Origin of the sequence: Acidithiobacillus ferriphilus (assembly GCF_028215975.1) — a bacterium.
Taxonomy (GTDB): Bacteria; Pseudomonadota; Gammaproteobacteria; order Acidithiobacillales; family Acidithiobacillaceae; genus Acidithiobacillus; species Acidithiobacillus ferriphilus.
In genome coordinates this window covers 1,373,442-1,428,406 of sequence record NZ_CP116458.1, presented here as the reverse complement: position 1 = coordinate 1,428,406, position 54,965 = coordinate 1,373,442, and the positions used below count along the sequence as shown (strand labels likewise).

The following is a 54,965-nucleotide window of genomic DNA, read 5'->3' as shown; positions in this document are numbered from 1 at the left end:
TGACAACACCGCGGGGCTTGAGGAGGCCCGTGTGCAGGCGACGGCACTGGATATTCAGCTGGTCCCGGGCGTTGAAGTCTCCAGCGAATGGAACACCCAAGGCATCCATATTGTCGGCCTTTTTATAGACCCAGAGAATAACATTCTACAGGGCGGTTTGAGTCGGATTATGGCCTTCCGCGATTGGCGCGCCTTAGAAATCGGGCGTCTATTAGAAGATGCCGGTATTTCTGACGCAGAAGCCGGAGCGCGAGCGATGGCGGGTAGCCGCATGGTGGGGCGTAGCCATTTTGCGCGCTGGCTGGTGCGTGAGGGACATTGTGCAGACGCGAACGAGGCCTTTGGCAAATATCTTGGGCGCGGTTGTAAAGCCTACGTGCCCAGCGACTGGATTTCCATGCCCGAAGCGATTGGCTGGATCAACGCGGCAGGTGGATCCGCCGTTCTGGCCCACCCCGGTCGCTACAAGCTCAGCGGCGCCCGGCTGCGTGCTTTGCTCACCGAGTTCCGGGAGGCTGGAGGCATCGGCCTTGAGGTCTGCTCCGGCAGCCAGGCGGCGGGAGATCGCGAGCATCTGGGGTGTCTCGCCAGGCAACTGGGGATGGCGGGTTCGGTCGGTTCCGACTTTCATGGCCCGAATTTTGGTCACGCGGCCATCGGCCATCTGCCACCGCTGCCCGACGGTGTCGAACCGGTCTGGGACCGCGCCGGTATTCATCTTCACTGACTGATCAATCTTGCCGGTTTTTCTGACGCTTATGCGCATTTTCATCGGCGCGGCACTATGGTAGTTTTGCACTCCATCGTGGAGTGCACATTAGGGGAACAGGAGTGCAAAAAGGCCAAGAGCCATCAGGCTATGCTAACTGGGGCATGTTCGTGTTGCTGCTGGTTTACGCTGGCGCCGCATACACCCTCAGCCCATTTGCCGGCCCCCTGCTGATGGGGGCGGTGCTGACCACAGTGGGCTGGCCTTGGCAGTTGCGCCTGGAGCGGGGTTTTCATCTCCCACGCTGGCTGGGCTCGCTTATACACGCCCTGGCGTGGGTCGCGATTATCATTATTCCTGCGGTCATTATCGTTGATTCTGTACTGCCCCAGGTGGCACTACTCATCTTCCGCTGGCAGTCAGGTGGTCCGCTTGTCGAGGTGCCACCCGAGGTGCTGCAGATTCCCTATGTTGGTCACTGGTTGCTCAGCCATTTGCATGGGCTGAACGGTGCTTATCTCTCTGCCCTGCTCAGTGCGCATTCCAGCCTCATCACCAATTCTTTGGGTCAGCTCTGGATATTCACGTTGCATACGTTTTTTGCCGCACTGACCGTGTTTGCACTGGCTCTGCATGGCGAGCGTCTCACGGAGGCATTGTACCTGGGGGCTACACAATTCTGGGGCCGTGATCGTGGCGATCGATATTTGGCCGCCTGCCGGGATGCGGCACGTTCGGTACTGATCGGTCTCATTGGTGTGGGTGTGGTAGAGGGCATGTTTATCGGTATCGCTTACGCTGTAGCGGGACTAAGCATGTGGCCCCTTTGGTTGGTTGCTACCGCATTGATATCGCCAATTCCTTTTGGTGCCACGGCCGTAGTCGGCGCAGCCACCCTCTGGCTCGCTTTTACGGGGCATTGGATCGCTGGTTTGCTCGTTCTCGCCTGGGGGCTTATCGTTATTACCGTGGCGGATCTGGTGGTGCGCCCACTACTCACCGGATCGCAGACGCAGGCTCCCTTCTTTCTGGTGTTCTTTAGTATTCTTGGTGGCGCGGAAGCCTTCGGCTTGATCGGCCTGATTATCGGACCTATTCTGGTGTTGTTGGCGCGCGGGGTATGGCGTGCCTGGGAGCGGCGTATTCGCTTGCAGGAGTAGTTGCGCAGAGCACCGCGGTTGTGGAACTGCGCAGGCTTTCCGCCCATCTAAGCAATGGGTATTATCTTTACGAAATCAGGAGCGCATCATGGACTACTCAATGTTGGATCAACAATATAATCAGTTGCAACAGCAGACCCAGAACAACCTGCAGGCCTTGCAGCAGGTCGCTGGACGGGTGAACGCCATGGCACCGGATAAAATGACCGGGCGCGAGATCAGTATGGAATTGCGCAGCTTGGCCATGAACCTGCAACAACAGCAGCAGAATGTGGGAATGATGCTGCAGCAGATGGCCCAGCGTATCCAGCAGTTGGAAATGCAGACGCAAGGGATGGGGCAGCAGCAGCGCCCCTGGAATGCGCCCATGCAGGGACAGCCGGGTATGGGCAGCGGGTTCCTGGGTAATGTCATGACCGGTTTGGGTCTGGGTGCGGGTTTCGCGGTGGCGGATAATATCGTTGACGATATTTTCGACAGCTTCTGAAGCTATATGATAATTGCGCCTTTTGACGGTTCCTTGCGGGTGGCGTTCAGTTCATGATGTTACCGTTATCGGCGTATCTGGATCTGGAGTCGCGCGTTTTTGTCTGGGCTGCAAGACAGGGATGGCAGTTGCAGCGTACCGGCCCATTGCGGCGGGGTGAATGGCCGTTACCGCGCCTGGAGTTTCTCCGCGAGGGCGTGTTAACGCCCGGCGAGTGGGATGTCGCGCTGGCTGCTGCCAGCCCCCTGTTTGTGGGGTCTGTTTCCGGGCAGCGGGAGGCATGGAGTCAGGAAGGTATCGGGGTAAAATTTTATCAGGCCCCGACCGAGTTCCTGGGCTTCGCACAGATCGCCCATACGGGGCCGGCCGGGTTTGTCGCGGCGTGCCGCAGGCTGCACGGTTGGGACCAGGCCCCGGCGCCTGACGAGGCCACCGCTTTCGCTCACGTCGGCCTGCCTTGTGTGCCGCCCTCCCAGCGCAATTCTGAAGTTTTCACGATGTTGGCGGGAGTGCCGGGTGACTGAAGAATCCCTCTATGGTATCCATGCGGTCAGCGCCGCACTGGATTCGCAAGAATTGCTGGAACTCTGGGTGGCGATTGAGCGAAGGACCGATGAGCGTGTCGCGCCGTTACTGCAAAAGGCCGCAGAACAGCATTTGCCAGTGAATGAATGGCGGAGTACGGCATTGGGCCGACGACTGAATACCGACAAGCACCAGGGCGTGGGCGGCTTGCTGCGCGACTTTCCCGAGCAGGACTTCGAGACGATTCTGGCGCAATTGGCAGGCCGCGGCTTCCTGCTGGTGCTGGATGGTGTGCTTGATCCTCATAATCTCGGTGCCTGTCTGCGCAGTGCGGAAGCGGCGGGGGTCGATGCGGTGATTCTGCCCAAGGATAATGCCTGTCCGGTCAATGCCACCGTACGCAAGGCGTCTGCCGGATCGGCGTCACGTGTTCCGGTCTGTACCGTGACTAATCTGTCGCGAACCCTGTCTGCTTTGCAAGAGTCGGGTTTCTGGCTGGTCGGGATGGCGGGGGAGGGTGCTCAGAGCCTTTATACGCTCGATCTGAAGATGCCGCTGGCGATGGTGATGGGTGGGGAGGGAAAAGGTTTGCGCCGCCTTACCCGCGAGCACTGCGATTATCTGGCGCATATTCCCATGATGGGCGCCATCGAAAGTCTGAATGTGTCCGTCGCCACCGGGATTTGCCTTTTTGAGGCAGCCAGGCAGAGGCGGAGTCTATCCCCCGCCCAGCGTGTCGTCGGGCAGGAAAATTGGTCTGAATCCGCCAGAGGGTCATAAACGCATGCTGGTAGATTCCCACTGTCATCTGGATTTCGACGATTTTGATGTCGATCGGGCTGGCATTCTGGCGCGCGCGCATGCGGCCGGGGTGCAAGAAATGCTGATTGCGGCGGTTGTCGAGGCGCATTGGCCGCGAGTGCGGGCCCTGACTGCCGAGTACCCCGGCGTGTGGGCGGCAGCGGGCGTGCATCCCAATGAACCCGCAGCGGAGACCCCGGAATGGGAGCATCTGCTCGCCGCTCTGGCGGTCGACAAGGTGGTGGCCGTCGGCGAGACCGGCCTCGATTATTTTCGCAGTGAAGGAGATCTGTCCTGGCAACGGGAGCGATTTGCCCGGCATATAGCCGCTTCCAAGGCCACGGGAAAGCCGCTGATCGTCCACACCCGTGCGGCGGCGGCAGACACCATCGCCATGCTGCGCAGTGAAGAGGCGGCGGCAGTCGGTGGTGTCATCCATTGCTTCACTGAAAATTGGGGTTTTGCGAAGGCCGCCATGGATATGGGCTTTTATATATCCTTTTCCGGCATTGTGACTTTCAAGAAGTCCGTTGAATTGCAGTCGGTGGCCAAGAAAATGCCGGCGGATCACCTGCTGGTGGAGACGGATGCGCCCTATCTGGCCCCCGTGCCGCAACGCGGCAAGCGCAACGAGCCGGCTTTTGTCGCTCATGTCGCGGCCTTTCTCGGGGCGTTGCGGGGCGAGACGCTGGAGGGTATCGCCGAGCGGACCACGGCGAATTTCCACGCACTGTTTAAACACGCGGTAGCGATATGAAGATCATATTCCTTGGTACGGGGTCCAGTGCTGGTACACCGGCGATTGCCTGTCATTGTCCGGTTTGTTGCAGCGCTGATCCACGCAACCACCGCCTGCGGGCCAGTATTCTGGTGCAGGATGGGGATACTAATCTGTTGGTGGATACCGGTCCGGACCTGCGTCAGCAGATGTTGCGCGCCGATGTGCAGGTGCTGAGTGCCGTGTTGTATACCCATTTTCATGCTGATCATATCAATGGTGTCGATGACCTGCGTGCCTTCAATTTTGCGCAGAAGATCGTGATCCCTTGCCATGCGGATGAGCGCACGGCGATGGAATTGGAAACCCGGTTTCGCTATTGTTTTCTGCCGCCGGACATCACTTGGGCGAAGCCTTCGCTCTCCATGCATCGGATAGCATCGCCGCAGACCTTTGGTGGGGTTGTGGTGACACCAATACCCGTGCTGCACGGTCAACTGCCTATTCTCGGGTATCGTTTTAATGACGCGGCGTATCTTACTGATCTAAAAATCATCCCGGATAGCAGTCTGATGCTGTTGCAAGGACTGAAAGTCCTGATTCTTGATTGTCTGCATTATGCAGAGCACCCCACCCATCTTAATGTGGAAGAGGCTTTGTACTGGGCGCGGCGCATTGGCGCAGAGCGGACCATTTTTACCCACATGACCCATGATCTTGATTATGCGACGTTGGCTGCGGAGTTGCCGGAAACGGTCATTCCCGCCTATGACGGTATGGTCGTGGGCCTTTGAGCGCATGCTGCTGATGACCGGGTGTATACAAAAAATGTTTGACATCGCTAGCATGAATCCATATATTACGCGGCATCGGGGCCATAGCTCAGCTGGGAGAGCGCTTGAATGGCATTCAAGAGGTCAGCGGTTCGATCCCGCTTGGCTCCACCATATTAAAAGGCGATTCAGCCTTTTTTCTCCTCGACAATCCAAGCGGTCACCATCATTTATTTTCGACAGATGCCGTCTGGATTCTATGTCCGCGCTCGTCATGCGGTTTTTACAAGAAATGCTCATGAGGCCCTTTTTTGCACAATGAACGGCTTTTCCCCTACGGCCATGCCCGTGATGCGGATTGGCGTACGGCTTTGTCCTCCACTTTGGAGATGGCGGGTCCGCGGGTGCGGGGTGGTACGCTGGGATTCCTCTACGTCAGCGATAGCTTCGAGTCTGATCTGCCGGAAATTCTGAGCGTCCTGCGAGAAGAAACCGGTGTGCCGCATTGGACGGGCTGTGTGGGGATTGGCATCTGCGCGACCGCTCAGGAATACCTGAATGAACCGGCACTGGCCTTGATGGTGGCCGATTTCCCGGAGACGGCGTTCCACCTGTTTGCAGGGCTGGAGCCTTACCAAGCCGGCAAGGAGCTGACAATGGGGGAGGCGGATCATCCGTCGTATTTCGCCATCGTCCACGGTGACTCCCAGACACCGGATTTGCCTGATCTGGTTCGTGATTTTGCCGGAAAGATGAGTAGCGGTTTCATCACCGGGGGGATCAGCAGCAGTCGTGCCAACGGTGCGCAACTTGCCGATAAGGTCGTGCATGGTGGATTGAGTGGAGTGACGTTTAGCGCGAAGATCGCCATCGTTACCCGCCTGACTCAAGGCTGTAGCCCCATCGGTCCAATCCATCAAATCGCCGAAGCCAAGAGCAACGTGATTGCCCGCCTGGATGACCGTCCGGCGCTGGACGTGTTTTATGAAGAGATCGGTGACATCCTCTCCCGGGATTTGCATCGGGCGGCGGGGTTTATTTTTGTGGCGTTGCCGGTCAAAAACGATGATCGTGGTGACTATGTGGTGCGTAATCTGCTTGGTATTGATATAGATCGCAAGCTGCTGGCAATCGGGGAATATGTAGAGACCGGTCAGTCCCTGATGTTCTGCAAGCGGGACGGCAGCACGGCGCGCGAGGATCTGGAGCGGATGCTCACAGAAATTACCCGTCTGGTGGGGGGGAGAGGGATTCGCGGTGGCCTCTATTTCTCTTGTCTTGGGCGCGGTGGGGGTCTGTTCGGACCCGATTCTATGGAATTGCGGATCATCCAGGAGCGCCTGGGCGACTTCCCTCTGGTCGGATTTTTTGCCAATGGCGAAATTTCACATGATAAAATATATGGTTATACGGGGGTACTTACCTTGTTTCTGGATGCGCCAGTCTCCTGAGTCGTTAGCCGATCTACGGGCATGGTGAGGCGCTGTCGGCTTTGCGATCGCTCACTGATTTTGATGGTTGCCGGTGAGGCCGGACAGGAGTTTTTGCTCCAAGGCGTTGGCCTGCTCCGCAGTGGATTGGCAAAGCGCGCTGGCAGGATCGCGCGCGCACTTTAACTCGTCAGCCAACATCGCGGTGCCGTTTTTTTGCAATTGAGCTTGGCTGTTGCGGCTCTGCGCGGTGCTGGCCATCCACGAAACTCCATAACCGAGTGTCGAAGAGAGTATGGTCGCCATCAGAAGCACCAGTACCGTGCGGGTAAAACCGCGCTCCAGTCCCTGCCCATCCAGATAACGCTTGCCATACCAAGCAAACGCCGGATAACTGACAATGCCTGCCACCAGCCCCCACATTGATGACTATCCCTCTTTGGCGACGTCCAGGGGTAGGGTATAAGGAAGCTTCCCCAAGCTCAAAGGGGTACCATCCGGCGTCCCAGCCACCAGGGTTTCCCCGGTGTTAGCGGCGCGTAAAACCGCCAGCGCGGCAAAGCCATCTTGAGGATCCGGTGCCGTATTAATAACGACGCCAATACTTTGCTCCCCCATGTTGGCACTGAAAATTTCTTCACCTGCTCGCAGTGGCGCCCGGGCCGAGATCCGGTAGGTCTGGTTCTTGAGTTTGCCGAGATAGTGGGAACGCGCGACAATCTCTTGCCCCGGATAGCAGCCCTTCTTGAAATTGATGCCGCCCAATACCTCCAGATTCAGTTCCTGGGGAATAACTTTTTCTGTGGTGGCGCTGCTGATCATGCCGACGCCGGCATGGATGGCCTGCAGTCGCCAATCTTCCGCTGATCCGGCCCGCGCACCAGCCGCTGTCAGCCCTGCGCTGAGTGCTTCCGCACGGGATGCGGGCAAAATGATCAGAAAGGCTTCCGCATTCACCCAGGGCAGACGGGTGATGATCCTGTCGTTGTGGACCAACCCGCTGTTGCCGGTTTCCGGCGCCACAAGCCCGAGGGCATGGCCAAGCAGATCACCGGCACCTCTACCCGAGACAGCGAATAACGCGAATTCTGGTTCCCCCCGCTCAATCTCCAGCTTGGCCATCATCCGGAACTTACGCAGCCGCTCGATGACTATGTCGGCCATATCGGCGGCCAGACTCAGCCAAAAGCCGTCGCCGTCGCGCTGCACGTAAAAATTGGCGATCATGCGCCCTTTAGCCGTACTGTAGCTGCTCCACTGGCCGTGACCACTGGCCAGGGCATGCAGATCGTTAGAGAATTGCCCTTGTAAAAACTTTTCGGCATCCACGCCGTGGGCATGAATCAGGCCCAGTTCCGTACGCAGGGGGGTAAAGGTAATGACGGCTGAAGGCATACGATCGGACTCCCGGTTGCTGAAACAGCATGGCCCCAATCATACCCCTATGGATGACAGCGACAAAGTCCTACCGATTCTTTCCTTTGGCGGTGCCCGACGGCAGCGCTGGCTACAGAATCTTCCCTGTGCACTGGCTTTGCTCTGCGCAGGTTTTACGATGGGCCACGATTGGCGCTGGGGTTTGGCGCTGCTCGCCGTGGTGTTGGCATGGGCCGTCTGGCACTGCCTTCTGCGTCAACGTGTCGACCAGGCCGTGCCGGAGGCGATCTTGCTCGGTATAGAGAGCGATCTGCGCGTAAAAATGGAGGATGGTAGCGTGGTGTCTGTTCAGCATCGCGCCCGCCCATTTTTGCACCCGCGCCTGGGAATGATCCTCCTACAGGATGACGATGGTCGCCGCCTCGTGTTGATCGCCTTTTTCACGGCAGGTGATGATCTGTGGCGGCGTTGGCGGCTCAGATTGCGCCAGGAATGGGACGCAGTATCGGACCCTGCTGATCCCGTTGACTGATGCTATCCGCTGCCACACTCCGAAGTTGTGGGTGGTCACTGTTGAAATGACAGCCACGGGATTCTTCGCGTAACAGCGCGGAACGGGTGAGAATTTCCGCGCACTGGCGCAGATTGCGCAGTTCCTGATAGGGCCGCGGCCCGTACAGGTTATCGCCAATGCGCGCGGCCAATTCATGCCAGAGTGCGCTGGCGGACCGCAGGCTTTCATCGTTGCGGATAATACCGGCTGCTTGCCACATGCCTGCCTGCAATGTCTGCCGCAAGGCTGCGATGTCTATTTCTGGTGTGGCCGTTGCTGATTGCTCCGTCAAATGTCCGGGTATTTGACGTGGGCAATCGGGCAGGTGCGACTGTCCTTCCAGGTCAGCGACGATCGCTGCCGCACCCACCACACATTCCAGTAATGAATTGCTGGCGAGACGATTGGCTCCGTGCAGTCCGGTGGAGCTGACCTCACCCACCGCATAGAGTCCTGGGATAGTGCTGCGTCCCGCCGCGTCTACGACCACACCGCCGCAGGTATAGTGGGCGGCAGGGACTACCGGGATCGGTTCCCGCGTCAGATCATAGCCTTGTGCCCGACAGTACGCGGAAATCGCTGGGAAATGCTGCTGCACCAGAGTGCTGGGCTGTGCGCTGATGTCCAGAGTGACATAGGCGAGGTGACGCTGTCTCATCTCGGTATCAATCGCACGCGCGACAATATCCCGCGGTGCCAGCTCGGCACGGGGGTCATAATGCTCCAGAAAGGCACTGCCGTCCGGCAGGCGCAAAAGCGCTCCCTCACCGCGTAAGGCCTCAGAAAGCAAAAAAGGCGCACTACCTGGTCGGTAGAGCGTAGTGGGGTGAAACTGGACAAACTCCAGGTTGGCGATTTCCGCGCCCGCCCGATAGGCGAGTGCGATGCCGTCCCCAGTGGCCACCAGCGGATTACTGGTGTGCAGATACAACTGACCGGCACCGCCACTGGCGAGAATCACCGCCCGTGCCGACCACAACTCCGAACGGTCGCTCCCGGGAGCGAGTACCCAGGCGCCCGCGCAACGACCTTCGCTGAGCCAAAGATCGCTGGCGTAGTGTTCTTCAGCTATCTGTACGGCAGGCTCGGCCATAGCTCTTCGCAGTAGGGTGCTCTCGATGGCGTGGCCGGTGGTATCGGCGCTGTGTAGTACTCGGCGCGCCTGGTGTCCACCCTCACGGGTGAGATGCCAGTTTCCGTCCGGTTGGCGATCAAAAGGCACTCCCCAGTCAATTAATTGATGCGCCGCCTCCGTGCCGTGGCCAATGATTTGCCGGACTGCCTCCGGGTGACATAGTCCGGCACCGGCTCCCAGCGTATCCTCGATGTGTAGGGCAATGCTGTCGTGGTCCATATCCATGACCGCGGCGATGCCGCCCTGCGCCCAGTCGCTGGCGGAATCATTCGCCCGTCCTTTGCTCACAATGCCTACTTGCCCGAGGCGGCTAAGCCCCAGGGCGGCGCTGAGTCCGGCGGCGCCGGAACCGATAATGAGAAAGTCGAAAAAAGGCATTTGCTGTCCTGGGAGAGGGGGTTGGGCGTCAGCGTTGCGTGAATTGGGAGGGGTCATGATACGATGACAGCCTGATAAGGTGAAGAACGGCACCTAAAGAACAAAGGGAAGGAAAAGGCCGAATGGGTAAGATTATGGGACGCAGCACGGCGGGTGGTCAGGAGCATGGCGCACCTAGTGACCTGCTCCTCGTCCAGCGCGTGCAAAAGGGAGAGAAGGGGGCATTTGATCTCCTCGTACGCAAATACCAGCACAAGGTGATTTCCCTGGTCGGACGTTTCGTGCGCACGCCCGAGGAGGCTGAAGATGTGGCCCAGGAAGCTTTTGTCAAAGCCTATCGTGCGCTCGCCAATTTCCGTGGCGATAGCGCTTTCTATACCTGGTTGTACCGCATTGCCGTCAATACGGCAAAAAATCACCTCGTAGCCCAGGGCCGCCAGGTTTCTATTGTGGATGCAGAAACAGAAGATGCGGAACAATTTGCCAGTGCCGATGGACTAAGAGAATATGATACCCCGGAAGGGTTGCTGCTTAGTAAGGAATTGGCAGAACATATCGATACGGCATTGGCAGCGTTGCCGGAGGATTTGCGCACGGCGGTGACCTTGCGGGAATTTGAAGGCTTGAGTTACGACGAAATCGCTCAGGTCATGGAGTGCCCGGTGGGGACGGTAAGGTCCCGAATTTTTCGAGCGCGTGAATCAATTGCCAAGGTTTTGGCCCCGTTGTTAGAGCAGGAAAAATCATGAACGATGAAACGCAAAAAGAACTGATGGCGTTCATGGAGGGCGAGCTGACAGGTCTGCGCGCCAACCGCTTGGCCACGCGTTTGCAAAGTGAGCGCGGATTACGAGAGGCTTGGGAGTCTCAGTACCGCGTCTCTTTTCTTCTGCAAAATGACCGGAATGGGGTCCAATTAGCGTCGGCCGACTTCGCAGACCGGGTTGCCTGGGCGATTATGAGCGAGCCCAGTATCCTGGCCCCGCAAACCGGGCGACGGCGGGGTATTTCCTGGAGCTTCTGGATGAAAGCGGGTTCCGTTGCTGCAGTGTTGGTGGTGTCGGTGACTTTGGTGGGCGTCTTTCCGAACAATATCGCATCAGATCAATCGGTTGCCAGAGACGGATCCGGTCATTACGCTACGACAGCCATGCTGAGAGGCTTTTCGTCCCGCAGTGATGAATTTCATTTACGTCCCGTAGCAGGCTTCACGCCGCGGGGCTCTGGTGCAGATGTACTTATCCAGAGAGATATACAACGGCTCTGGGTGCCTGGCGGTGGTAATTACCTAGCCCCTTCACAAATTTTTACCGCCTATGACTCAGGTCAGGCCGGTCTGGAGAGCGCGGGCTATACGCCTGCAGCGGGTATCAGCGCAGCTTCCATGGCTTTTCCTGCAGGTAATCCCTAGAATCAGCGTCAGTTACAATACACGTCAGTGCGCATAGTCGAGAGGGGGGCCGTGCCTGTTGCTAAGTACAGCAGATACCGAGATGATAGACACGGTAATAAATTGGATGGTTGGGAGGGGGTTTCTTGAAAAATCGTGTGCTGGGTAGACAGCGCCTTGCGGTGGCGCTTTGTGTAGGTTTTGGCCTGAGCGTAGGGATGGTGGCGCCTGCTTGGGCGGATGCTGCCGGTACCAGTGGTCAGGCATTGGTGGGCTTGCCTGATTTTACGCCCATCGTCAAACAGTATGGACCTGCTGTGGTGAACATCAGCACGACGGAGACCAAGGTGGCGCGCAACACGGGTTCGCCATTCCCACCAAACTCTCCCTTGAATCAGTTTTTTGCTCCCTTCTTTGGTGCGCCGGGGCAGCCGGGTGGCCTTCAGGGAAGGCCCGGAGCCGGTCAGAAATATCAAGTGCAGTCTCTGGGCTCTGGATTTGTCGTCAGTTCCGATGGTTATGTTGTGACGGCGGCGCACGTGGTGAAGGGTGCCCAGAAGATCATCGTCAGTCTCACCAATCATCATCAATACACCGCCCACTTGGTGGGGTTATCGACGCGCATGGACGTTGCTTTGCTTAAAATTGATGCGAAGAATCTGCCAACGGTACAAATTGGTGACTCCGGCAAGTTGGAGGTCGGGCAATGGGTACTGGCGGTAGGATCGCCCTTTGGCTTTGAGAACAGCGTGACCCAGGGTGTGGTCAGCGCGACCTCGCGGCCTTTGCCGGATGACCCCTATATCCCGTTTATTCAAACGGACGTGCCGATAAACCCCGGCAACTCCGGTGGCCCGCTTTTCAACATGCGTGGTCAGGTGGTCGGTATCAACGACCAAATTTATACCAGCAGTGGCGGCTACATGGGCTTGTCCTTCTCTATCCCCATTAATGTCGCTATGGATGCCGTCAAGCAGTTAAAGTTACATCAGAAAGTGCATTTTGGCTGGCTCGGAGTCATGATTCAGGACGTCAGCATGGATCTCGCCAGGTCTTTCCACATGAAAGAGCCGGTAGGTGCACTGGTGTCACAGGTGGTACCAGATGGTCCGGCCGCCAAGGCGGGGCTGCGTCCAGGGGATGTCATTGTTTCCTTTGATGGCCAATCCATCTATAACTCAGGTCAGTTGCCGCCGCTGGTGGGTGCATTGCCGGCCGGCTTCAAGGCGAAATTGGGTGTCATCCGTGATGGTAAACCCATGGTCCTCAATATCGTGGTAGAGAGTCTGCCCGGTAATCTGGAGAACGCGGCCGAATCCACCGCGCCCGGCAGACCGGCGCAGAAGGGCGAAGTCAAACGACTGAACGTGCAGGTGGGGCCGCTGACAGCGGAAGCACGTAAGCAACTGAATGTGAATACCGGCGTTCTCGTCCTCGGTGTTGGTGTGGGTCCGGCAGCGGAAGCCGGCATTCGTCCCGGTGATGTGATTTTGCAGGTGGCACAACAGCGGATTACCAATGCCGCCGATTTGCAGAAGCTGGTGGCGGTGTTGCCGGCAGGCCAGCCGATACCGGTGCTGGTGCGGCGCGGTGAGGGGAGTTTTTATCTGGTACTTTCGCTGCCGCATTGATGCAGGCAGTAGCTGCGAGGGGCTGGGTGTTTGTGCACCAGCCCTTTTTGTTATGGTGCCCGGCGCGGCGGTACTGCCCGCCGGACGCCCACGGATTGACAGGTCATATGACTGCACAGCAACATATTCGTAATTTTTCTATTATCGCCCACGTGGATCACGGCAAATCCACGCTCGCGGATCAGTTTATTCGTCTTTGCGGGGCGCTGACCGAGCGGGAAATGTCCAGTCAGGTGCTGGATACCATGGACATCGAACGGGAACGCGGAATCACTATCAAGGCACAGAGTGTACGCTTGCAGTTCCGCGCCGCAGATGGGCAGGAGTACCAATTTAATCTCATTGATACGCCGGGCCATGTGGATTTTTCTTACGAGGTCAGCCGTTCGCTGGCCGCCTGTGAAGGGGCACTGTTGGTCGTGGACGCTTCGCAGGGTGTGGAAGCGCAAAGTGTGGCTAATTGTTATACGGCGCTCGAACATGATCTGGAGATTCTACCTATCCTGAACAAGATTGATTTGCCAGCTGCCGATCCGGAGCGGGTGCGCAAGGAGATCGAAGAAATTGTCGGGCTGCCTGCTGACGATGCCGTGGAGGCCAGTGCCAAGGAGGGCGTCGGTATTCGGGAGATTTTGGAGCGGGTGGTGGAGCGTATCCCGCCGCCCCAAGGCGAGCCGGGTGCGCCGCTACAGGCCCTTATCATCGATTCTTGGTTCGATAATTACCTGGGGACCGTGGTTCTGGTGCGGGTGATGAATGGTTCGCTCCGTCCGGGCCAGCGTATCCTGACGATGGTGGGGCAGAAATCTTATGTGGTTGAAAAGGTCGGTGTTTTCACCCCAAAATCCCTGACTGTTCCGGTGCTGGAGACCGGTGCGGTGGGCTTTGTCATCGCGGGCGTGCGGACCATTGAAGGCGCCCGGGTGGGGGATACGCTGACGGAGCAGGACCGCCCCGCAAGTGCGCCGCTGCCGGGTTTTCGCGAGGTGCAGCCACAGGTGTTCACCGGGCTTTATCCCGTGGACTCGGCGGACTATGAAAATTTTCGCGAGGCGCTGCAGAAATTGCGGCTGAATGATGCGGCATTGCAGTTTGAGCCGGAGACTTCACAAGCCCTGGGCTTTGGTTTCCGTTGCGGATTTTTGGGGCTGTTGCACATGGAAATCGTGCAGGAGCGCTTGGAGCGGGAGTATCAGTTGGAGTTGATCAGCACCGCGCCGACCGTCATCTATCAGGTGATTACCACGGACGGGCAGGTACTGAAGATCTCTAATCCTGCCGATTTGCCGCCCATACAGCAGATTGCGGACATTCAAGAGCCGGTAATTACGGCAAATATTTTGGTGCCGGAAGCTTATCTCGGACCAGTGATCGCGCTCTGCGAAGAGCGGCGCGGGCGGCAGAAAAATATGCAGTTTACGGGTGGGCAGGTTATGCTGCGTTATGAACTGCCCCACAATGAGGTGGTTTTGGATTTTTTTGACCGCCTCAAATCGGTGAGTCGCGGCTATGCCTCCATGGATTATGAATTCGCGCGCTTTGAAAGCGGACCACTGGTGAAAATGGACATTTTGATCAACGGCGAAAAGCTGGATGCGTTGTCCTGGATTGTCCATCGCGATGTGTCCGAGCGGCGAGGTCGGGAATTGGTAACCAGATTGCGTGATCTGATCCCCCGACAGATGTTTGAGGTGGCAATACAAGCAGCAATCGGCGCTCGGGTGATCGCCCGGGAGTCGGTCAAAGCCATGCGCAAGAATGTGTTGGCCAAGTGTTATGGCGGTGACATTTCCCGTAAACGTAAATTGCTGGAGAAACAAAAGGAGGGTAAAAAACGCATGAAGCAGATTGGTCATGTGGAGATTCCTCAAGAAGCTTTTCTGGCAATACTGAAAACTGACAAAAGATAAAACGCGCTCCGTGAGCTGAATGCGGAAGCTGATTGTGGTAAGGCGCAGAGTGAAGGATAGGTGCTGAATGGATTTTACCCTTGGGTTGTTTCTGGCGGTTGTGCTTTCCGGCCTGATCTGGCTGGTGGATCTCTTGTTTTTGCGAAAGAATCGACCTGCGGAAGCCAGAGAGTCCATAGTTGTCGAGTATGCTCGGAGTTTTTTTCCAGTATTGCTTATTGTTTTCCTGATCCGTGCCTTTCTATTTGAGCCTTTTCAGATACCCTCCGGATCCATGATCCCAACTTTGCGGGTGGGGGACTTTGTGTTGGTCAACAAATTCCAGTGGGGATTGCGGCTACCCTTGATTCATACTCCCATTACCCAGGGCAGCCCGGTAGAGGCGGGTGATGTTATGGTGTTTCGGTATCCCAAGAATCCACATGTCGACTACATCAAGCGGGTTATCGGCCTGCCGGGCGACACGATCGAGGTGAAGGGAAATGCCCTCTATATCAACAATAAACTGGTGCCGCAAAAGTTTATCCGAACCTTTGATTATCGGCCGGAAGGGAAGGGTGCCGAAGGCATGGTGATTCCCACCAAAGAATATGAGCAGGAACTTGGGGGCCACAAGTTCCATATTATCGAATTTGACACACCGGAAGCCCAGATGAATTTTGGCCCTTACAAGGTGCCGCCCCATTCCTATTTCATGATGGGCGATGACCGTGATAATAGTAATGACAGCCGTTTCTGGGGTGTGGTGCCAGAGCGTAATATCGTCGGAAAGGCGATGTTCGTGTGGTTCTCCTGGAATGCCGAGGACTGGGCCATCCGCTGGAAGCAGATTGGTCGTTCTCTGGACGGGGTCTCCTGAGGGTGAGGGTTGCACTTGCAAAATCCTGATTCAGGACTAAATGGATGGATCCATCGGCCTCCGGAGGGTTCGGAATGCGCAAATCGATTGTAGACGACCAGTTCATGAAGAAAATCTTTGGCCAGCGTGTTCAAGGTGCACGATCCGTAACACCACAGCATTCCGGGGAGGCAGGTATCTCACTCATCGGCGTGATTTTCTGGCTGTTGATCTTGGTACTTACTGTTGCCTTTGTAGTGAAGGTGATGCCGCTCTACTACGATTACTGGTCCTTGAAAAATATCGTCAGTCATCAGGCGCGGCAGTCTGGGCCGGGGGTGTCCTCATCACAAATTCGCCATGACCTGAATGATCGTCTGAGGGTGGCCATGATCAATATCCCGCAGAAAGACATTCGGATCGAGAGAAATGGTACGGGCCAGACGTTGATCACCGTCAGTTATGACAAGATTGTGCCCTTGATAGCCAATATCAGTCTGCTACTGCATTTTAAAGCCATAGGGCATTAAAAAAGGCTTTTCCGTGTATGATATAGTTGTTCTTTCTTCACATGTTTGGATTGCTGAGTCTGCGTTTATGGGTGTCTTAGAAGGGCTGCAAAAATCGGTCGGCTATCATTTTCGTGAGCAGTCCTTGCTATCGCAAGCGCTGACACATCGGAGTGCTGGTGCCCAGCACAATGAACGGCTGGAATTTCTGGGTGATGCCGCGTTGAACTTCGTGGTGGCGGCGAAGCTTTATGCCCGCTTTCCCAAGGTGAGCGAAGGAGACCTGTCGCGGATGCGGGCGCGGCTGGTTCGTGAGGAAACCCTGGCGGATATAGCCGGAAAGATTGCCCTGGCCGATTTTCTGATCCTTGGATCCGGAGAAATACGTAGTGGTGGCGCGCGGCGCGACTCCATTCGGGCTGACGCCCTGGAGGCGGTAATTGGCGCGGCCTTTCTTGATGGCGGTTTTTCGGCGGCAGAAGGTATTGTCGCGCAACTGGTTGAACCCCTGATGACCGATCATCTGAGCGATGAAGAGTTGCGTGATCCCAAAACGCGCCTACAGGAATTCTTGCAGGGGCAGGGACGTCCTCTTCCCATATATGCTTTGGTGGCAGAAAAAGGGCAGGCCCATGAACGACGTTTTGTGGCGCGTTGTAATGTGCCGGGCGCCGAGGCTACCGAAGCTGAGGATGGCAGTCGACGGAAAGCGGAACAACAGGCCGCAGCGCTGATGTTGGCGCAACTACAGGTGGCCGCGCGTGAATGATGTTACGGATGTCGTTCCTGACGAAGGATATCGCAGTGGGTATGTGGCGCTGCTCGGGCGCCCTAACGTCGGTAAATCTACCCTGCTGAACCATCTGGTTGGGCAAAAAATCAGTATCACCGCACCGCGTCCGCAGACAACGCGTGACCAGATTCTTGGAATACTGACTCGCCCCGACGGACAACTATTGTTTCTGGATACACCGGGCGTGCATAGTGGTTATCGCAGTCTGAACCGGCATCTGCTGCGGGCTACCAGGGGGGCGTTGGAGTCTGCGGATCTGGGCGTGCTGGTGGTAGAAGCGCTGCTCTGGACCCATGATGATGCGGAGGCCTTGCGCTGGTTACAGCGGGCCGGCATTCCGCTGGTGGTCGTGGTGAACAAAGTGGATCGGGTGACGGCCAAGGAGCGTCTGTTTCCTTATTTGCAGACGTTGGCGGAGCGTGGAGAATTCGCGGCGGTCATACCGCTGTCGGCGCGCAAGGCGGCTGATGTGGAGCGTCTGGCCGATGTGTTGGTGCCCCTGTTACCGCCGGCACCGGCGTCTTTCCCGGAGGATCAGGTCACCGATCGCAACCTGCGGTTTATGGCGGCAGAAATCATCCGCGAGCAAATCTTCCGGCAACTGGGCGCCGAACTGCCCTACGATACAGCGGTTGCCATTGAAAGCTATCAGGTGGAATACGGTCAGCAGCGCATCGAGGCGACTATTTATTGTCGACGGCCGGGGCAGAAGGCCATTATTTTAGGTGACGGTGGCAGCCGGTTGCGGGTGATTGGCAGCCGGGCGCGGGAGACGCTGCAGCAGTTGACCGAAGAGCGGGTCTGGCTGGGCTTGTGGGTCAAGCAAAAGGAACAGTGGTCGGAAGACCGCAATATCCTGCGCGAGCTGGGGTATGACGACTGAGGCCGGTGATCGCGCCTGGGTCTTGCATCGCTACCCTTACGGGGATACCAGTCTGGTAGTCGAACTGTTTACGCAGACACAGGGTCGGCTGGGGGTCTTGGCCAAAGGTGCCCGGCGCGCCCGCTCTCCGCTGGCGCGGATTGAGGCGGGGCGCCCCTTATGGGTGCGTTGGCTGGGGCGGGGTGAATTACCGGTGCTGGCGCAGGCGGAAGAGCTTGGGCCAGCGCTGCCACTCGATAGCTTGCAAAGCCTCAGCCTTTTTTACATCAACGAGTTGCTGTTAAGACTCACCCAGCGCGGGGATCCCTTTCCTGCGCTCTTTCTGGTGTATGAAGAAACGATCAGGGTATTACGCGGTGAACCCGGTGGGGGTTGGTATTTGCGGCGCTTCGAGCGGCGCCTGCTGGAAAACCTGGGCTGGGCACCCGACCTGGGGCGTTGCGCGAAGTGTGGCCGATCTCTTGATCCTACGCTTTCAGAGCACTGGTTTTACCAGGCAGAACGTGGGGTGCTTTGTCCGGCACATGCGCCCGATGCCACGGTAGTGACCTTGGAGGCGGCCGCTTTGGCTTGGTTGCAGGGGGCGATGCAGACACGAATTGTGGGGGGCTGGGGTCCCTCTTTGCGGCACTGCCTGGAACAGGAGTTACAAGTCCATCTGGGTGGGCGCCCGCTGGAGAGCCGCCGCCTCCTTGCGGCGTACTTGCGCAGAACACGGCTCACGTCGACGACATGAAGAGAGGAACACAGCGAATGATTGCTTTGGGGGTAAATATAGACCACGTGGCCACCTTGCGGCAGGCGCGTGGTACCCGTTATCCAGATCCGGTGGAGGCGGCTTTTGTCGCGGAACGTGCCGGAGCGGACGCCATTACCACGCACCTGCGTGAGGATCGTCGGCATATTCTGGAACGAGATGTGGAAATTCTCAGTCAGACACTGCGTACCCGTCTTAACCTGGAAATGGCGGTAGAAGAAGGTGTTCTGCGCGTGGCAGAGCGCCTGGCCCCCAGTGATTGTTGTCTGGTGCCGGAACGCCGGGCGGAGCTGACCACCGAAGGTGGGCTGGACGTTGCCGGACAGTTGCCGCGTATCAAAGAGGCCTGTCAGCGTCTGGCCGCTGCCAAGATCAGGGTATCGTTGTTCATTGACCCCGATCCCTTTCAGCTAGAGGCGGCGATGGAAACTGGAGCGCCCGCGGTCGAACTGCATACGGGCCGCTATGCCAATGCCGCCGATGCGGCGGCCCGTGCAGAAGAGCTAGGCCTGATCATCAGTGCGGTAAGCTTTGCCGATAGCCTCGGTCTACAGGTGAATGCTGGACATGGTCTGGATTACCATAATGTGCAGGCTATAGCAGCGATTCCCAATGTCCGGGAATTGAATATTGGCCATGCTATTATCGCCCACGCACTGTTTGTCGGTATGGCGGTGGCGGTGGCGGATATGAAACGGCTTATGCTTGAGGCGCGGGGATGATTGTGGGTATGGGGACCGATATTGTCGCTGTAGAGCGGATGGCCCGTCTCCATTCCCGCTTCGGGGGACGTTTGGCCGAGCGTCTGCTGGGACCTTTGGAGGCCGCGGAAATGCCGAGGGAGGCTGCCGCCGGCGCCGCTTTTCTGGCGCGGCGCTTCGCGGCTAAGGAAGCGACGTTTAAAGCCTTGGGCAGCGGTATGAGTGATGGAATGCGCTGGATGGATGTGCAGGTGGGCCACGACCCGGCCGGGCGTCCGCAACTGGTCCTGGGTGGCCGCGCGCAGCAGCTCTTACGGGGGCTTGGCGATGGCGTGCGCAGTTGGCTGTCCATCAGCGATGAACGCCGCTATGCCCTGGCGGTCGTGGTGCTGGAACAAAGGGAGCGGTAGGCGATGAAAGTGACGGTGGTGGGGACCGGATATGTGGGGCTGGTCACAGGTGCCTGTCTGGCGCAGGTGGGTAACCAGGTGCTGTGTGTGGATGTGGATGCCGATAAGGTCGCGCGACTGCGGACCGGTGAGGTGCCCATCCACGAGCCTGATTTGCCCGCCATCGTGCAGGAAGGTATCGCCAGCGGGCGCTTGTGCTTCACTACAGATATCGCTGAGGGCGTGACCCATGGGGATTTTCTCTTCATTGCCGTGGGGACACCGCCCGATGAAGACGGTTCTGCTGATTTGCGGCATGTGCTGGCAGTGGCTGGCGATATCGGCAAATGTTTGCAACGTCCGGCCGTCATTATCAATAAATCCACAGTGCCGGTAGGCACGGCGCAAAAAGTGCGCACCCGGATTGCCGCTGTTTTGCAGGAGCGAGCGGCGGATACTGCTTTTGATGTAGTCGCCAATCCCGAGTTCCTGAAAGAAGGCGCCGCCGTGGCAGATTTTATGAAGCCGGACCGGATTATCGTCGGCACGGATAACGGGGCGGTAGCGGAGCGGATGCGCGCCCTCTATGCGCCCTTCAACCGCAATCATGATCGCCTGATCGTCATGGACCCGGCATCAGCGGAACTCACTAAATATGCGGCCAATCTCATGCTCGCCACTAGGATTTCGCTGATGAATGAACTGGCGGGTTTGGCGGAGCGGATGGGGGCGGATATCGAGCAGGTACGGCGCGGCATCGGCGCCGATCCCCGCATTGGCCACGCCTTCATATATCCGGGTTGCGGCTATGGCGGATCTTGCTTCCCGAAGGATGTGCGGGCACTGGAGTATGGTGCACGGCAACATGGCTTTGATGTGCCCCTCTTGGCCGCGGTGGAGAAGGTGAATAATCGTCAGAAGCAGCTCCTGGAGCAGAAAGTGGTGAGGGCTTTGGGCGAGGATCTTACGGGCAAGACCATTGCCGTTTGGGGCCTGGCTTTCAAACCCAATACCGATGACATGCGCGAGGCTCCCAGCCGGGTGCTCATGGAAGCATTGTGGCGACGTGGTGCGTATGTGCAGGCTTTTGATCCGGTGGCCATGGATGAGGCACGGCGACTTTATGGTGAGCAGTGCGCGTTGCAGCTTTGTCTGGACCCCTATGCGGCCTGTGAAGGCGCGGATGCACTGGTGATCTGTACCGAGTGGCAGCAATTCCGCAGCCCCGATTTTGCACGGATGCGCAGCCTCCTCCGCCAGCCTTTCATCGTCGACGGGCGCAATATTTACGATCCGGCGTCTGTGCGCGCCGAAGGTTTTATTTACCATGCCATCGGACGCCCCTGATATGGCCGGGGATTTGCACAGTCTGGCGCAGGCGCAGGTGGCTATTGTCGGCGATGTGATGCTTGATCGTTACTGGTTTGGCAAAGTCGAACGTATATCCCCGGAAGCGCCGGTGCCGGTGGTGCAGGTGCGGCGGGAAGAGGAGCGTCCCGGCGGTGCCGCCAACGTCGCCCTGAATGTGCTGGCCTTGGGTGCGCATGCGCTTTTGCTGGCCCCGGTCGGAGATGACGGAGCGGGTGAGCGTTTGGGTATGCTGCTGACGGAAGCCGGGGTCAAGACAGTGCTGATCCCTGATAAGGCCTGTCCAACGACGGTGAAGTTGCGCGTCATCGGTCACCAGCAGCAGCTCCTGCGCATGGATTTTGAGGCGCAGCCCAGCCAGGCCCACAGCGAGGCATTGCGTCAGCAGGCGCCGGTCTTGTTGAACAATGTCAAGGCACTGCTGCTGTCCGATTACGGCAAGGGCGCCTTGCGGGAAGTGGAATATCTGGTGGCATTGGGGCGCAGTCTAGGTATTCCAGTGCTGATCGATCCCAAGGGCAGGGATTATCGCCCTTACCAGGGTGCGACCATTATTACTCCCAATCTCAGCGAGTTTCAGGCAGTGGCGGGCACCTGGGCGAGTGAGGCGCAGTTCCGCGTACTGGGCGAGCAGTGGCGGGAATCTCTGCAACTGGAGGCGCTGCTGGTAACGCGCGGCGAAGAAGGGATGACCCTTTTTATGGAGGATAGCATCTATCACCATCCGGCTCAGGCCCGGGAAGTCTTTGATGTGACCGGTGCCGGAGACACGGTCATCGCAACCCTGGCGACGGCCCTCGCGGCGGGCTGGGCGATGGATCGTGCAGTGGAACTGGCCAACCGCGCAGCAGGTATCGTCGTCGGCAAGCTGGGGGCGGCAGTCGTGACGGTGGAAGAGTTGGCCGCGATGGAATCCATGCGTGAAGATTGAGATGGTGACGACTCTGCCCCGGCTGCCCGTGCCGAAGCTTTTACAGCGCCGAATCGGTCGGGCGGTTGCCGATTTCCGCATGATTCAGCCGGGGGATCGCATTCTGCTCGGCCTGTCCGGTGGAAAAGATTCGCTGACCTTGCTGCACCTGCTGCGGGCCATGCAACGGCAATCCCCTGTGCCTTTTGAGTTGGGTGTGGCCACCGTCGACCCCATGAGCCCGGATTATGACCCACAGCCGCTGGTACCTTATCTGCGGGCGCTGGGTATTCCGTATTTTCTGGAGCGACAGAATATTTACGAGCGGGCACAAAAGCACCTGCTACGGCCCTCTTATTGCAGTTTTTGTGCGCGGATGCGGCGGGGTGTCTTGTATCGCTGCGCGCGGCGCGAAGGCTATCAGGTCCTGGCGCTTGGTCAGCATCTGGATGATTTCGCCGAAAGCTTCTTCATGTCCATGTTTTACAACGGTGAGTTGCGCACCATGAAGGCGCATTATCGGGTGCGGGAAGGCGATTTACGGGTGATTCGCCCCTTGGTGTACTGCCGGGAAAGGCAAACGCGCCAGTTTGCCACGGAGCAAGCCTTGCCGGTGATTCATGAAAATTGTCCGGCCTGTTTCGGCAAACCGACGGAGCGTCAGCATATGAAAGAACTCCTTGCCACGCAGGAAGCATACGATCCCCGTCTGTTTAAACAGCTCCAGCGTGCTTTGTTGCCGCTGATGGGGCAGGGTTTGGAAAGTTTGGAATCCGAGGAAGCACATGACTGATTTTTCACAGAGTTTTTATTGGGAGACGCTGCCCTTGCGGGGCGCACGCTGTCGCCTGGACGACATCTACGCGCGGGTGCTGCAGGATTTTTCTGGACCGGAGGACATGGCTAAGCTTCTGGGCGAAGTGCTGGTGGGCCTGGCGCTATTGGCTACCACCCAGAAAAACTATGAGCGCTTGATCATGCAGATACAGAGCAAGGGGCCGTTGAAACTGCTGGTGGCGGAGATGACGGCGGCGGGTGGCATGCGGGCTTACGGTCGCTGGGAGGATGGCGCTACGGTGGATTTCTCGAATCTGCCCGATGCGCTGCTCGCCATCACTGTGGACATGGGAATGGATCGGGATCGCTATCAGGGTTTGGTGGTATTACGGGAAACGCTGACGGCATCCCTGAATGCCTATTTTACAGAGTCGGTGCAGTCGCCCGCCTATTTCCGATTGGCGGTAGACGTGGCGGCGCAGCAGGCCGGGGGTTATTTCTTGCAACGGCTACCCGGCGTACTCCGTGCCGAGGATTGGCGGGTGGCTACCCAGTTTATCGCCATCGGATCGGACCAGTCTTTGCTGAAGGCGCAGCCTGAGCAGTTTCTCCCGGAGATATTCCCGGAGGAGGCGGTGCGTTTGCATACCGAGCAGCCTTTGACCTTTTCCTGTTCCTGTTCCCGTAAGCGGGTAGAGCGGATGCTGGTGTCACTGGGGCAAGCGGAAGCGGAAGAGACGTTGGCCACAGAAGGTGCAGTCATCGTCACCTGTGAATACTGCCATGAGGTCTATCGTTTTGCGGATACGGATATCGCATTGCTGTTTGCGGCGGGCAAACCGCTGCACTAGCGGTTTGTGGCATAGTCAGGCGGATGGTTCTCCTGTAGTATTGGGCGGTGGATGAGAGCTTTGGCCTGCGCAACTTTTGGGCCGTATTCTTGTCCAATGAAGTGAATAGGGGGCGACCGGCTTCGACGCAGGTCGCGAAGCCTTCGGTGCATGCAGAGCTGCGGTTCGCTCTTAAAACTGGTCGCAGATTCATAATTGCCAACGACAGCAATTACGCCCTCGCTGCTTAAGCAGTGAGCCCTCTGCCCGGATTTGTCTGTGGATCCGGAGCCGAAAGGCGCGCGGGGGGTCATGAAACACGGAATCGTGCGCATTCTAGTCTGTGGGATGCATGCTAAATTAAAGCAGAATCGCCATGTCGTCATCCTGTCTGTCGGAGGGCGGTGCGGTTAAAGCCAATAGACAAACTACGCATGTAGATCCGGTGGTCTAGGTACTGCGGACGCGGGTTCAATTCCCGCCGCCTCCACCAATGACCATAAGTAAGCCCCTGATATTTAGGGGCTTTATTTTTTCTGGCGCGCGCCGACGGCAGTCCGCAGCGCTTCTACAGCCTGTCGGCACAGATCCAGCGTGAGCGCAAGGATTACTACGCCGTGCTCGACGCACCGTTGCCAACGCACAGACCACACACGCTGGATGCCGTGCTGCTGAAGGCGCGTTTCTGGCAACGCTGGGCGGGCATGCCGTTGAACGAGCGGCAGGTGAAACTGCTCAACCGGCGGCTACTCGACGGTTTCGAGGGGAAACTCACCAGCAGCAAGTGGACGACCATTGCCAAGTGCTCGCCCGATACCGCGCTGCGCGACATCACGCAGTTGTTGGAACTGGGCGTGCTGAAGAAGTCGTCCGGCGGTGGGCGCAGCATCTATCAGGGTGATTAATCTCAGGCCGTTCGATTTCACTTTCTCGATGATAGTCAACGTCAATCTCGCAGCGGTCGGGTACATGATAACTGTCATTGTAGCGACATACGCACAGCAGGTATAACCGCCGCTTGGCGATTTCCTGTCACCGGCGAGCGACAAGCAGCGACAAACCCAAACTATGCCAAAGCCATTGAACGGTGCCTTAGCTGGCCGGTTCGTAGTGTGGCACAACTTGTGCTCGGTAAATGCTTGTCAAAAGACGCATCAGGGTGGCGTCGCTTTAGCGTCAACATGGTGTGAGCAAATTTGGCAATGGTGTGGTCACTGCATTGTGCCATCAACAAAATAGTGACTGCTTAACAAGAAGGATTGAGGAGAACAAGGTCATGAACACACAGATTAAACCCACGATGCATAAGGGTCGGCATGTCGCCGCAGGACTTTCCACCATTCTCGCCGCGGCTCTGGGTATCAGTACCGCAATGGCAGCCCCTTTGGATACTTCCTGGAAAATGGCTACATTGCCGCAAGTGAAAGCTTTGTTGGCCAAGGATAGCGGGGAAGTCAGTGGCAAAACGGTAACCTATAGCGGCAAAACCGTGCATGTGGTCGCGGCAGCCGTCCTTCCGGGGTTTCCATTCCCCAGCTTTGAAATTCATGACGTCCAAAATCCGACCTTGGATATCCCCGCAGGCGCCACCGTGGATATCACCTTCATCAACACCAACAAGGGATTTGGTCATAGTTTAGACATTACCAAGAAGGGACCGCCTTATGCAGTTATGCCGGTCATCAACCCCATTATCGCAGGTACGGGATTTAGTCCGGTTCCCAAGAGTGGGGGGTTCGGATACACGGACTTCACCTGGCACCCAGCAGCGGGCACATACTACTACGTGTGCCAGATCCCTGGTCATGCGGCAACGGGCATGTTTGGCAAGATCATTGTAAAATAAAGCAGCGTTCGCAGGTCCGCCTATTTCGAATTTTCTATGCTATAAATCTCTAGCTTAGACGATCAGCCCGGCTTCGCCGGGTTTTTTATCGCCCTTTTACCGGCGAAAGTGCTTTGCTCGGTAATAGTGCTGTGCAGCCTACCCTTTGTAACCCCCGTAGTATCGTCCAGCGAGCACGGTAATTTACCCTTGAAGACGATGCTTGCGGTCATGAAAGCACTAGATATTGAGCTAAGATGGGCAGGTTCGGGTCGGGTTCCAGGCGCATGCCCCGGCGCCGGAAGACAAAATTATCCAGCGCGCACTGGTGGCGGTACACTAGCGCTTAACCGGCTTTGGAGATCAAGACTTGAACGAAAATAGTCAGCAGACGCCCTGGTACCGTCAAGCCGTAGTGGTAATACCCAGGCATGTGTATCTCAAAAGTATCGGAACGACGCTTTTCATTAGCCTATTTTTCGGTGCCTACTTCTATTTGCTCAAAGACCCTGCCTATCCGCCAACGGTGATGCCAAGGACCTTGCTGGATCATCTGATCGGCTTTCAACCTCTGGCGTTGCCCATATATTTGTCACTGTGGGTCTATGTCTCCCTTCCCCCGGCATTGCTAGCGACGCGGCGTGAGCTGTATGACTACGGCGTGGCCATTGCCGGGACATGCCTTGTAGGGCTGATCATCTTCTACTTTTGGCCCACGGTGGTACCCGCAAGCCATATCGACTGGGCTCATTATCCCGACGTGGATTTCCTTAAAAGCATGGATGCTTCTGGCAATGCCTGCCCTTCGCTGCATGTCGCCACCGCCGTTTTTTCGGGTATCTGGTTACATCACTTGCTACGCCGCTTTAGCGCACCGCTGTGGGTACTCCTCTTCAATTGGATATGGTGTGCTGGTATCGCATATTCCACCCTGGCCTTACGTCAGCATGTGGCGGTGGATGTGCTGGCTGGTCTAACGCTAGGGGGACTGACGGCCTATCTGTCATTCTATAATCGCCAGTAATCTGCGCGGACAGGTCATGCAAAGCGGCATAACCCCGGTTTATTCGTGATATCGCTGAACGCACAAGGGCTGGTATCGACACCACGGTCAAACCGCTCTTCGGGTATCAGATGGGTTCACGACACTGATCATGTGGCGATTGTAGCACGTTTGGTCTGTGAGCGTTTGCTTGCGCTGCGATCGGCGGTATTTGGCACAGGAGAAATTAGTGCTACCATGCTGATGTCATTTGCGCTATACCATTAGCTACTGACGCTGTCATCTCGTGTAACCTACGTAAGGAGAGTTTAAAACATGTTGGATATTGCTAAGATTAAGCCTGTTGCCCGGATCATCCTTGTCGCCAGTGCCATCGCGCTTGCTTCGGCGTGTGCTAAAAAGGAAAATACCACTGCCGCTTCTGGCAGTAGTGCCACTACCACCACCGAATCTGCTGCCCCGGCGACCACCACCACGAACAGCAGCGGTGCTGCTATGCCGATGGAATCGGCGGCACCTGACGCAAGTGCCACCAGCAGCGATTCTTCTTCTGCGGGCTAATAAACCGCGCCGAGTGATGGTTCGACTATGAGCAGTGACTAGGGTTCTGGATATACCCAGAGTGTGATGACAGCATGGGGGCCACTGCCTCGCCGTCAAAGTTCGATGAACGTCGATCAGATGGCCAAAGCGAAGTCCCTGGCAGAGTTCAAGGGCTGTTCTGCCTACCCTAAGTTATTGCCAAAGTGGTTCGTCCTGCCTTGCTTGGGCGGCTACGTGAACCACGCCACCTTAACGGGTTTTTGAGCCGTATAAAAGCCCCCCGCATGCGGGGGGCTTTTATAGCTTTTGTGCTACGGGCAGCATGGACACATTCCTGCAGGTGTGATTAAGTCCTAGCGGGTTTCGCATGCCGGATGGTGGGCAAGAGACGCATGCTACAATGCCCACATCATACGCCGATTCGGATGACCCTTGCGAAAAAAGTTTAAAACATTCAATTGGATTGCCAGCACCTATTACGCAGAAGGGCTACCTTATTCGTTGGTGCAGCAGGTATCTGTGCAGTTTTTTACTTATGCCGGAGCCAGTTTGCAGATCATTGGACTGCTCTCTTTTTTCGGTCTGCCTTGGAACCTCAAATTATTCTGGAGCCCATTAATCGACCTTTTTGCCAATAAAAAGCGTTGGCTGATAATGATGGAAATTATTCTGGGTGCTGTAACAGCCTTGCTGGTTTGGCCCGCGCAGCACCTGAATCTGGATCTCGCCACTAAAATCTTTGTGTTAATGGCCTTCATGTCTGCCACCCATGACATGTCTGTAGATGGGTATTATATTCAGATACTTAATCCGTCTGATCAGGCAGCATTTTCGGGAATACGGGTCGCCGCCTATCGGGTGGCCATGTTGGTGGGGAATGGTGCCCTCGTTATCCTTGCTGGATGGGTGTCTTGGACGGCTTGTTTTTTAGCGGCAGCGGCGATGATGTGGGGGCTGGCGGCTTTTCATAAGCACATGCTTCCACCACCACCCGTAGCCACGAGTCATCAAGGGCAACGATGGCGTGCGGTACGTGAAGCCTTTTCGACATACATACAGCAACCGGGAATAGTGTGGGCCTTGGCCTTCATCCTGCTTTTTCGTGCTGGTGACGCCATGATGTTTGCGATGGTGGCACCATTCCTTAACCACCTGGGCTATGGTTTGGTGACGCGCGGCATTCTCACCGGTACGGTAGGCACCGTGACGGGTATTGGGGGCGCATTGCTGGGGGGCTTCATTATATCTCGCAGGGGGTTGCGCAGTGCACTATTTCCGCTAACTTTTATACAGTCTTTGGCGATACCCGCCTATGCGTGGCTAGCTTGGGCAACGCCTTCTGTTTGGTGGGTCGGCGTTACTGTGGCCTTTGAGCAGTTGGCGGCGGGTCTCGGCACCGCCGTTTTGATGGTCTTTCTCATGCAGCGCTGCCAGGGCAGCTATCAGGCGACGCACTTCGCTATTGGCTCCGCCCTGATGTCCGTGGCAGCCACTGTCGTCGGTGGGTTTAGCGGCTTTCTTGCAGCACGGGTAGGATTTGTGGAATTCTTTCTACTGGCATTTGTTGCGGCACTACCCAGTTTGTGGCTAGCGCTGCGTATGCCTATGGCCCTGTTTAAAGATCATCAGAAATCCATACCGGTACTAGGTTCCGCGGACATATAGTCCATTGCCAAACCCTACAGAGAGGGAAGGGCGGAAAGTGTCATCTCTGTGAGGAAAGCCAATGCCGACGAAAGGAAGTAATATCGTGAAGCGAACGCTTGATTTGAAAAAGCCGCCGCGTTTGAGTACCGAGCAAAAGGCTCGGCTGGTTGATGTGGCTGCGATGCCGGACGAGCAGATTGGCTACAGAGACGCGCCCGACCTGCCTGATGCCGCTTGGATGAAAGTCGGTTATATAGTTACTGATTGCCAGAACCCTCGCATGATTCGCATAATACTTATTGTGCGGAACTTGAAAATTGGACGTGTGGGCGTGCGATTGCGGGGCTGGCAGCAGTAAGACCATGCTTAATCCCAGAACTGCGCTTTTGGATACCGCTGCATTGATTCTTGCCCATATTGCCCGCGCTTCCGGGCCTGCCTTTCTTTCGTGCTTCTCGATCAGGACCTCAGCCGGGTCCACTCCGGCCAGCTTCGCCAGCTTGATGTAAGTTTCGTCGGACAGTTCGCTTTTGCCGCTGGCTAGTAGGCTTAGGCTACTGTGATTTACGTCTACTGCTTTCGCTAGGCTTGCTAGGCTTGGATAGCCTCCGCGTTCTCTTGCTTTTTGTACTAAGTCCTTTGCGTTCATGGTGTCACCTCCTAAATTTGTTACAGCGTAGTCTTGCCTTCTGTTGTTGACAACAGCCAACGGATTTTGTTATATCGTTAGTCGTTGGTAACTACCAACAAGTTTTCCTGTAGCGGTCTGGTGTCGCTCGCCAGTTTGGAGCCTTCCCTGGCTCCCCTTTTTAGGAGATAGACAAATGATTATAAAAGATAAACAGTTTCTTTGGATTTGTTCTTATTCTGGTCAGCCTCTTTTGTGCTGGCATCACTTTTCTCCAGCTGTTTTAGTGCCGTCATCCGGTTCTTGTCGTTTTGAGCCCCTTCGCGTCGTGCGTTTTCATAGGCTCCAAGCCTACCAGGTGCGCCTCTCTCGTTTGCTTGTGCTTCGTCGTTTAGGTCGGGTTCGTGGTTGTCGTCATTGGGATGATGGTCTGATTCATCCTGGCGGTGTCCTATGACGCCCGTAGCCTTTCACTTCACGCTGTTTGTTTTATCCACCTCTTGCGATATGGGTCTTATTGGCCTGCTGATTGTTTCGATTTTTGAGGGCAGGGCAGGGGGTGATCTGTGAAAGAACCAGTCAGCCTTGATCTTTTCCCTGATGATGTTTGCCCTACTGAGTTTTCCTGGGTGTATTTAGTTCGTCGGGATTTTATGGATGTTTTAGACCTTCTCAGTGATCCCACGTTTAGTTGTTTCCCTATGCGACTGATTGAAGCTCGTCTTGCTGAAGCTCGTCTTGCTTTGGAGGCTTTGGGTGGCCTAGGGGGTGTCTGGTGACTACTTCTACTGCTGCCCGGCGTCAGCATAATACGCCTCTTTATACCCGTTCTAATCGTGTTCTTTTGGTTTGGTATATAACACGTCGTTATGAATATATTCTTCTGGGCGCTTCGTCTTTTGCGCGTCTTTTCGATCTTGAAATTATTGCTGCTCTTGATCGTTTAGGTGGCCTAGGGGGTGTCTGGTGACGCGCTCTGACGTTCTTTGCCTTGTTTCAAGCGTGTCTTTTTTCACGGTTGGCGTTTTTTTCGGATTCACCATTTCTATTGTTTCCCCGCCCGCTGCATCCTCTGCGCTTTCTACGGTTGCTTTATCTCAAATACCCAAGCCTGCCTTAAAGCCTGTCGGTTTTTTGTCTAAGCCTGCCGTTAAAAAGTTGGTCGGTACGGCTGACGGTTTTGTATGGGGTCAGGGCAATCCACAATTCACGGTGTTTATTGATCCTAATTGTGTGTTCTGTCATCAGTTCTTTCAAGATGCCGCCCCGTTGGTAAAGTCTGGCAAGCTCTCGGTGCGTATCGTTCCGGTCGCCATTCTTGAGCCGACTTCTTTCGTTCGGGCTGCTGAGATTTTATCTGCCCGTCATCCGCTGACCTGGTATCTGCGAAATGAACAGCGTTTTGTGATGCCACCCATAGAACAGGGTGGTTTGTCCCTCAAGCTCCCGGTGTCTGCTGCTGCTCGCTCGGACCTTTCGCACAATAACGCCATTATTCGCCGCCTGGACCAGAATCACGCGGCAACGCCTACTTTTGTTTCTCCTTCTGGCGTGGTCCAGGTTGGCCTCCCTGCTGGTGAATTTTCCGGTTTGTTAAGCATGATGCGTTCTGGGGGTGCTCAATGACGCCTGCTGATATTACTTTGTTGCAAGGTGTTTTCTGGATTGCGTTTATTGGCTGTCTGTTGGCCCTTTTCGCTTATGATTTTTTCCATTTTTTGTTGGATATGTTGCCTGATTTATTACGAGTGTCTTTCCTTTGGTTGATCTCCAAATGGGGGAAAAAAGCATGACGGCCTCTGCTCAGCTTCGTGAGGATTTTTCCCTTGATGTGGATTATCAACGGTATCTTGATGAACGGCGCTTGAAGCGTCAGGACGTGGGTCCCGATGGCGCTTTCCGTCCTCCCGATAAGTCAGATCGATCAACTATGGTTAATGCCGAATATAACGCGATGGGTTGCGTTGATGCGGAATCCTTGACCATTCACCTGCATGCCCCGCGTTTGGCGTTGCTTCGTCAGTTCGCTTTGTGTGGCTTCGGTGCCCCCCTGGGTGTCTTCCCTGGAATCGAAAAGCTCGCGGGTGTCCTGGCTGAACGTGTCTTGAGTTCATGGCTTGCCGCGGCCTCTCAGTTTGCTCGCCTGGAGGATTTCGACCTCGATGCGCAGTTTTCCTACGAGTGGCACCTGTCCATCCAGGCGGCTGACACGGTTGTGCATGGTCCCGCTTCGCGTCATGAGCTGGTGGACCCGGTTGCGGGTCTCACTGAGGACGGCCTGCCTGTTTTGCGTGATGGGGTTCCTTTACGCGCCGATGGCTCGAAGGACTATGATAACCCTTCTTGGAAGGCCCATAATCGCGCCCTGCTGCACGCTAGGCGTCAGGGTGCAGCCACTCTACCAGTCACCAATCAAAATTCACCACAGCGCAATTCTGTGGCTTCTAATGTTCGTGCCTTGCAGGATGCCTATCGGGATGCGCTGCCCCCTTCGTCCAGGGCGGGGGGGTCGGTTGCCTCTTTGGATTCTGGAACCGGTCTAAGTAACGGTAATAGTCTTACCGTTACTTCTGGCCATAGTGGCCACTTTGGGTCGGATTTTGGGTTATGACTGACCCTCAATTCAGCCTGATTGACTCCCTCACCCTCCGGCGCTCGATCATGTCGTTTTCGGGAGCCACACAACGCGCCATTCGGCGCTGGTCGGCCACGCATGAGGGCAGGGCGGACGTATATAACCCTGGCATGGTCCCGGTTTTCTCTACGTCCCGCCGAAAGAAGACGGACCACCTGGCCGGCGACAAGTGCGGCATTCATGTCACTGACACCATGATTGAGCTGTCCGGCTCGCCGTCCTACTCGGCGGGTCTGCATCATAACGTGTTCGGGATTCGTGACCCTCAAGAGGCGGTGCTGTCGCACCTGGTCGCGGCCTCTGATGCCGTTGGTTGTGATCTGCTCGGAGATTCCAGCGTGTGGAGTATGTCCCGCCTTGATCTGACGGCCAATTTTGATATGGGCTCACAGGAACAGGCTCGCGCCGCTCTTGGTGCCTTGCGCCTTTCCAATGCTCCGCGTCGTCGTCAAACCTCGCCTACTGATGAAGTTTTGCGCTGGGGTTCTCAACAATGGCAAAGCGGTACGGCCTACGTGAAGGGTACTGACCCTGTGATGAAAAACTACTTAAGACAAAACGTCATTTCTGCTGATTTTATTGCTTATGCACTCACGCTATTGCGCTTGGAACTCCGCCTTGGTCGCGGCTTTATTGCACGTAAAGACATTATTTGGGATTCCGTCACGGAAGACACGTTATCTGAAATTTACAATGACTATTGGAGCGCCCTAGTGGGTGATGCGGAGGTTATGGATATGAAAGATTTGTTCCCAAATTTAACTATTGTTGCTGACTCTCCGGATATGGCTCGTTCTGCGCTTCGCACGTTCCTTTTAATCCAGCAGATTGGTGAATCTTCTGCAAAAGAGTCCATGAGTGGGCGTACTTGGCGGCGTCACACTGCCTTGCTTCGTGCCGCTGGTCTTTCCTGGACTGACATTGCAGTCGGTCAAGTTACCCCTTTGCGTCGTAAAGCGGTTGTTCTCGGTTCGCCCGTTACCGAATTTAAACGGGTTGCGTGATGTTATCTATCTACTTAAGGAGTTAAAGCAATGTCGAAAGCACTTTGTCGTTTTTATCCGGGTGAACAGTTTGAATATGCCGATAAGCAAACGGGTGCCATCAAGCGCCTCTGGAAACAGCCTTATGATTTGGAGCAAGGGCAGGGCGTCCGGCCTTTGCAGGCTGAATTGATGCATCAGAATGGCGGTGAAGTTTTGCCCGCCGGTGACTATGAAGTCAATTATTACCTTGAGAAAGATCGGCGTGGTTTTATCGCCGTCAAGATCATTGACCACCGTGCGGTCAAGGTCGATTCGCCCAAAGTGGTCAACGGCTAATCATGTCCACTACGGCCTCCACGTCTTCAACGGGTGTTTACGTCCTGACGTGTACTTCCCCAGGCACGTTTTACGACACGGCACCCGTTGCCAGTGGTTCTAATGAATATGCGTTATTTCCGGCCAGCGGTTCTGGTGGCCAGATTGTGGCGGCCTGTTCCTCTCCGGCTTGGGTGCCGTATGTGGTCCCTTTTAGCTTTACCGAGTCTGATTTCTTGGTCCTGGCTCCGGCGCTTATGGGTGTCATGGCGGCGGTGGCCGGGGCTAAGTACTTAATCAATTTTATGCGGGGTCGCCGTTGACTCTCATAAAAACCCGTGCCGGGCGGCTCCCGGTTTCTTGTTGTCGTGAGGTGAAATATGAATGACGTAAAAGAAGTTGAAGTGATGACCCGCCGTGAAATCGCCTTGGCCAAGTTGGCCCGGTTAGCGACTCCCGGTCGAATGGCTGCCGCTACTGCCGTTGTTGGGCTGGTTTCTGCCAGCACGGCCTTTGCCTCTGCTGGTGTGGGTGCCAGTGCTGCGGCGTCCTATATCACTGGTTCGATCCTCCCGGATGTGGGCGTCATTGCCGTTGCCTTGATGGGTCTTGCCGCTGCCATCTATGGCTTCAAGTGGCTGTTGTCTCTGGTGGTGTAAGCGGTCTGTAGAAAGCTGGGGGGTTCGCCCCCCATTTTCAAGGGGTAATTTATGCCTAATATCTTTTCTGGTGTTGCAACCGTTTTTGTAAACGCCTTCGCTAATTTTATTTCCTATGCTTTGCCCTTATTGGCTGTGGCTATATTTGGCTTGCTGGTTGCTATTGCTGCGGTCAATTTTCTCTTTGGACTGTTTGGCTACAAATTAGGCGTATCTGAAAAATTCCGTGAAAACCTACGTCGCAAACTGAAACAGAGTAAAAAACCATTTCCTTTTGCAATTAAAGCTCGCAAACGCGATACGGGAAAACAGGCTGACGCTAAGAGTCCTTGGACCAATCCCGCCGAGTGGTCTACCACCAATCAAGATATGCTTTTCGCTGTTGAACAGTTGGATGGTGATCTGGATTTTTTTACTAATTTTGTATTGGTGGGTGATGAATATCAAGATTCTAAATTGAATAACAAGTTTTCTGAACGTGCAAAGTCTGTGTCTGATTATTGGGGACTATCTTTTAGTCACTTGGGGTCTTTGGACGGTTTGTCTGCTTCTCGTGACGTTAATCAGGAAACAAAGCGTGTTATTTATTTACACGCTGCCAGACTTTCAAAAATGAAGCAACAGGCCCTTGCTGAAAATCAAATTGAATGGGCGAAACAATACGGGGACGGCATGCCTTCGCGGCCTGTCCAGTTCGTGGCTTAACGTGGAGGCGCTAACGTGCTTTGGTTCTTTCTGCTTATCTTTGTTGTTGTGTGCTTTGGTTTCCTTATGGCTTGATCTGATGAAAAACAAAGCAAGCAGGGAAGGGCGTGGGCGCTCGCGCCGCGCCCTCCTGCTGCTTTTCCCCCTTTTATTATTTTCTTCTTTTTCTTTTGGTGCTTCTTCTATTACTGGTGCTTCTGGTCCTTCTGGTACTGGTTGTCTTTCTCCTTTACAGGCTTGCGTTGATTATATTCAGGCTTCTTATCCTGGTGATACTGTTGGTGTTACTAGTTATTCTGGTGGTGTCCTTTATTGTACTGTTTCTGGTCCTGGTATTTCTGGTACTGGCTCTGACCCTACTTCTGCTCCTTCTTGTACTGCTACTTGTACCGTTCCTTCTGGTACTCCTGTTGGTGAGATTGGTAATTCTTTAACTCCTAACTCTAATGGTGTTCTTCCTGGTACTTATTGTAATCCATCAACTAATTGTGACACTCAGTCTTATGGTTCTTCTGCTGGTTCTGGTGGTGCCATGACTAATGGTCAGGCTTGTTTTCCTACCTCTCCCACTTCTTCTACTTCTTCGAGTTCTTCCTCTTGTCCTTCGGGTTATTCTGTTTCTGATGCTTCGGGTTGTGTTTGTTCCAATGGTTCTGGTTCTTATGTTCCTTCTAATAATTCTTCCACTAATCCTTCTTGTAATGGTGGTTCTTCTACTGCTCCCACTTTATCCCCTGTATCTCCTGTGACCTCTAATGGTACTATCTCTTGTCCTTCTGGTTCTGCTACTGTTACTTCTGGTTCTTCTACTTCTTGTTATCAGGTTGTTTATCCTCCTGCAGTTAATAATTCTTCTACTCCTTCTTCTTCTGCTGGTGGTGGTTCTGGTGGTAATTCCTCTTTTCATCTTGCTGCGCCTACGGTTTCTTCTAATGGTCAATTAACTTGTCCTCCTGGTGCTTCTACTATTGGTTCTGGTTTTTCTTTGGAGTGTGTTGTTTCCGGTTCTGGTGGTCCTGGTAATTCTACTTCCCCTACTGCTTCTGGTTCTTCTGGCACTTCTCCTACTGGTTCTACTGCTTCGGCTCAATATCCCACTTCTTTTTCCATGCCTACTATGCCTACTGCTTCTGTCACTGTTATGGCTCTTTCTCAAATCGCTTCTGCTCGTGAGTCCACTTCTGTTTCTTGTCCTTCTCCCGTTACTTTTAATGTTATGAATCACACTTTTTCTATTTCCTTCACGTATGCCTGCCAGTTGGCTGCTAAGGTTCGTCCTGTGGTCATTGGTGTTTTTTCTATGGCCTCTCTTTTGTTGATTGTCAAATAGGTGACTTATGATTAACGCTATTTATTTACTTCTGGTTACTGTTGGTACTTGGCTTCTCAAGAATGTTGGTCCTCAAATTCTTTTAGCTCTTGGCGTTGGTTTTGTTTCTTATACTGGTTTTTCTGCTCTCGATTCAAATTTGTCTACTGCTATTAATGCTATTGGTTCCGGCGCTGCTTCTCTGGATACTCTTGTTCATATGTTTGGCATCTATAATGGTTTGCAGATTTTCCTTTCTGCTATTTCTATCAAGGTTTCTATTGCTGTTTCTAAGCGTATATTTCCTGTGAGGACTTCTTGACATGATTACTATCCGTACAGGTTTACCTGGTGCTGGTAAGACCCTTTTTTCTGTTTATGATTATATTGCTCGTCCTCCTTTGGGTGTTGCTCCTGTTCGTGAGGTCTATGTCTCTGGCATTGATCTTGTTCCTGATATGCTCCCTTATATCCCTTTGGATGAGCCTACCCGTTGGATGGATTGCCCTGCTGGTTCTCTGGTGATTATTGATGAGTCACAGCGTTTTTTCCGCAATCGTCCCCCCGGTGCTCCTGTTCCTGACTATGTTGCTGCCTTGGAGACTCACCGTCACTTAGGCATTGATCTCGTTCTTATCACGCAAGACCCCATGCTTATTGATAAGCATGTTCGCCGTCTTGCCGGTGAACATTTCCATGCTAAGCGTACTTTCGGTCTGTCTTCTATGACCATGTACCGCTGGCAGCGTTGTGTGGATGACCCTCTTGATTTTCACACAAAAAAGGAAGCTGAGAAGGTTCGTCGCAAGTATCCCAAGAAAATTTATAAGTGCTATAAATCCGCTGAGATTCATACGGTCAAGCGGAAAATTCCCTTTCGTGTCTGGGCTACTTTTGCTGTTCTTTTGGCGCTTGGTCCTATCGGTTGGTTTGCCTATCATCATATTTCTGGCATGTTCGCTGCTGATGTGGCTACTTTTCATCCTGGTCAGAAGTTGGTTAATGGTGCTGTTGTTCCTTCTTCCTCTCCTTCTTCTTTTGCTCCTTTAGCTCCTGCGCCTCTTGTTTTTCGTTCCACCCATCCCTTACAGGATTACGATCATGATGGTCTGAAACTCAAGCGTGTCCAGGCTCAGGAATTGCCCTCGATTTCTGAAAAGTTTCGCATTGTTGGCGACGTTTCCAGTGGTTCTCGCCATGATTTTGTGCTTGTCTCTCGCTCTGGCCATTACGTGACTGTCCCTACTTCTCACTGTGAAAAGCTGGATGGCCTAGAGGTCTGCCATTTTGCGGGTGCTTATGTCTCGGTCAACCCGACCCGTGGTCATATTCGTAAGCGTCATCGTCATGTGGCTGCTAAGCCATTGCTGCCTACCCAGCCCATTGCTCAGAACGTGCTGCCATGATGACGCACTGGCTGGGTCATATGGTGATTAGTGCCGTGGTTCATGCCGTGGCCTATGGTGCCGCCTTTGCCGTGTTCCGTACCTTGTCGCCTACCGATGCCGTTGGTTTGGCTGTTCTGGTCATTGGTGGGGTTCTCGTGTTCGTGATCGTGCTGGGTCTGCTCCGGCGCTTGCTCTTTGGGGGTCGTAGGCGATGGTGAGAATTTCTGTTGTTTTGTTGGTCTTGCTCCTTGCCGGTTGTGCTCGATCGCCTGGTTATCATTTCACTGCCTGGCAGCGGTTAGACAATGATGCCTCCGTTGGTCCGGGTGATGCCTGGATTGATTCGCACTCTACCACTGCCCATATGCGATGCTTTCCGTTTTACTGTCACAACTGAGTGAGGTTTTAATATGGCATCCTTGCCCTTTTTTTTGGTGACTCCCGCTGATGAGTTTGGGTGTGGTTATTATCGTATGCGCTGGCCCTTTGAATCCTTGCAGCGTTTGGGCTTGGCTCAAGGGGTTATATCTCCTTACTTCCTTGATCGTCAGACCTTGCAGGAATTGGACCCTGATGTATTGATCTGTCAGCGTGTCGTTGAAGAGGACCAGATCGCTAGATTGACTGTCATGCGTAAGGCAACATCTGCAAAGTTCATTTTTGAGATTGACGATTTAATAACGGATATGCCGGTAGATAATAAATATACTTCGCGTTTTCATAAGAATACGGCGGATAGATTAAAGCGCGCTATTGGTCTTTGTGATCGCCTGGTGGTATCGACTCCCGCGCTGGCCGAGGCCTACGGCCGGTTCGCCCCTGATGTGGTGGTTTGTCCTAACTCCCTGCCTAACGTCCCCTGGGCGTCATTGTCTGGAGTTCGTTCAAGTGTTCTGCGACCTCGCGTCGGTTGGGCGGGTCATATGGGTCATCTGGGTGATCTAAAAGTGCTCTATCGTGTGGTTCGGGCCACTTCGCATTTGGTCGATTGGGTTTTTTTGGGTGCGGTCCCCGAAGTGCTTAAGCGGTACTCTCTGGAAGTGCATACCCATGTGTCATTGTTCGAGTATCCGGCAAAGCTCGCCAGTCTCGATCTTGATCTGGCTGTCGCGCCTTTGGAGATCCACCCGTACAATGACGCTAAGTCGCACCTGCGTTTGTTGGAGTTGGGCGCTATGGGCTTCCCGGTGATCTGCTCGGCTGGCGTGGGCGCCTTTGACTATGATTTGCCGGTCACACGGGTAGAAAATCATCCTGATGCGTGGATCGATGCCATTGTTGCGGCTATCGGTGATCGTGATGCACTGGCCAGGCAGGGCGATGCCTTGCGCCAGGCTATCCACGATCATTGGTTGATGGATGGTCGCTCGGCCGAGTGGGCCGCCGCCTGGGGTCTTTCGCGCTAAAATCGCGCCTTGCGCTTTTTGCATCCTTCGCCTATTTACGTGGTTAGTGGATAGGGGAGGGTGCCGTGGATAATCTACCGGAAGATGATAGGCCTATGTATGTTCCTGCGCGTCGCAATTTTGAGATTGTGCAATATCCCGTCCCACGTCGTCGGCCTTCGTTCCTTGTGTTGTTCTTTGTTGTGTTCTCTGCGCTGTTGGCCTTCTGGTTGTTTACGCATTGGTTGCGTACTTATGATGTTCGATTGTCTATTCATCATGTAGAAAAACAGTTTCCTCGTGGGTTTGCGCCTGATGATGTTCACCCGTTGCATTTGGCTATTTCTAAGCCTGCACTTTCGCCTATGGTTAGTTTTTATCATTTGCCGTTTTCTACGCATTATCGTCTTGTGGGTGAGATTCAGGGAAAGTATGTTGCAACTGCGGGTCCTGGCTTTTTTGTTGTTATCTCTCCGGGTGCCTGTGAGCTGGTAGCTGGTGTTAGGTATTGTGATTATCACGGTTCCGCTGTGTCGCGCTTTACTGGCGTACAATAGTCTTCCGGACTTGTCCGGCCACTCCCTCCAATCAACCCCCTTCCATTGCCAAACTCTACAGAGAGGGAAGGGCGGAAAGCGTTAGGATCGCCTGGTGTTTTTGTGGTCGGAGTGGTTGCTCGATGAAAGCCCGCCTCGGCCGAGCTATGAAACAAGGGGTTAGACGGGCGTAACAGCCTCTTTTCAGGTTATGAAACCGGAAACCACTATATGTTGTGTTCCAGGGAGCTGACCAGGTTACTACATCTTGTGTTTCAGGATTTGAGCCATAGGCGGATTGTTTCTGGGCATTTGCCTAGAATTCTTGCTATGTCCTTTGTTTTGGTGTTTGCGGCTGCGAGTCGTTTTGCTTCCCCGATCGCCGCTTGTCGGCGTGCTCGGTTTTGGCGTGTTTTTTCTTTTCGGATGATGTTGTTAGCGATGTAATACGTGGACTTGCAGAGCTTCGCGGTCGCGCTGACGTTTTGCGTGGCGTTCCATGTTTGAATGATCTTTGCTTGTAGGTCTTGCCAGTAGGTGGATGGTGGCGGTGTTTCTGTGGCTTTCTGGTCTAGGTACTTCTTCCATTGGTTTTCGCCGTGGACCTCGATCCACGGTATTTCAAGGACGATCTGTAGGACGTTTCCGAATTGCTTGATTCTGACGGTTTGGTGTCGCTCCATTCCTGGGGTTCCTGTTCAACATAGGGCACCTTGTACATAGTCGAATATGTCGTTAAGCCAATGCTTCAAATACGCATAATACTTATTATGTAAAGTTCTATATTTGGTGCGGGAAAGGATCGAAAGAGCAACTAAATACATCCTTTTGTTAACCAGAAAGGCGAGCAATGGAGCGCAAAGCCCCTATCCGCATCAAACAGTTCGGTAACATCCTACAGATCATCCTTGAAATCCCCTGGCAGGAAGTCCACGGTCAGAACAACTGGAAAAGCTACTTCGACAGCAAACCCATCGAGACAGAACCCCGACCCAATCACTGGGCCAATCTCACAGAACGCGTCCTGAAGATCTACAAGAAGACGGGCGACATCAGCGAAACGGCCAAGGCCAGCGGCGCTGGATACTATATCGCTAACGAGATCATCCAAAAGGAAGGCAGCCGACAACGCAAGGCAGCACTTACCAAAGCAAAAGAAATTGCCCGACAACACGCAGCGGCCAAGATGCCCATTAAAGAAATCGCGCGGATAATGGACAGATCACCCGAAACCATCCGGCTGTGGCTCAAATCCTAAAACAAAATATATAGTTAACAAAATCAGCTCAACATGTAGTGGCTTCCGGTTTCACAACCTGAAAAGCGGCTGTTACGCCCGGCCAGCAACAGGATCCTATTAACAGCGGGGCGGGCTTTCATCGAACGCCGGCGACATGGAATGCAAAAACATCACGCGATTCAAACGCTTTCCGCCCTTCCCTCTCTGTAGGGTTTGGCAATGGGAAGGGGGTTGATTGAGGGGAGTGGCCGGGCGAGCCCGGAAGACTACCGTGCGGGAAAACGCGAAATCGCCAGATTGACCCAAACATCAGGCGCGGCAGAAGGCGAACTTTTTGCCTCAAGATCAACCAGACGATCAGCACGAACAACACTGCCATCACATAAAGCCAAAAGATCAGGATAACGGCGGCAATAATCAAAACGAGGAACGGGCGGAGGGGTCACAGTGGCAGGCCGCGAAGGCGGAACGGGGCGCGATCGAGGAGGCATGGTAGGAGAACGAGGCGAAGGCTTCACATTCCGCACTGAAGACTTTCCCCAGCGGGGACCGTTACGCAAGGATTGCCGAAGAAAACGATTAAATAGAATACCGGCAACGATAAAAGCCAGAAAAAGCAACAAGTAAAGCCACCGCGGATAACCAAAAAGAAACGGAAAAACCAACATATCCACCGACCCCCCTCCCCTATTTACAGGCTCTATAGATAGTTGATGAGCGCGGAAGGTGCAAGGCGTGAGTTGCATTCATTGAAAGGATTTAACCAAACATCAAACCAATGCCCTAATCTGCCCGACAGCAGCCAATGAGCCAGGACATCGGCGCGCATACGATCACCCCAGGCAGACAGGGCATCACGGTCGGCGATAGCGCCACGAACAGCTTCAATCCAGTCTGAAGGGTCATCGCTACAGCGATGCACCGGCAGCTGGACAGCAAAAGCCTGAACGTCAGAGCAAATCACCGGATAGCCACATGCACCGAGTTCAAGAAGTCGCAGATGACTCTTGGCGTCGTTATATGGGTGCGACTGGAGAGGGGCAACGGCAAGATCTAGGCCCAGATCAGCCAAGCGCTGGGGATACTGGTCAATGGGCACAAGAGAATGCACCTCGGCACAATGGCGAGCGATGACCTGGGGAATCTGTCCCATGAATACCCAATCCACCACATCAGACAAGGCGGGCACCACCTTGTAAAGCAGCTTGAGATCACCCAGATGGCCAGCGGAACCGGCCCAACCAACGCGGGGTTTAGCAGAAAGACGACGGGACACGCAAAGATTGGCCCAGGGGGAATCCGGCAATGAGTTTTGACAAACTACCTTATCAGCATGGGAAAAGTGGGAAGCAAGGTAATCAGTGGAAAATATGAGGCGATCACAAATCGACATGGCACGATTAAGCCGGGCAGCAACATCGTCATGAAAACGTCTAGTGCATTTATTATCACGCGGAGTAATCGTTAAAAGATCGTCCAGATCAAAAACGATACGCGCAGAACCCAGACGCCGGTAACGTTCTACCGCGGCAATCTGTTCATGCTCGAGGACACGCTGGACCACAACCACGTCAGGGGCCAGATCACGAAACAGTTGGTCATCAAGGAAATAAGGAAATACGACACCATCAACCAGACCGGCATTAAACAACGCCTTGAATGGATCACGTACACGATACCGGCCACACGCATAATCATCGGCAGGCGTGGCAAGCACAAAAGGCAGGCGATCAGTCATTGTCAAGATCCATAAAGTCGAGGTTATTCTCAAGGTCAAGCTGGTGAGTCTCACAAATGGAATAAGAACTCGAACAATAAGAGTGGGACACGGAAGCACAGCCATCAATAAGCAAAACAGCTAAAAATATCAATATCAAAATCCTCACCATCTCCGACGCCTCCCGAATATCAAACGTCTGACAATGCCGATCAGAAAAGAAACGGCAAAAATAACGCCAAGCACCAAAACCGCGAGTCCAACCGCATCAGTGCCAGTCATATGACGAAACACAGCAAAAGCGGCACCATAAGCAACCGCATGAACCACGGCACTGACCACCACATGACCCAGCCAATGAGCAACCATGACTTAACCCCCACCAGGCAGAATATGAGCAGGCAACAAAACAGAATGATGATGAACAGGGACAGCAGGAGAAACCGCAGAGGGGCCAACATGCGAGGCCGCAGCCGGATGAAGCGGAGCTTTAGCAGGATGGGGTGAAGGCATAGAAAAAGCACCACTGGCCGATGCCTGGCCGGCCACAGGACGGGCGGCAACATAACCACCACCCCAGCGGCAAACCTCCAACCCCTCATAATTGCTGCATCGTATGCCAGGCACAAGATGCACGTTACCCGTGTGCGAGGCAATGACATAAACCGTTTTGCCACCGCCAGAAATAGAACCGACGATATTGAACTTGCTGGAAATCTTGGGAAGCGCGGCAGCTTGCGCGGCGCGAACAGGTAAAGAATACCCGGTAAAGCGCTGCAACGGGTGTTTAGTGAAAGGGACAGCAGATGAGGCAGAGCCAACCGCATGAGCAGCGGCAGCAGTAACATCAAAAGGTGCAGATGCGACGGACTGGTGAGCGGCTAAAAACTGTTTCATGGGCTTGGAGCCATTAGAGGTGAAATGACTAATGGCGTAGTAAGCATAATAACCGGATGCACCAATCACCAAACCAATAGCCGGAATGCCAAACTTGAACCACTTAGGGACGCGGGGCTTTTTAGTGTGAACTTGAGCAGATTTATAAAGATCATAAACATTTTTCGGATAGGGAAACATAAACTTGCGGGCAAGTTTACGAGCGCGGGGGTCCTTGGGGTCATCTTGGGCTTCATCCCATTCAAAAACCGAAGAACGACCCTTGAGGCCCCAGACATTGACCAAGTGCTGATGATCAGAAACAAGACGACGAAGGTGCGCGTCAATGAGCATGGGGTACTGAGTGGTCATATAAAGATCGAGGCCCGAATGGCGGTGAGTCTCAGCGGCAGAAACATACTCAGGAAGAGGATCACCAGGACGGCGGGGACGGAAAACGGCTTGGGCCTCATCGACAAGAATAATAGAACCATGAGGACACTTAGCCCATTCTTTAGGATCATCCAAAGGAAACCACTTGTCAGAAGGGACAAGGCCTTCAACACCATAAACGTAAATAGGACGGGAACCATCGGCATTGGCCAGATGATCATTGAGCATTTTCAGGGTTTTACCAGCACCGGGAGCACCGGTATAGAGACCGAGCATATAACCTCACTTAGCATTTATAAAGAAAGTGCGAGCAGCCATAATGGTGACACGAACAGAGAAAGCAGAAACAAACAATTTAATCACGAAAGTAGCGCCCATTAATTGAGCAATAGCCAACATATCCGAAGGAAGAGCGGAATAGCCATACATGACAGAAGACAAATCAGACTGAATAGCGGAAAAACCCGTATAAACACCAATGCCAACAGTGAGAGAAGCCAAAACAGCGGGGCCGATGGAGGCAACAAGCCAAGCAAAGGCGGACATCACAAAAGGACCTAACCATGCAGCAAAAGCACTAATAATGGCACCCATAAATCACCTCATCTAAATATAACTATACCAGCCCCGACAGCGCCGAGAGACTCGACATAGGGACGCACGTCAGTAGCCAAAGTACAAAGGGGAGATAACGGAATAGTAAAAGCAGTACCAAAAGCATTATAAGCAAGAGGCGAAGGACAAACGGCAGAGGATTGAGAAGGCATATTTAGATTTAAAGCATAAGGGGTTGGCGCAAGGACAGAAGAAGTAGGGGCGGAAAGAGTCGGAGAGGTAAAAGAACCTAACTTAGGCTGAGTGGCAGCAGCAGTTTGAGTGGTGGTATTGGTAGTCGTACAAGAACCAGAAGAAGTACAAGTCTGAGTGACAGTAGTAATAGACTTCTGAACCTGAACACCATTGGGAGGCGTAGGAGTGGAAAATTTATAAGAAGGAGTTGAGGTTGTGTTGGTGGTATTGCCAGTAGAAGGATCAGTGGAAGTGGTGGTGGTAGGCGAACCCGTAACAGTGGCATCAGTGGAAGGAATGTTATAACCGTAAGGAACGGGTGTAGATAAAGGAGCATTACGCTTGCCGAGACTACGCGCTAAACCAAGTTGATCAACGGTAGAATTATTTAAAATAGGGGCAAGGTTTGTTCCAAAAGAGGAAGGATTGGATTGAGCCCATTGAAGAGCTTGAGCAGGAGTTTCAGGGGTAGAAGTAGAAGAAGGAGGAACATAAGTACCAGACTGAGAACCACCAGGACACTGAGAAGCTAACGGACCAGAACCATCATTAGAAGGATTAGCGTAAGAAATATAATCAGGAGAAGAACCACAAGAAGCACCGGAAGGACCGGGAGAAGAAACAGGCTCATCATAAAGAAAAGAAGAAGTATTAGGATCATAACAACCATACGGATAGTAATAAGAAGGACCACAGGAAGGAGAAGTACCAGAAGGATATGAAGAAGAAACAGTAGGATTAGCAGCATTCCAAGCATCAAGAGCCAAAGTACCAATAAGACCAGCAGCCAAAAGAGCAAGGCCAGCAGGACTGTCAGGAACAATTAAAGCAGTAGCAGAATCAATTAAATCACCAACAGTAAGGCCACGAGAAAGACCAACACCGTTCAAAATCTCACCGGTAGCACCATCAATAGTCAAAGGACCAGGCGTTATATTTTCAATAACACCGTTAGAAGCGGAGTTCTCCAAAAAAGTAGAACTAGGGTCAATATTGGTAGAAAGATGAGGACCCTGTGGGTCATACACCTTATACACATTGCCCGATTGACCAAGACGCCACGAATAGTTAGGGATATCAAGAACAGCAAACGCAGGAACAGATACTAAACAGAGAGTACCAAATAAAGCGCAATTAACAAGGTTACGAGATAAAACGTCCATATATCCACCTAAGCCCCCGAAATAAAAAAGAAAGAGAGAAAAAAAGGGGTGGGGGGGGGGGGACTTCGTCTTCCCCCCCCCCACCCCTCCTACCCTATTAACCGAAGAACATGCCCTTGGCCCACTTGTAGACCACAGCGATACCGGCCAGACTAATCAGCGCCACACCAATGGCACCGATGGCAGTGTCACCGCTAGACGTAAAACTGGCAGCGGCATTAGTCGCAGCAGTACCGGCACCACCAGAAGCAAACGCGGTGGCAGCAGAAACCAGCGAGCCGATAGAAACAGCGGCAGCAACCCGACGGGGAGACGCATGTTCAGCAATGAAACCGAGCGCACGTTCACGAGCAGACTTCAACTTATCTTCATTCATAAATCACCTCTCACTTTTCAAGATCCGGGGAACTGCCCGGCCAGCTTGTCACCGATTCAAAAAGAACCGGACCACAAAACGATAAAGAGCAGCCAACATCAAAACGGTGATAATGGCAGGGGCGGCAATGTCGAACTGACTTTCTGTAATGCCGCCGATACCGTAAACCGGAACCCATGCGGATGAATTGCAGCTATAGGTAGTCACCGAAGTGGTGGAAGACGTTACAGCCGTGACGTTAGTGCACACATTGAGCACAAGCGCCCCGGAATCGCCATCGCCGTCACCGTCCATAAAGCCCCCTTAAAATAGAGACGATTAAGCGTTGACCGCTTGAGGTTTGTGATCAGGCTTGACCATGCGAGTATGGGTCAGGTTGACCTGCAAAAAGCCCTTACGGTCCACTTCGAGGTAGTACTCAACCTCATAATCACCAGGCTGAAGGGCCAAGGCTTCATTGCGACGCATGACACTGGTCTGCAAGACGCGAACGCCGGGACCTTGATCCAGGTCATAGGGTTGTTTATGGAGCTTGTTGATCTGGCCAGTGGCCTTGTCGGTAAACTCAAAAGTCTCGACCGGGTAAAAATGTGCAATCGCTTTCATAGCAAAATCTCCTGAAAAAAGGTTATAAAACCGCTATTGGCAAAATAAATTGCCCGAAAAAAAATAGTTCAAAATCAGTACCCTAAAAATGCTAGTTCGGCGTACCGGAAAAGGGAGCTCTGTTAGTAGCTCCCCTTTCCCCTACCCGATCACCCTGCCCTGCAAAACACTTCCTGATGCAATCGCTCAATGACGTGCGGCAGTGAAAGCGTGTGTGCACGCTCTACGAGGTCCAAACGTTCACGAGGGGGCTTAAACTCGCGCACATTGCACGCGGAGGGTGCTTGACGTATCAGGGGAGCACCATCCTGCAACATGGCGTCAGAAACGCCAGCAAGGCCCAACAAACGACGATGGGCATAAAACTGCGTCTTGCCGACGCTCTGGCGAGCGGCAGCGAAACCGTAGGCCCGTATGGAGCCGTAGAAGGCGAAAGCGCGGCGGGCAGCACCGGGAGTCTTGGCAACAGAAAGCAATTCCTTCAAAAGAGTGTCATCAGCCATGGCAACCTCACGAGCAAATAAGTGGGAGAACTCAGACTCCCAGACAGAAACGGTATTGAGCAGATCGGCTAAGTAATCGACGGAAAAATAAACGATGGGGTTTTTAGAGCGGGTACTGGAAAGTGGCGTAAAGCCCAAGCGTTGAAAGTACAGGGCGGCATTGTCAGCGAGCGCGCCCATTTGATCATTGGCGAAGTAGTCCGGGAGAAGGCCGAGCCGGACCGCTTGCTTTGAAAGCCAGGAAGCGCGGATCTGGCACTCAAACCGTGCGATGGGCTGGAACTCCTCAACCATCGCTTCGAGGGTGTCTGGGTCCATGCCCAGGCACTTGGGGGGATGAGCCTTGAGGTCGGCACCCTTGCAGTAAATCTTGCCGACCTTGTAGCGCGAGCCTAAACCTTGGTAGAGGGTGCGCCCGGAGGGGGCGGCATGGATGGCCATCTGATCATCAGTAGCCCGGACATCGACAGAGGCGCGGCGCTGGCCACGCTGGACACCGGCGACGGTATCAAACCAGCTTTCAAGGGCGGCGCGGGTACCGAAGTCGTAAGAGTGGGTAATGTCCAGGCGGGCGACGTACCAAAGGCCAGCCTTGGGCCACTGTTCGAGACGAAGCACCACACCGAAGACAAAATCCACCAGGCGCGAGGCCGCTTCACGCAAAGTGCAGGGACCGTCCACGTTGTGGCCCTGATAGACTTTAGGCGAGGCTTCGAGGGTGACACGGGCACCGACAACCAGAGAAAACCCATCGGCCCAACTGGGCATGTTGAGACCAGTGCACAGGGACCACTGTTGTACAGAGCCGGTAAAGTCGGTTTGCGTGAGCTTGTTCATCTGGATCTGCATCCAGCGGAGGGCATCGGCGGGGAAATAATCGGCGGGGATCGTGAGGCGCAGGGTATCAATCATGGAGATGCCTGCGAGCAGAGAGCCGATCAACCAGGCGGATGAGCATAGACAGGATGGAGCCCAGGGCGTCATAGACCAGCAACGCCGCGAATGCACCGATAAAGACGGCCCACATCAAAGCAATAGAAAGCGACTCTATTTCAGCGGTAGAGGAAAATGAGGGGATCACCAGACACCCCCGAAAGGGCGGTATTCATGCGCATGGCAGAAGTAACTGACCATTACCGGGCGGGGGACAGAAACAGAGCCGATGGAATAACGCGCCATAACAGACGTGCACTGACCGAAGGAGCCGATAAGATGCCGAAAATGCAGGCAATTACCGCAACGCAACGGGGCGCGACCGGGGGAAGAATGCGGGGCGTCCTGAATATGCCAATAAGGGGAAGTCACCAGACACCCCCTAGGCCACCCAAAGCCTCCAAAGCAAGACGAGCTTCAGCAAGACGAGCTTCAATCAATCGCATAGGGAAACAACTAAACGTGGGATCACTGAGAAGGTCTAAAACATCCATAAAATCCCGACGAACTAAATACACCCAGGAAAACTCAGTAGGGCAAACATCATCAGAGAACAGATCAAGACTGACAGGCTCTTTCACAGATCACCCCCTGCCCTGCCCTCAAAAATCGAAACAATCAGCAGGCCAATAAGACCCATATCGCAAGAGGTGGATAAAACAAACAGCGTGAAGTGAAAGGCTACGGGCGTCATAGGACACCGCCAGCATGAATCAGACCATCGTCATACTCTGGCCAATCACATGACTGCCAATCAGGGGAAGCCTTAAAAAGATCAATGTCACGATCAAAAACGGCATCAGCCCGACGCATGACAAGGTATCGAGACAGGCGCACCTGGTAGGCTTCAAGCCTATGAAAACGCACGACGCGAAGGGGCTCAAAACGACAAGAACCGGATGACGGCATTAAAACAGCCGGAGAAAAGTGATGCCAGCACAAAACAGGCTGACCAGAATAAGAACAAAGAAACGGTTTATCTTTTATAATCATTTGTCTATCTCCTAAAAAGGGGAGCCGGGGAAGGCTCCAAACTGGCGAGCGACGCCAGACCGCTACAGGAAAATCAGCATATGGCGTTAGGTGAACGTCATATATCGAGACCATATGACGATCATCATACGTTTGTCAATAGTCTAGCGACTAACTAAGATGTACTGAGGAGGTGCACCATGAATATTTCAAAACTCATAGACGATGCAGCAGAAAAACAGGAATTGAGCCAAGCAAAGCTGGCAAAGACCATAGGAATCAGTGCAGCATCATTGTCCAACCTAAGAACGGGCAAGGGCGAACTATCCGACGAAACCTATATCAAGCTGGCGAAGCTGGCCGGAGTGGACCCAACAGAGGTCATCATCGAGAAGCACATGAGGAAGGCGGGACCAGAGGGACGGAAAGTATGGGCCACCTTGGCGAAGGCCCTACCGAAAAGCGCCGCCCTACTCGTAATAGTGGCGCTTGTAGTGCCATATAACCAAGCACATGCAAGCACTATCCAAATTTTACAGGCTGCTAAGTACTTATTATGTTAAATAATATTTCGTGACCGCAGCCAGCCGGGGAATAATCTAAGTTCAGATCTAAATGAACTTCAGACCTTGGATCAAGGTCTGAACGTATGCTTAACACTGTAAAAATTTCAAGGGAGCGTAATGACTTACTACCAATCGTTCAGTAGTCGGAGTCCGTGGTGGGTGCGCTTGCTCGCGGTGATGGTGAGCATGGTCCTGCTGGTCGGTCTGTTCTTTTTCGCTATTTTTGTGGTCGTCGCCGTTGCCATACTCGGGGCTAGCGGGCTGCTTCTCCTCTGGTGGCAACGGCGGAAAATGCGCAAAGGGATGCATACGGACATCGTGGTCACCGACTATCGGGAGATTCATCATCCGCGTCCGCCTTTTGATAACATCCGTCGATGACTGCCTTCCTACAGGCGTTCCCCAACACTGCCTGATCTCGTCAAGGAATTAAGGTGCTGTTGCGCACCCCTCAACCTGCACCTGTCACCTCCATGAATCGTGCTAAACTCAGCAAATCATCACGCTGTGAGCGGCACTGTTTACCTTGCTCCGACGCCTTCTTTGTGGCGTGATATCCAAAAATGGATGACAGCTAAGGGCAGGAGGTCTTCTGGGCACAGTCAGGCGGGATAATAAGGCGAGGCGACATCGCCTGAGCAACCTGCGCCGTGGCTTATTGCTTGCAGGGTTGGGCGCTTCACTGCTGTACTGCGGAGCGGTTAACGCCGACGATGTACATTTTTTGGTGGATGGAGTTTCTGGGCCTTTAGCGGAGAAGCTCGCCCATGCCCTCCCCTTCGTGGTCATCGGGTCGCAGGCGGACCGTTTGGAAGAGACGGAGATGTCAGCGAGTTTGCGCCTCAAGGATGCGCTCGAAGCCTACGGCTACTATAGCGCGCGTTGGACGGAGCGCAGTGAAAAGGGTGCGCACGGGAAATATCTCATCATTTTCTCCGTGACTCTCGGGCGGCCCATCCTGGTTCGCCAAATCGACCTGAAATCAACGGGCGCAGGCCACGATCTACCCGCTTTACAAAAGCTATTTACCCAATTTCCACTACACAAAAAAGATATTCTTGATCAGATTACCTATGAAGAATGGAAGGGCAAAGTCCTATCGTTCCTCAACGCGCGTGGCTACGCCCATGCCGATTATTCGCGTCATGAAATCCGTATGGATCGCGATCAATTCTGGGCTGATATTTACTTGTGGCTCAATACCGGACCCCGCTTCCGCTTTGGGGATATTAAAATCACCGGTGCGGAACACTATCCGCGTTGGTTCATTCAGCGCTATCTCTCTTTCAAGACCGGGGACTGGTATTCGCCCAAAGCCCTGGCACTCACCCAGAGTAATTTGCGCAACGCCGACCGATTCTCCGATATTTCAGTAACTAGCGATCTGGATAAGGCAAAAAACGACGCCATACCCGTTATCGTCGATTTGAAAAGCATGTCGGCACAGCATCTGAAAATAGGCGCAGGTTACAGCACTAATATCGGGCCAAACGCGGCAATTATCTACGATAATTATAATGCTTTTGATCAAGCGCAGCATGTCCGCGTTTCCATTTTGGCGGCGCAACTGAATCGCAATGCCAGCGTCACCTACAGCTGGCCGGTTGGTGCGCACTTGAGATCTGAATATGTTGCTCAAGCCAGTTATCAGAACCAAAATCTGACCGCCTATAACAGTAACGAAATTCTCGCCAGTGCTGGTCGACAGTGGTCATTGCGTAACGAAAACAGTCTTAGTAAAAGTGCAACCATAGAGGCATTAATTAATTCTGAGAAAGCCAACTACAATGTGGCTGGGCAATTTAATAACAGCTTTTATATTTATCCTTCCGTACAATACAGCATGCAGGATTTTCGCGATATTTTGCGCCCCATAGCCGGTTACATACTGACGGCCCGGGTTGAGGGTGCCAGCAAGGTATGGGGTAGCGATGCGAATTTCGTCCGTTTTAGTGCTCAGGGAGAATGGCGCAAGCGCTTGAGTCAGAACTGGGTCCTTGGCACCCGTGCCAAGCTGGGGGCAATGTGGTTAACCGGGCCCATTAGCGAACTACCACCCAATCTGCGATTTTTCGCGGGTGGTCAAAATAGCCTGCCCGGTTATGCTTATCAATCGCAGGGACCATTCGCTGTGGATGGTGCGGTGGAAGGTGGGCGTCTCCTCGCCGTTGGTGGCTTCGATATTCAGCGCTTTGTCACTAAAGACTGGGCTGTCGTCGCATTTTATGATGTGGGTAATGCTTTCAACAGTTGGTCCAGTTTCCATGCCCTTCAAGATGTTGGGCTAGGCGTGCGCTGGTATTCCCCCGTTGGACCCATACGCTTTGACTTGGCGCATCCCTTGGTTGCCCCGCAAGCGCCCGCAGTCCGCATCGCCTTCTCGGTAGGTTTCAGCCTGTGATACGCATCCGCCACGGTTTTATTGCCGGTGTGTTGCTGGTCCTGATCACGCTGGCCACCGTCCTGTTCTGGTTGCTCACTACCAGCCACGGTGCACAGTGGGCGTTAGCGCAGGTCCCAAACTTACAGATCAAACAAGTAAAAGGCTCGCTTACCGGCAAGATGCGGCTTTCCGGCATTTCCTGGCATAGTGCGGACATGCGCTTTCGTGCGCAATCTTTGCAGTGGCACTTGCATCCTGCCCATTTGCTCTGGGGAGAAGTCGACTTTGCCGATTTCCAGCTTCACCAAGCCGATCTGCACCTGCCGACACCCTCTGATAAACCCAGCCCTATTCATTTGCGCTGGCCTGCATTGCCTCTTTGGACCCGTCTTATCGACCTGAAACTGAGCCCGGTTACTTGTACGATCCTGCGCATATGGCAAGGAACGCAGAAGCCCTTCGTCCTCTCCCTGGCGACATTTTCCGAGTTGGCCTGGCGGCGTGGCAATCTGCACATCAAACACCTGTCGGCGGAGATGCCCCAGGGCAGACTCCAGCTTACGGCAGACCTGCAAATGGGAGAGCGCGGGCTGCAAAGTCTGGGTGTATGGAAACAAGGCAGTGCCACCAACCCGTTGACCGTAAGTTGGGAAACACACTGGCACGGCATTTCGGCCCAGACATTTGGTGGTCCCTTGAATATTCAGGTACAAGAAAACAAGCAACTGACGACTTTGAGCGGTACGACGCAGATCTCCCCGCAGCAGGTTTTGCTCGAGTCGCTACAGCTCAGTAATCCTGCGCTCCAGAAACCCGCACAGGGGCATTGGCGCCTTGATTTGCCCCGCAATACCGCAGGGAGTTACCAGATCAGTGGCGGCTTCGAGCAGATTCTGGCAAAAGCGCTGCCCAGCACATTACCGGTGGGTGCGTTAGCCTTCAGTTTGAATTTGCGGGGGACCACCCAGCGTTATCAAGGACAACTGGCACTGCGCGGTGATCCCAAACTCGGCGGTATTCAGGGCAATGTGAACGGCAATCGCCAAAACCTGCAATACCACTATGCAGGCAAGCTGCTGGGCGCAGATTTGTTGCCTTCGGTGCTGGCCGTCCGGTGGCGGCCGCAACTCACCGTCACCGGACACGTTCTGGTCAGGGGCCTGCAAACACAGCGTATTATGGCCCAGGTACCGGGCACTTTTTCCGGGGACATGACCGTCAACGCCACCCGAATTTCCAAGGTGATCACGGGTGATGTGCGGCTGCAATTGCTGCCTAGCCAGCTTTACCGTCAAACCTTGCAGGGTGGGGCGTTGGTGCACTTCGCAGGAAGTGCGTGGGATCTGCAAAAGGCCCAGTTTTTTGGTCCGAGGGTAAGCCTGAGCGCCCAAGGTGATTTACAACAACGTCTGCATTTCGTCCTCAACGTGGCGCAGTGGCAGGGTTTACTTCCCGGTGCTCGGGGTAAGAGTCTGATTCAGGGTTGGGTAGCGCGGCCTCAGACGCAGTGGACTGGAGAAATCGAGGGCACCGGACAGGGGCTTGCCTATCGTGGCGTAAAGATCAATACACTGAAAACACAGGCCGAACTTCGCGCCGCGAACGCCTTGCAGGCCATGATCAATATAAAGGGACTGACATACGCTGGCCACCGCATTGATCTGCAGGCCCATGTGCAAGGACCATTAACACGTTTTACGCTGGGACTGGACGCGCAATGGCCACAAAGCCGTCTGTCCATCGCCGGGCTGGCGTTTCATCAGGCCGATGCGTGGGGACTGCAATTGGAGAAGAGCACATTGACCAGTATCCCTCTGGGAAACTGGCAGTTACTCCACCCAGCCACCCTGCAATGGGCCAACGGTGCTGCTTCGCTCGGAAAAATGGCTTTCGCCAATGCGCATGCTGCCCGGATTACTGCGCAAGCTCATTATAATCCCACCACCAACCAAGCCAATTTGGGACTCGATTTGCAATCGCTACCTCTGGATTTTTTCGCACGGGCGGAGGATGCATCGCTCCATGGTTTTTTGAATGCACATCTGCAAGCGCAGTGTCACGGAATTTGCCAGGCGGAAGGACATTGGGATTTTCAGAAAACCCAATTGCAGTGGCGGCAGGCGGGTACGTCGCATACGCTCTCTTTGCAGCGGTTTACCGGTCAACTCCATTGGTTGCCAAAAGACCTCTCGCTTGCTGCCGACCTTCGTCTTGCCAATGACTGGGGTAATGCCCGGGTGACCGTCCACAGCCCAGCGACACTCGCCCTGCCCTGGCACTGGGACGCCAATGCCCCACTACAAGGGGTTATAAAGGCGCATGTAGGTGCACCACTGTTTGCTGCCCTCCCGGTCGGGAGTTTGCGGATTCGACCGCAGGGTCAAGGGACTATAGACGCACAGGTTCTGGGTACCTGGGCGCATCCGCAATGGGCTGGTACAGCACAACTACTAGGTCTGGGCTTTTTCGTCCCGCAGGCAGGTTTGGATGTTCGTGACGTGGGCGCACAACTCGTGGGAGATGGAAAAGAGGTTAAGATCGATCAACTACAAGCCAGCTCTGGCTCGGGTCAGATATCCGGGACAGGCATCGTCCAACTTCAGCGGGCGAATGACTTTACGCTCCATGTCACCGGGAAGAACTTCACGACGCTCAATTTGCCGCAGGTGCAGGCTGCGGTCAGCCCCGACCTGAGCATTTCCGGGACTCTGAAGAAAATCGACGTGCAAGGAAACGTACATACCGATCACTTGCGGATACTAGGTACGAATTTCAGCGGACCCAAGCCCTCAGGCGACGTCGTTTTTGTGAAAAATGAGCACAAAAACAGCGGCCCTGCCCTGGGTGTTAATGTGCACGTAACCCTCGGGGACGATGCGAGAGTCGTCATCGGCGGGCTGCGTGCCCGGCTGGTAGGTGGTCTCGCAGTAAAAATACACGATGGCCAAAGTCCGCAAGTCGATGGCACGCTGCGCATGGTGGATGGCCATTATGCGATTTATGGGCACACGCTCACTTTCCGGCGTGGTTCCATCCTTTTCCGCGGTGCCGCGAACCAAGCCAACCTGGACGTGCTGGCGGTACGCACCATCAAAGGCTCCTCTAGCTTCGCGGTGGACAACACCTCCGTGGAGGCTGGCGTACAAGTCACC

General features: G+C 54.2%; 66 protein-coding genes, 1 tRNA gene and 1 other RNA gene (2 of these 68 cut by a window edge). 51 read left to right on the top strand and 17 right to left on the bottom strand.

Annotation, left to right across the window (positions count from 1 at the left end; all coding sequences use genetic code 11):
* The 9 genes from PJU76_RS07195 to PJU76_RS07155 all read left to right on the top strand — a co-directional run.
* Nucleotides 1–727 carry the 3' portion of a PHP domain-containing protein gene (locus PJU76_RS07195; protein ID WP_271778964.1) on the top strand. The gene continues 134 nt to the left of window position 1, outside the view, so only the last 727 of its 861 coding nucleotides appear in the window; the start codon falls outside the window, past its left edge; its stop codon occupies nt 725–727.
* A gap of 104 nt (nt 728–831) precedes the next feature.
* Complete coding sequence (locus PJU76_RS07190; RefSeq protein WP_271778963.1) at nt 832–1,869, top strand: AI-2E family transporter; 1,038 nt, start codon at nt 832–834, stop codon at nt 1,867–1,869.
* A gap of 88 nt (nt 1,870–1,957) precedes the next feature.
* Nucleotides 1,958–2,356: a hypothetical protein gene (locus tag PJU76_RS07185; protein WP_215859758.1), complete on the top strand. Its 399-nt coding sequence runs from the start codon at nt 1,958–1,960 to the stop codon at nt 2,354–2,356.
* 53 nt (nt 2,357–2,409) lie between these two features.
* Nucleotides 2,410–2,880, top strand: a complete 471-nt coding sequence (locus PJU76_RS07180) for a hypothetical protein (RefSeq protein WP_271778962.1) — start codon at nt 2,410–2,412, stop codon at nt 2,878–2,880.
* Entirely contained in the window at nt 2,873–3,661 is a 789-nt protein-coding gene (gene rlmB / locus PJU76_RS07175) for a 23S rRNA (guanosine(2251)-2'-O)-methyltransferase RlmB (protein ID WP_271778961.1), read from the top strand. The genes PJU76_RS07180 and rlmB overlap by 8 nt, the downstream gene beginning before the upstream one ends.
* A gap of 4 nt (nt 3,662–3,665) precedes the next feature.
* Nucleotides 3,666–4,439: a TatD family hydrolase gene (locus tag PJU76_RS07170; RefSeq protein WP_271778960.1), complete on the top strand. Its 774-nt coding sequence runs from the start codon at nt 3,666–3,668 to the stop codon at nt 4,437–4,439.
* Complete coding sequence (locus tag PJU76_RS07165; protein WP_271778959.1) at nt 4,436–5,194, top strand: MBL fold metallo-hydrolase; 759 nt, start codon at nt 4,436–4,438, stop codon at nt 5,192–5,194. The genes PJU76_RS07170 and PJU76_RS07165 overlap by 4 nt, the downstream gene beginning before the upstream one ends.
* A 77-nt stretch (nt 5,195–5,271) precedes the next feature.
* Nucleotides 5,272–5,347: transfer RNA gene (locus PJU76_RS07160), tRNA-Ala, on the top strand.
* Between the two features lie 137 nt (nt 5,348–5,484).
* A complete protein-coding gene (locus PJU76_RS07155; RefSeq protein ID WP_271778958.1) occupies nt 5,485–6,624 on the top strand; it encodes an FIST signal transduction protein in 1,140 nt (379 codons plus the stop codon).
* A 51-nt stretch (nt 6,625–6,675) separates the two neighbouring features.
* Here the strand turns inward: PJU76_RS07155 and PJU76_RS07150 are convergent, their stop codons facing one another.
* Both PJU76_RS07150 and ygfZ read right to left on the bottom strand, forming a co-directional pair.
* The gene (locus PJU76_RS07150; RefSeq protein WP_271778957.1) at nt 6,676–7,026 is read right to left on the bottom strand and encodes a hypothetical protein; all 351 of its coding nucleotides are present in this window, start codon (nt 7,024–7,026) and stop codon (nt 6,676–6,678) included.
* Nucleotides 7,027–7,032: 6 nt separating this feature from the next.
* Nucleotides 7,033–7,998, bottom strand: coding sequence for a CAF17-like 4Fe-4S cluster assembly/insertion protein YgfZ (gene ygfZ / locus PJU76_RS07145; RefSeq protein WP_271778956.1), 966 nt, complete (start codon nt 7,996–7,998; stop codon nt 7,033–7,035).
* Between ygfZ and PJU76_RS07140 the strand changes: the two genes are divergently transcribed.
* A complete protein-coding gene (locus tag PJU76_RS07140) occupies nt 7,982–8,512 on the top strand; it encodes a hypothetical protein (RefSeq protein ID WP_271778955.1) in 531 nt (176 codons plus the stop codon). The genes ygfZ and PJU76_RS07140 overlap by 17 nt on opposite strands.
* Here PJU76_RS07140 and nadB read toward each other — a convergent pair.
* Complete coding sequence (gene nadB, locus PJU76_RS07135) at nt 8,457–10,046, bottom strand: L-aspartate oxidase (RefSeq protein ID WP_271778954.1); 1,590 nt, start codon at nt 10,044–10,046, stop codon at nt 8,457–8,459. The genes PJU76_RS07140 and nadB overlap by 56 nt on opposite strands.
* A 122-nt stretch (nt 10,047–10,168) precedes the next feature.
* Between nadB and rpoE the strand changes: the two genes are divergently transcribed.
* The 21 genes from rpoE (at nt 10,169) to PJU76_RS07030 (ending at nt 28,768) form a co-directional block, all read left to right on the top strand.
* A complete protein-coding gene (rpoE, locus tag PJU76_RS07130; RefSeq protein ID WP_081258100.1) occupies nt 10,169–10,795 on the top strand; it encodes an RNA polymerase sigma factor RpoE in 627 nt (208 codons plus the stop codon).
* Nucleotides 10,792–11,457 (top strand): sigma-E factor negative regulatory protein, encoded by a 666-nt coding sequence (locus PJU76_RS07125; protein WP_271778953.1) that lies wholly within the window; start codon nt 10,792–10,794, stop codon nt 11,455–11,457. The genes rpoE and PJU76_RS07125 overlap by 4 nt, the downstream gene beginning before the upstream one ends.
* 125 nt (nt 11,458–11,582) lie before the next feature.
* Complete coding sequence (locus PJU76_RS07120; RefSeq protein ID WP_271778952.1) at nt 11,583–13,067, top strand: DegQ family serine endoprotease; 1,485 nt, start codon at nt 11,583–11,585, stop codon at nt 13,065–13,067.
* 107 nt (nt 13,068–13,174) lie between these two features.
* On the top strand, nt 13,175–14,977 hold the full coding sequence (gene lepA / locus PJU76_RS07115) for a translation elongation factor 4 (protein WP_271778951.1): 1,803 nt from the start codon (nt 13,175–13,177) through the stop codon (nt 14,975–14,977).
* A gap of 67 nt (nt 14,978–15,044) precedes the next feature.
* On the top strand, nt 15,045–15,836 hold the full coding sequence (lepB, locus tag PJU76_RS07110) for a signal peptidase I (protein ID WP_215861710.1): 792 nt from the start codon (nt 15,045–15,047) through the stop codon (nt 15,834–15,836).
* Nucleotides 15,837–15,910: 74 nt separating this feature from the next.
* The gene (locus tag PJU76_RS07105; RefSeq protein WP_271778950.1) at nt 15,911–16,345 is read left to right on the top strand and encodes a DUF4845 domain-containing protein; all 435 of its coding nucleotides are present in this window, start codon (nt 15,911–15,913) and stop codon (nt 16,343–16,345) included.
* Between the two features lie 67 nt (nt 16,346–16,412).
* Nucleotides 16,413–17,093, top strand: coding sequence for a ribonuclease III (gene rnc, locus PJU76_RS07100; protein ID WP_064219696.1), 681 nt, complete (start codon nt 16,413–16,415; stop codon nt 17,091–17,093).
* A complete protein-coding gene (gene era, locus PJU76_RS07095; RefSeq protein WP_271778949.1) occupies nt 17,086–18,000 on the top strand; it encodes a GTPase Era in 915 nt (304 codons plus the stop codon). The genes rnc and era overlap by 8 nt, the downstream gene beginning before the upstream one ends.
* A complete protein-coding gene (gene recO, locus PJU76_RS07090) occupies nt 17,990–18,736 on the top strand; it encodes a DNA repair protein RecO (protein WP_271778948.1) in 747 nt (248 codons plus the stop codon). Before era ends, recO begins: the two co-directional genes overlap by 11 nt.
* Nucleotides 18,737–18,753: 17 nt before the next feature.
* Nucleotides 18,754–19,479, top strand: coding sequence for a pyridoxine 5'-phosphate synthase (gene pdxJ, locus PJU76_RS07085; RefSeq protein WP_271778947.1), 726 nt, complete (start codon nt 18,754–18,756; stop codon nt 19,477–19,479).
* Nucleotides 19,476–19,868, top strand: coding sequence for a holo-ACP synthase (gene acpS, locus PJU76_RS07080; protein WP_271778946.1), 393 nt, complete (start codon nt 19,476–19,478; stop codon nt 19,866–19,868). Before pdxJ ends, acpS begins: the two co-directional genes overlap by 4 nt.
* A 3-nt stretch (nt 19,869–19,871) precedes the next feature.
* Nucleotides 19,872–21,194 (top strand): UDP-glucose dehydrogenase family protein, encoded by a 1,323-nt coding sequence (locus PJU76_RS07075; RefSeq protein ID WP_271778945.1) that lies wholly within the window; start codon nt 19,872–19,874, stop codon nt 21,192–21,194.
* Nucleotides 21,175–22,146 (top strand): D-glycero-beta-D-manno-heptose-7-phosphate kinase, encoded by a 972-nt coding sequence (rfaE1, locus tag PJU76_RS07070; RefSeq protein WP_271778944.1) that lies wholly within the window; start codon nt 21,175–21,177, stop codon nt 22,144–22,146. Before PJU76_RS07075 ends, rfaE1 begins: the two co-directional genes overlap by 20 nt.
* A complete protein-coding gene (locus PJU76_RS07065; RefSeq protein ID WP_271778943.1) occupies nt 22,136–22,918 on the top strand; it encodes a tRNA 2-thiocytidine biosynthesis TtcA family protein in 783 nt (260 codons plus the stop codon). The genes rfaE1 and PJU76_RS07065 overlap by 11 nt, the downstream gene beginning before the upstream one ends.
* Nucleotides 22,911–23,753, top strand: coding sequence for an Hsp33 family molecular chaperone HslO (hslO, locus tag PJU76_RS07060; protein WP_271778942.1), 843 nt, complete (start codon nt 22,911–22,913; stop codon nt 23,751–23,753). The genes PJU76_RS07065 and hslO overlap by 8 nt, the downstream gene beginning before the upstream one ends.
* Nucleotides 23,754–23,861: 108 nt before the next feature.
* Nucleotides 23,862–24,225, top strand: a transfer-messenger RNA (tmRNA) gene (ssrA, locus tag PJU76_RS07055).
* Nucleotides 24,226–24,349: 124 nt separating this feature from the next.
* Nucleotides 24,350–24,637, top strand: coding sequence for a Fic family protein (locus tag PJU76_RS07050; protein ID WP_271778941.1), 288 nt, complete (start codon nt 24,350–24,352; stop codon nt 24,635–24,637).
* A gap of 371 nt (nt 24,638–25,008) precedes the next feature.
* Complete coding sequence (locus PJU76_RS07045) at nt 25,009–25,578, top strand: rusticyanin (protein WP_271778940.1); 570 nt, start codon at nt 25,009–25,011, stop codon at nt 25,576–25,578.
* 349 nt (nt 25,579–25,927) lie between these two features.
* Complete coding sequence (locus PJU76_RS07040; protein WP_215849875.1) at nt 25,928–26,581, top strand: phosphatase PAP2 family protein; 654 nt, start codon at nt 25,928–25,930, stop codon at nt 26,579–26,581.
* A gap of 294 nt (nt 26,582–26,875) precedes the next feature.
* Nucleotides 26,876–27,121, top strand: a complete 246-nt coding sequence (locus PJU76_RS07035) for a hypothetical protein (RefSeq protein ID WP_271778939.1) — start codon at nt 26,876–26,878, stop codon at nt 27,119–27,121.
* A gap of 414 nt (nt 27,122–27,535) precedes the next feature.
* Complete coding sequence (locus PJU76_RS07030) at nt 27,536–28,768, top strand: MFS transporter (protein ID WP_271778938.1); 1,233 nt, start codon at nt 27,536–27,538, stop codon at nt 28,766–28,768.
* A gap of 40 nt (nt 28,769–28,808) precedes the next feature.
* Here PJU76_RS07030 and PJU76_RS07025 read toward each other — a convergent pair whose 3' ends face one another.
* On the bottom strand, nt 28,809–29,399 hold the full coding sequence (locus PJU76_RS07025; protein WP_271778937.1) for a helix-turn-helix domain-containing protein: 591 nt from the start codon (nt 29,397–29,399) through the stop codon (nt 28,809–28,811).
* Between the two features lie 545 nt (nt 29,400–29,944).
* Here PJU76_RS07025 and PJU76_RS07020 point away from each other — a divergent pair.
* From PJU76_RS07020 to PJU76_RS06950, 15 genes are all read left to right on the top strand, one after another.
* Nucleotides 29,945–30,157, top strand: a complete 213-nt coding sequence (locus PJU76_RS07020) for a hypothetical protein (protein WP_271778936.1) — start codon at nt 29,945–29,947, stop codon at nt 30,155–30,157.
* Nucleotides 30,154–30,348 (top strand): hypothetical protein, encoded by a 195-nt coding sequence (locus tag PJU76_RS07015; RefSeq protein ID WP_271778935.1) that lies wholly within the window; start codon nt 30,154–30,156, stop codon nt 30,346–30,348. The genes PJU76_RS07020 and PJU76_RS07015 overlap by 4 nt, the downstream gene beginning before the upstream one ends.
* On the top strand, nt 30,345–31,004 hold the full coding sequence (locus PJU76_RS07010) for a thioredoxin fold domain-containing protein (protein WP_271778934.1): 660 nt from the start codon (nt 30,345–30,347) through the stop codon (nt 31,002–31,004). The genes PJU76_RS07015 and PJU76_RS07010 overlap by 4 nt, the downstream gene beginning before the upstream one ends.
* Nucleotides 31,001–31,171 carry a hypothetical protein gene (locus PJU76_RS07005; protein WP_271778933.1) on the top strand — a complete coding sequence of 57 codons (171 nt, stop codon included), beginning with the start codon at nt 31,001–31,003 and terminating at the stop codon, nt 31,169–31,171. The genes PJU76_RS07010 and PJU76_RS07005 overlap by 4 nt, the downstream gene beginning before the upstream one ends.
* Complete coding sequence (locus tag PJU76_RS07000; protein ID WP_271778932.1) at nt 31,168–31,989, top strand: hypothetical protein; 822 nt, start codon at nt 31,168–31,170, stop codon at nt 31,987–31,989. Before PJU76_RS07005 ends, PJU76_RS07000 begins: the two co-directional genes overlap by 4 nt.
* On the top strand, nt 31,986–33,017 hold the full coding sequence (locus PJU76_RS06995; RefSeq protein ID WP_271778931.1) for a phage/plasmid replication domain-containing protein: 1,032 nt from the start codon (nt 31,986–31,988) through the stop codon (nt 33,015–33,017). The genes PJU76_RS07000 and PJU76_RS06995 overlap by 4 nt, the downstream gene beginning before the upstream one ends.
* Before the next feature lie 30 nt (nt 33,018–33,047).
* A complete protein-coding gene (locus tag PJU76_RS06990; RefSeq protein WP_271778930.1) occupies nt 33,048–33,335 on the top strand; it encodes a hypothetical protein in 288 nt (95 codons plus the stop codon).
* Between the two features lie 359 nt (nt 33,336–33,694).
* The gene (locus PJU76_RS06985) at nt 33,695–33,973 is read left to right on the top strand and encodes a hypothetical protein (RefSeq protein WP_271778929.1); all 279 of its coding nucleotides are present in this window, start codon (nt 33,695–33,697) and stop codon (nt 33,971–33,973) included.
* 51 nt (nt 33,974–34,024) lie between these two features.
* A complete protein-coding gene (locus PJU76_RS06980; RefSeq protein WP_271778928.1) occupies nt 34,025–34,678 on the top strand; it encodes a hypothetical protein in 654 nt (217 codons plus the stop codon).
* Between the two features lie 79 nt (nt 34,679–34,757).
* Complete coding sequence (locus PJU76_RS06975; protein WP_271778927.1) at nt 34,758–36,008, top strand: virulence factor TspB C-terminal domain-related protein; 1,251 nt, start codon at nt 34,758–34,760, stop codon at nt 36,006–36,008.
* 7 nt (nt 36,009–36,015) lie between these two features.
* Nucleotides 36,016–36,309 carry a DUF2523 family protein gene (locus tag PJU76_RS06970; protein WP_271778926.1) on the top strand — a complete coding sequence of 98 codons (294 nt, stop codon included), beginning with the start codon at nt 36,016–36,018 and terminating at the stop codon, nt 36,307–36,309.
* A gap of 1 nt (nt 36,310) precedes the next feature.
* Nucleotides 36,311–37,393: a zonular occludens toxin domain-containing protein gene (locus PJU76_RS06965; RefSeq protein ID WP_271778925.1), complete on the top strand. Its 1,083-nt coding sequence runs from the start codon at nt 36,311–36,313 to the stop codon at nt 37,391–37,393.
* On the top strand, nt 37,390–37,593 hold the full coding sequence (locus PJU76_RS06960) for a hypothetical protein (RefSeq protein ID WP_271778924.1): 204 nt from the start codon (nt 37,390–37,392) through the stop codon (nt 37,591–37,593). The genes PJU76_RS06965 and PJU76_RS06960 overlap by 4 nt, the downstream gene beginning before the upstream one ends.
* A gap of 192 nt (nt 37,594–37,785) precedes the next feature.
* On the top strand, nt 37,786–38,781 hold the full coding sequence (locus PJU76_RS06955; RefSeq protein WP_271778923.1) for a glycosyltransferase family protein: 996 nt from the start codon (nt 37,786–37,788) through the stop codon (nt 38,779–38,781).
* A 65-nt stretch (nt 38,782–38,846) separates the two neighbouring features.
* A complete protein-coding gene (locus tag PJU76_RS06950; protein ID WP_271778922.1) occupies nt 38,847–39,317 on the top strand; it encodes a hypothetical protein in 471 nt (156 codons plus the stop codon).
* 254 nt (nt 39,318–39,571) lie between these two features.
* On the opposite strand, the gene PJU76_RS06945 is transcribed toward PJU76_RS06950, so the two are convergent.
* On the bottom strand, nt 39,572–39,979 hold the full coding sequence (locus tag PJU76_RS06945; RefSeq protein WP_271778921.1) for a hypothetical protein: 408 nt from the start codon (nt 39,977–39,979) through the stop codon (nt 39,572–39,574).
* Nucleotides 39,980–40,146: 167 nt separating this feature from the next.
* Between PJU76_RS06945 and PJU76_RS06940 the strand changes: the two genes are divergently transcribed.
* Nucleotides 40,147–40,554, top strand: coding sequence for a hypothetical protein (locus tag PJU76_RS06940; RefSeq protein WP_271778920.1), 408 nt, complete (start codon nt 40,147–40,149; stop codon nt 40,552–40,554).
* A 248-nt stretch (nt 40,555–40,802) separates the two neighbouring features.
* Here the strand turns inward: PJU76_RS06940 and PJU76_RS06935 are convergent, their stop codons facing one another.
* From PJU76_RS06935 to PJU76_RS06880, 12 genes are all read right to left on the bottom strand, one after another.
* Nucleotides 40,803–41,210, bottom strand: a complete 408-nt coding sequence (locus PJU76_RS06935; protein WP_271778919.1) for a hypothetical protein — start codon at nt 41,208–41,210, stop codon at nt 40,803–40,805.
* Between the two features lie 26 nt (nt 41,211–41,236).
* Complete coding sequence (locus PJU76_RS06930) at nt 41,237–42,313, bottom strand: glycosyltransferase family protein (protein WP_271778918.1); 1,077 nt, start codon at nt 42,311–42,313, stop codon at nt 41,237–41,239.
* Between the two features lie 312 nt (nt 42,314–42,625).
* A complete protein-coding gene (locus PJU76_RS06925) occupies nt 42,626–43,798 on the bottom strand; it encodes a zonular occludens toxin domain-containing protein (protein ID WP_271778917.1) in 1,173 nt (390 codons plus the stop codon).
* Nucleotides 43,799–43,804: 6 nt separating this feature from the next.
* On the bottom strand, nt 43,805–44,116 hold the full coding sequence (locus tag PJU76_RS06920) for a DUF2523 family protein (protein WP_271778916.1): 312 nt from the start codon (nt 44,114–44,116) through the stop codon (nt 43,805–43,807).
* Nucleotides 44,117–44,124: 8 nt separating this feature from the next.
* Complete coding sequence (locus PJU76_RS06915) at nt 44,125–45,474, bottom strand: hypothetical protein (RefSeq protein ID WP_271778915.1); 1,350 nt, start codon at nt 45,472–45,474, stop codon at nt 44,125–44,127.
* Nucleotides 45,475–45,571: 97 nt separating this feature from the next.
* Entirely contained in the window at nt 45,572–45,850 is a 279-nt protein-coding gene (locus tag PJU76_RS06910) for a hypothetical protein (protein ID WP_271778914.1), read from the bottom strand.
* 48 nt (nt 45,851–45,898) lie between these two features.
* Entirely contained in the window at nt 45,899–46,144 is a 246-nt protein-coding gene (locus tag PJU76_RS06905; protein ID WP_271778913.1) for a hypothetical protein, read from the bottom strand.
* 24 nt (nt 46,145–46,168) lie between these two features.
* On the bottom strand, nt 46,169–46,456 hold the full coding sequence (locus PJU76_RS06900) for a hypothetical protein (protein ID WP_271778912.1): 288 nt from the start codon (nt 46,454–46,456) through the stop codon (nt 46,169–46,171).
* 149 nt (nt 46,457–46,605) lie between these two features.
* The gene (locus PJU76_RS06895; protein ID WP_271778911.1) at nt 46,606–47,871 is read right to left on the bottom strand and encodes a phage/plasmid replication domain-containing protein; all 1,266 of its coding nucleotides are present in this window, start codon (nt 47,869–47,871) and stop codon (nt 46,606–46,608) included.
* Nucleotides 47,864–48,040 carry a hypothetical protein gene (locus PJU76_RS06890; RefSeq protein ID WP_271778910.1) on the bottom strand — a complete coding sequence of 59 codons (177 nt, stop codon included), beginning with the start codon at nt 48,038–48,040 and terminating at the stop codon, nt 47,864–47,866. Before PJU76_RS06890 ends, PJU76_RS06895 begins: the two co-directional genes overlap by 8 nt.
* Nucleotides 48,041–48,260: 220 nt before the next feature.
* The gene (locus tag PJU76_RS06885; RefSeq protein ID WP_271778909.1) at nt 48,261–48,473 is read right to left on the bottom strand and encodes a hypothetical protein; all 213 of its coding nucleotides are present in this window, start codon (nt 48,471–48,473) and stop codon (nt 48,261–48,263) included.
* A 109-nt stretch (nt 48,474–48,582) separates the two neighbouring features.
* Nucleotides 48,583–48,885 (bottom strand): hypothetical protein, encoded by a 303-nt coding sequence (locus PJU76_RS06880; protein WP_271778908.1) that lies wholly within the window; start codon nt 48,883–48,885, stop codon nt 48,583–48,585.
* A gap of 179 nt (nt 48,886–49,064) precedes the next feature.
* On the opposite strand from PJU76_RS06880, the gene PJU76_RS06875 reads away from it, so the two are divergent.
* From PJU76_RS06875 to PJU76_RS06860, 4 genes are all read left to right on the top strand, one after another.
* Nucleotides 49,065–49,427 (top strand): helix-turn-helix domain-containing protein, encoded by a 363-nt coding sequence (locus PJU76_RS06875; RefSeq protein WP_271778907.1) that lies wholly within the window; start codon nt 49,065–49,067, stop codon nt 49,425–49,427.
* A gap of 120 nt (nt 49,428–49,547) precedes the next feature.
* Complete coding sequence (locus PJU76_RS06870; RefSeq protein WP_271778906.1) at nt 49,548–49,811, top strand: hypothetical protein; 264 nt, start codon at nt 49,548–49,550, stop codon at nt 49,809–49,811.
* Between the two features lie 289 nt (nt 49,812–50,100).
* Nucleotides 50,101–51,831, top strand: a complete 1,731-nt coding sequence (locus PJU76_RS06865; RefSeq protein WP_271778905.1) for an autotransporter assembly complex protein TamA — start codon at nt 50,101–50,103, stop codon at nt 51,829–51,831.
* Nucleotides 51,828–54,965, top strand: partial view of a translocation/assembly module TamB domain-containing protein gene (locus PJU76_RS06860; RefSeq protein WP_271778904.1) — the 5' portion only. Its footprint extends 417 nt past the window's final position; 3,138 of the gene's 3,555 nt are visible here — the first part of the coding sequence; its start codon is at nt 51,828–51,830; its stop codon lies beyond the right edge, outside the window. The genes PJU76_RS06865 and PJU76_RS06860 overlap by 4 nt, the downstream gene beginning before the upstream one ends.

Excerpts from the sequence above, each read along its gene's own strand:
- PJU76_RS07185 (WP_215859758.1), top strand. The coding sequence starts at position 1,958 with ATGGACTACTCAATGTTGGATCAACAATATAATCAGTTGCAACAGCAG.
- PJU76_RS07180 (WP_271778962.1), top strand. The coding sequence starts at position 2,410 with ATGATGTTACCGTTATCGGCGTATCTGGATCTGGAGTCGCGCGTTTTT.
- PJU76_RS07170 (WP_271778960.1), top strand. The coding sequence starts at position 3,666 with ATGCTGGTAGATTCCCACTGTCATCTGGATTTCGACGATTTTGATGTC.
- PJU76_RS07165 (WP_271778959.1), top strand. The coding sequence starts at position 4,436 with ATGAAGATCATATTCCTTGGTACGGGGTCCAGTGCTGGTACACCGGCG.
- PJU76_RS07150 (WP_271778957.1), bottom strand. The coding sequence starts at position 7,026 with ATGTGGGGGCTGGTGGCAGGCATTGTCAGTTATCCGGCGTTTGCTTGG.
- PJU76_RS07140 (WP_271778955.1), top strand. The coding sequence starts at position 7,982 with ATGACGGCTGAAGGCATACGATCGGACTCCCGGTTGCTGAAACAGCAT.
- ygfZ (WP_271778956.1), bottom strand. The coding sequence starts at position 7,998 with ATGCCTTCAGCCGTCATTACCTTTACCCCCCTGCGTACGGAACTGGGC.
- nadB (WP_271778954.1), bottom strand. The coding sequence starts at position 10,046 with ATGCCTTTTTTCGACTTTCTCATTATCGGTTCCGGCGCCGCCGGACTC.
- rpoE (WP_081258100.1), top strand. The coding sequence starts at position 10,169 with ATGGGTAAGATTATGGGACGCAGCACGGCGGGTGGTCAGGAGCATGGC.
- PJU76_RS07125 (WP_271778953.1), top strand. The coding sequence starts at position 10,792 with ATGAACGATGAAACGCAAAAAGAACTGATGGCGTTCATGGAGGGCGAG.
- lepA (WP_271778951.1), top strand. The coding sequence starts at position 13,175 with ATGACTGCACAGCAACATATTCGTAATTTTTCTATTATCGCCCACGTG.
- lepB (WP_215861710.1), top strand. The coding sequence starts at position 15,045 with ATGGATTTTACCCTTGGGTTGTTTCTGGCGGTTGTGCTTTCCGGCCTG.
- PJU76_RS07105 (WP_271778950.1), top strand. The coding sequence starts at position 15,911 with ATGCGCAAATCGATTGTAGACGACCAGTTCATGAAGAAAATCTTTGGC.
- rnc (WP_064219696.1), top strand. The coding sequence starts at position 16,413 with ATGGGTGTCTTAGAAGGGCTGCAAAAATCGGTCGGCTATCATTTTCGT.
- recO (WP_271778948.1), top strand. The coding sequence starts at position 17,990 with ATGACGACTGAGGCCGGTGATCGCGCCTGGGTCTTGCATCGCTACCCT.
- pdxJ (WP_271778947.1), top strand. The coding sequence starts at position 18,754 with ATGATTGCTTTGGGGGTAAATATAGACCACGTGGCCACCTTGCGGCAG.
- acpS (WP_271778946.1), top strand. The coding sequence starts at position 19,476 with ATGATTGTGGGTATGGGGACCGATATTGTCGCTGTAGAGCGGATGGCC.
- PJU76_RS07075 (WP_271778945.1), top strand. The coding sequence starts at position 19,872 with ATGAAAGTGACGGTGGTGGGGACCGGATATGTGGGGCTGGTCACAGGT.
- rfaE1 (WP_271778944.1), top strand. The coding sequence starts at position 21,175 with ATGCCATCGGACGCCCCTGATATGGCCGGGGATTTGCACAGTCTGGCG.
- hslO (WP_271778942.1), top strand. The coding sequence starts at position 22,911 with ATGACTGATTTTTCACAGAGTTTTTATTGGGAGACGCTGCCCTTGCGG.
- PJU76_RS07045 (WP_271778940.1), top strand. The coding sequence starts at position 25,009 with ATGAACACACAGATTAAACCCACGATGCATAAGGGTCGGCATGTCGCC.
- PJU76_RS07035 (WP_271778939.1), top strand. The coding sequence starts at position 26,876 with ATGTTGGATATTGCTAAGATTAAGCCTGTTGCCCGGATCATCCTTGTC.
- PJU76_RS07025 (WP_271778937.1), bottom strand. The coding sequence starts at position 29,399 with ATGAACGCAAAGGACTTAGTACAAAAAGCAAGAGAACGCGGAGGCTAT.
- PJU76_RS07005 (WP_271778933.1), top strand. The coding sequence starts at position 31,001 with ATGACGCCTGCTGATATTACTTTGTTGCAAGGTGTTTTCTGGATTGCG.
- PJU76_RS07000 (WP_271778932.1), top strand. The coding sequence starts at position 31,168 with ATGACGGCCTCTGCTCAGCTTCGTGAGGATTTTTCCCTTGATGTGGAT.
- PJU76_RS06995 (WP_271778931.1), top strand. The coding sequence starts at position 31,986 with ATGACTGACCCTCAATTCAGCCTGATTGACTCCCTCACCCTCCGGCGC.
- PJU76_RS06990 (WP_271778930.1), top strand. The coding sequence starts at position 33,048 with ATGTCGAAAGCACTTTGTCGTTTTTATCCGGGTGAACAGTTTGAATAT.
- PJU76_RS06985 (WP_271778929.1), top strand. The coding sequence starts at position 33,695 with ATGAATGACGTAAAAGAAGTTGAAGTGATGACCCGCCGTGAAATCGCC.
- PJU76_RS06980 (WP_271778928.1), top strand. The coding sequence starts at position 34,025 with ATGCCTAATATCTTTTCTGGTGTTGCAACCGTTTTTGTAAACGCCTTC.
- PJU76_RS06975 (WP_271778927.1), top strand. The coding sequence starts at position 34,758 with ATGAAAAACAAAGCAAGCAGGGAAGGGCGTGGGCGCTCGCGCCGCGCC.
- PJU76_RS06970 (WP_271778926.1), top strand. The coding sequence starts at position 36,016 with ATGATTAACGCTATTTATTTACTTCTGGTTACTGTTGGTACTTGGCTT.
- PJU76_RS06965 (WP_271778925.1), top strand. The coding sequence starts at position 36,311 with ATGATTACTATCCGTACAGGTTTACCTGGTGCTGGTAAGACCCTTTTT.
- PJU76_RS06960 (WP_271778924.1), top strand. The coding sequence starts at position 37,390 with ATGATGACGCACTGGCTGGGTCATATGGTGATTAGTGCCGTGGTTCAT.
- PJU76_RS06955 (WP_271778923.1), top strand. The coding sequence starts at position 37,786 with ATGGCATCCTTGCCCTTTTTTTTGGTGACTCCCGCTGATGAGTTTGGG.
- PJU76_RS06945 (WP_271778921.1), bottom strand. The coding sequence starts at position 39,979 with ATGGAGCGACACCAAACCGTCAGAATCAAGCAATTCGGAAACGTCCTA.
- PJU76_RS06940 (WP_271778920.1), top strand. The coding sequence starts at position 40,147 with ATGGAGCGCAAAGCCCCTATCCGCATCAAACAGTTCGGTAACATCCTA.
- PJU76_RS06925 (WP_271778917.1), bottom strand. The coding sequence starts at position 43,798 with ATGCTCGGTCTCTATACCGGTGCTCCCGGTGCTGGTAAAACCCTGAAA.
- PJU76_RS06920 (WP_271778916.1), bottom strand. The coding sequence starts at position 44,116 with ATGGGTGCCATTATTAGTGCTTTTGCTGCATGGTTAGGTCCTTTTGTG.
- PJU76_RS06915 (WP_271778915.1), bottom strand. The coding sequence starts at position 45,474 with ATGGACGTTTTATCTCGTAACCTTGTTAATTGCGCTTTATTTGGTACT.
- PJU76_RS06910 (WP_271778914.1), bottom strand. The coding sequence starts at position 45,850 with ATGAATGAAGATAAGTTGAAGTCTGCTCGTGAACGTGCGCTCGGTTTC.
- PJU76_RS06905 (WP_271778913.1), bottom strand. The coding sequence starts at position 46,144 with ATGGACGGTGACGGCGATGGCGATTCCGGGGCGCTTGTGCTCAATGTG.
- PJU76_RS06900 (WP_271778912.1), bottom strand. The coding sequence starts at position 46,456 with ATGAAAGCGATTGCACATTTTTACCCGGTCGAGACTTTTGAGTTTACC.
- PJU76_RS06895 (WP_271778911.1), bottom strand. The coding sequence starts at position 47,871 with ATGATTGATACCCTGCGCCTCACGATCCCCGCCGATTATTTCCCCGCC.
- PJU76_RS06880 (WP_271778908.1), bottom strand. The coding sequence starts at position 48,885 with ATGATTATAAAAGATAAACCGTTTCTTTGTTCTTATTCTGGTCAGCCT.
- PJU76_RS06875 (WP_271778907.1), top strand. The coding sequence starts at position 49,065 with ATGAATATTTCAAAACTCATAGACGATGCAGCAGAAAAACAGGAATTG.
- PJU76_RS06870 (WP_271778906.1), top strand. The coding sequence starts at position 49,548 with ATGACTTACTACCAATCGTTCAGTAGTCGGAGTCCGTGGTGGGTGCGC.